The sequence below is a fragment of the Pseudomonas caricapapayae genome, assembly GCF_001400735.1.
Classification (GTDB): Bacteria; Pseudomonadota; Gammaproteobacteria; order Pseudomonadales; family Pseudomonadaceae; genus Aquipseudomonas; species Aquipseudomonas caricapapayae.
In genome coordinates, this window is sequence record NZ_LJPW01000158.1 from 1 (window position 1) to 51,780 (window position 51,780).

General features: G+C 59.7%; 50 protein-coding genes. 20 read left to right on the plus strand and 30 right to left on the minus strand.

All coding sequences use genetic code 11. The features are described from left to right. Window positions 1–626: 626 nt before the first annotated feature. From ALO80_RS24225 to def, 5 genes are all read right to left on the minus strand, one after another. A complete protein-coding gene (locus tag ALO80_RS24225; protein ID WP_055010822.1) occupies window positions 627–2,990 on the minus strand; it encodes an FdhF/YdeP family oxidoreductase in 2,364 nt (787 codons plus the stop codon). A gap of 153 nt (window positions 2,991–3,143) precedes the next feature. Beyond that, window positions 3,144–4,517, minus strand: coding sequence for a Trk system potassium transporter TrkA (gene trkA, locus ALO80_RS24230; RefSeq protein ID WP_055010823.1), 1,374 nt, complete (start codon window positions 4,515–4,517; stop codon window positions 3,144–3,146). A 4-nt stretch (window positions 4,518–4,521) separates the two neighbouring features. After that, window positions 4,522–5,847, minus strand: coding sequence for a 16S rRNA (cytosine(967)-C(5))-methyltransferase RsmB (rsmB, locus tag ALO80_RS24235; RefSeq protein ID WP_055010824.1), 1,326 nt, complete (start codon window positions 5,845–5,847; stop codon window positions 4,522–4,524). Continuing rightward, entirely contained in the window at window positions 5,844–6,788 is a 945-nt protein-coding gene (gene fmt / locus ALO80_RS24240) for a methionyl-tRNA formyltransferase (protein WP_054985577.1), read from the minus strand. Before fmt ends, rsmB begins: the two co-directional genes overlap by 4 nt. Before the next feature lie 53 nt (window positions 6,789–6,841). Next, window positions 6,842–7,348: a peptide deformylase gene (def, locus tag ALO80_RS24245; protein WP_055010825.1), complete on the minus strand. Its 507-nt coding sequence runs from the start codon at window positions 7,346–7,348 to the stop codon at window positions 6,842–6,844. Window positions 7,349–7,473: 125 nt separating this feature from the next. On the opposite strand from def, the gene ALO80_RS24250 reads away from it, so the two are divergent. The 3 genes from ALO80_RS24250 to ALO80_RS24260 all read left to right on the plus strand — a co-directional run bounded on the left by ALO80_RS24250 (window position 7,474) and on the right by ALO80_RS24260 (window position 10,337). Further along, window positions 7,474–8,499 carry a LysM peptidoglycan-binding domain-containing protein gene (locus ALO80_RS24250; RefSeq protein WP_055010826.1) on the plus strand — a complete coding sequence of 342 codons (1,026 nt, stop codon included), beginning with the start codon at window positions 7,474–7,476 and terminating at the stop codon, window positions 8,497–8,499. 123 nt (window positions 8,500–8,622) lie between these two features. Continuing rightward, window positions 8,623–9,741: a DNA-processing protein DprA gene (dprA, locus tag ALO80_RS24255; protein WP_055010827.1), complete on the plus strand. Its 1,119-nt coding sequence runs from the start codon at window positions 8,623–8,625 to the stop codon at window positions 9,739–9,741. A 38-nt stretch (window positions 9,742–9,779) separates the two neighbouring features. Continuing rightward, entirely contained in the window at window positions 9,780–10,337 is a 558-nt protein-coding gene (locus ALO80_RS24260) for an L-threonylcarbamoyladenylate synthase (RefSeq protein ID WP_003340101.1), read from the plus strand. 13 nt (window positions 10,338–10,350) lie between these two features. On the opposite strand, the gene ALO80_RS24265 is transcribed toward ALO80_RS24260, so the two are convergent. Then, entirely contained in the window at window positions 10,351–11,328 is a 978-nt protein-coding gene (locus tag ALO80_RS24265; protein ID WP_055010828.1) for an NADPH:quinone reductase, read from the minus strand. Window positions 11,329–11,499: 171 nt separating this feature from the next. Here ALO80_RS24265 and hemF point away from each other — a divergent pair, with 171 nt between their 5' ends. Together hemF and aroE are read left to right on the plus strand one after the other, a co-directional pair. Then, window positions 11,500–12,414 (plus strand): oxygen-dependent coproporphyrinogen oxidase, encoded by a 915-nt coding sequence (gene hemF / locus ALO80_RS24270; RefSeq protein WP_054985572.1) that lies wholly within the window; start codon window positions 11,500–11,502, stop codon window positions 12,412–12,414. Beyond that, a complete protein-coding gene (gene aroE, locus ALO80_RS24275) occupies window positions 12,414–13,238 on the plus strand; it encodes a shikimate dehydrogenase (protein WP_055010829.1) in 825 nt (274 codons plus the stop codon). Before hemF ends, aroE begins: the two co-directional genes overlap by 1 nt. 199 nt (window positions 13,239–13,437) lie before the next feature. Here the strand turns inward: aroE and ALO80_RS24280 are convergent, their stop codons facing one another. The 3 genes from ALO80_RS24280 to betC all read right to left on the minus strand — a co-directional run bounded on the left by ALO80_RS24280 (window position 13,438) and on the right by betC (window position 17,651). Next, window positions 13,438–15,006 carry a SulP family inorganic anion transporter gene (locus ALO80_RS24280; RefSeq protein WP_055010830.1) on the minus strand — a complete coding sequence of 523 codons (1,569 nt, stop codon included), beginning with the start codon at window positions 15,004–15,006 and terminating at the stop codon, window positions 13,438–13,440. 175 nt (window positions 15,007–15,181) lie between these two features. After that, window positions 15,182–16,108, minus strand: coding sequence for a choline ABC transporter substrate-binding protein (locus ALO80_RS24285; protein WP_055010831.1), 927 nt, complete (start codon window positions 16,106–16,108; stop codon window positions 15,182–15,184). Between the two features lie 37 nt (window positions 16,109–16,145). Continuing rightward, window positions 16,146–17,651, minus strand: coding sequence for a choline-sulfatase (gene betC, locus ALO80_RS24290; protein ID WP_055010832.1), 1,506 nt, complete (start codon window positions 17,649–17,651; stop codon window positions 16,146–16,148). A 114-nt stretch (window positions 17,652–17,765) separates the two neighbouring features. Between betC and ALO80_RS24295 the strand changes: the two genes are divergently transcribed. The 3 genes from ALO80_RS24295 (at window position 17,766) to ALO80_RS24305 (ending at window position 20,125) form a co-directional block, all read left to right on the plus strand. Continuing rightward, the gene (locus tag ALO80_RS24295) at window positions 17,766–18,716 is read left to right on the plus strand and encodes a choline sulfate utilization transcriptional regulator (RefSeq protein ID WP_055010833.1); all 951 of its coding nucleotides are present in this window, start codon (window positions 17,766–17,768) and stop codon (window positions 18,714–18,716) included. A 36-nt stretch (window positions 18,717–18,752) separates the two neighbouring features. Further along, window positions 18,753–19,085: a DOPA 4,5-dioxygenase family protein gene (locus ALO80_RS24300; RefSeq protein WP_055010834.1), complete on the plus strand. Its 333-nt coding sequence runs from the start codon at window positions 18,753–18,755 to the stop codon at window positions 19,083–19,085. Between the two features lie 215 nt (window positions 19,086–19,300). Then, window positions 19,301–20,125: an alpha/beta fold hydrolase gene (locus ALO80_RS24305; RefSeq protein WP_055010835.1), complete on the plus strand. Its 825-nt coding sequence runs from the start codon at window positions 19,301–19,303 to the stop codon at window positions 20,123–20,125. Between the two features lie 284 nt (window positions 20,126–20,409). On the opposite strand, the gene ALO80_RS24310 is transcribed toward ALO80_RS24305, so the two are convergent. The 3 genes from ALO80_RS24310 to trpB all read right to left on the minus strand — a co-directional run bounded on the left by ALO80_RS24310 (window position 20,410) and on the right by trpB (window position 23,091). Further along, window positions 20,410–20,928 (minus strand): anti-virulence regulator CigR family protein, encoded by a 519-nt coding sequence (locus ALO80_RS24310; RefSeq protein WP_055010836.1) that lies wholly within the window; start codon window positions 20,926–20,928, stop codon window positions 20,410–20,412. Between the two features lie 124 nt (window positions 20,929–21,052). Beyond that, window positions 21,053–21,865: a tryptophan synthase subunit alpha gene (trpA, locus tag ALO80_RS24315; RefSeq protein WP_055010837.1), complete on the minus strand. Its 813-nt coding sequence runs from the start codon at window positions 21,863–21,865 to the stop codon at window positions 21,053–21,055. Then, window positions 21,862–23,091 (minus strand): tryptophan synthase subunit beta, encoded by a 1,230-nt coding sequence (gene trpB, locus ALO80_RS24320; protein WP_055010838.1) that lies wholly within the window; start codon window positions 23,089–23,091, stop codon window positions 21,862–21,864. Before trpB ends, trpA begins: the two co-directional genes overlap by 4 nt. Window positions 23,092–23,170: 79 nt before the next feature. Between trpB and ALO80_RS24325 the strand changes: the two genes are divergently transcribed. Continuing rightward, a complete protein-coding gene (locus ALO80_RS24325; RefSeq protein WP_055010839.1) occupies window positions 23,171–24,127 on the plus strand; it encodes a LysR family transcriptional regulator in 957 nt (318 codons plus the stop codon). On the opposite strand, the gene ALO80_RS24330 is transcribed toward ALO80_RS24325, so the two are convergent. Beyond that, the gene (locus tag ALO80_RS24330; protein ID WP_003318456.1) at window positions 24,128–24,454 is read right to left on the minus strand and encodes a DUF883 family protein; all 327 of its coding nucleotides are present in this window, start codon (window positions 24,452–24,454) and stop codon (window positions 24,128–24,130) included. Window positions 24,455–24,620: 166 nt separating this feature from the next. Here ALO80_RS24330 and ALO80_RS24335 point away from each other — a divergent pair, with 166 nt between their 5' ends. Both ALO80_RS24335 and ALO80_RS24340 read left to right on the plus strand, forming a co-directional pair. Continuing rightward, a complete protein-coding gene (locus ALO80_RS24335; protein WP_002551350.1) occupies window positions 24,621–24,836 on the plus strand; it encodes a dodecin in 216 nt (71 codons plus the stop codon). Between the two features lie 146 nt (window positions 24,837–24,982). Then, entirely contained in the window at window positions 24,983–25,207 is a 225-nt protein-coding gene (locus tag ALO80_RS24340; protein WP_055010840.1) for a DUF1161 domain-containing protein, read from the plus strand. Between the two features lie 138 nt (window positions 25,208–25,345). Here the strand turns inward: ALO80_RS24340 and ALO80_RS24345 are convergent, their stop codons facing one another. Beyond that, window positions 25,346–26,347 (minus strand): LLM class flavin-dependent oxidoreductase, encoded by a 1,002-nt coding sequence (locus ALO80_RS24345; protein WP_055010841.1) that lies wholly within the window; start codon window positions 26,345–26,347, stop codon window positions 25,346–25,348. A 211-nt stretch (window positions 26,348–26,558) separates the two neighbouring features. On the opposite strand from ALO80_RS24345, the gene ALO80_RS24350 reads away from it, so the two are divergent. Beyond that, the gene (locus tag ALO80_RS24350) at window positions 26,559–26,990 is read left to right on the plus strand and encodes an OsmC family protein (RefSeq protein ID WP_055010842.1); all 432 of its coding nucleotides are present in this window, start codon (window positions 26,559–26,561) and stop codon (window positions 26,988–26,990) included. A 118-nt stretch (window positions 26,991–27,108) separates the two neighbouring features. Beyond that, window positions 27,109–27,342 (plus strand): DUF1161 domain-containing protein, encoded by a 234-nt coding sequence (locus ALO80_RS24355; protein WP_055010843.1) that lies wholly within the window; start codon window positions 27,109–27,111, stop codon window positions 27,340–27,342. Here ALO80_RS24355 and ALO80_RS24360 read toward each other — a convergent pair whose 3' ends face one another. Then, window positions 27,343–27,771, minus strand: a complete 429-nt coding sequence (locus tag ALO80_RS24360; protein ID WP_083493396.1) for a PA0061/PA0062 family lipoprotein — start codon at window positions 27,769–27,771, stop codon at window positions 27,343–27,345. A 398-nt stretch (window positions 27,772–28,169) separates the two neighbouring features. On the opposite strand from ALO80_RS24360, the gene ALO80_RS24365 reads away from it, so the two are divergent. Together ALO80_RS24365 and ALO80_RS24370 are read left to right on the plus strand one after the other, a co-directional pair. Beyond that, on the plus strand, window positions 28,170–29,648 hold the full coding sequence (locus tag ALO80_RS24365; protein ID WP_055010844.1) for a hypothetical protein: 1,479 nt from the start codon (window positions 28,170–28,172) through the stop codon (window positions 29,646–29,648). Window positions 29,649–29,933: 285 nt separating this feature from the next. Beyond that, window positions 29,934–30,989 (plus strand): aminopeptidase, encoded by a 1,056-nt coding sequence (locus tag ALO80_RS24370; protein ID WP_055010845.1) that lies wholly within the window; start codon window positions 29,934–29,936, stop codon window positions 30,987–30,989. Window positions 30,990–31,128: 139 nt separating this feature from the next. Here ALO80_RS24370 and ALO80_RS24375 read toward each other — a convergent pair whose 3' ends face one another. Beyond that, window positions 31,129–31,674, minus strand: a complete 546-nt coding sequence (locus ALO80_RS24375) for a gamma carbonic anhydrase family protein (protein ID WP_055010846.1) — start codon at window positions 31,672–31,674, stop codon at window positions 31,129–31,131. A gap of 76 nt (window positions 31,675–31,750) precedes the next feature. Here ALO80_RS24375 and prlC point away from each other — a divergent pair, with 76 nt between their 5' ends. Continuing rightward, a complete protein-coding gene (gene prlC, locus ALO80_RS24380) occupies window positions 31,751–33,838 on the plus strand; it encodes an oligopeptidase A (protein ID WP_162491697.1) in 2,088 nt (695 codons plus the stop codon). Next, window positions 33,835–34,122 (plus strand): YheV family putative zinc ribbon protein, encoded by a 288-nt coding sequence (locus ALO80_RS24385; RefSeq protein WP_055010848.1) that lies wholly within the window; start codon window positions 33,835–33,837, stop codon window positions 34,120–34,122. The genes prlC and ALO80_RS24385 overlap by 4 nt, the downstream gene beginning before the upstream one ends. A gap of 107 nt (window positions 34,123–34,229) precedes the next feature. Here ALO80_RS24385 and ALO80_RS24390 read toward each other — a convergent pair whose 3' ends face one another. The 5 genes from ALO80_RS24390 to ALO80_RS24410 all read right to left on the minus strand — a co-directional run bounded on the left by ALO80_RS24390 (window position 34,230) and on the right by ALO80_RS24410 (window position 39,949). Then, window positions 34,230–34,460, minus strand: a complete 231-nt coding sequence (locus tag ALO80_RS24390; RefSeq protein ID WP_055010849.1) for a hypothetical protein — start codon at window positions 34,458–34,460, stop codon at window positions 34,230–34,232. A gap of 209 nt (window positions 34,461–34,669) precedes the next feature. After that, window positions 34,670–36,568, minus strand: a complete 1,899-nt coding sequence (locus ALO80_RS24395; protein WP_055010850.1) for a cytochrome c/FTR1 family iron permease — start codon at window positions 36,566–36,568, stop codon at window positions 34,670–34,672. 160 nt (window positions 36,569–36,728) lie between these two features. Next, window positions 36,729–37,361, minus strand: coding sequence for a LysE family transporter (locus ALO80_RS24400; RefSeq protein ID WP_055010851.1), 633 nt, complete (start codon window positions 37,359–37,361; stop codon window positions 36,729–36,731). 67 nt (window positions 37,362–37,428) lie between these two features. Continuing rightward, window positions 37,429–38,022 (minus strand): mechanosensitive ion channel family protein, encoded by a 594-nt coding sequence (locus tag ALO80_RS24405; protein ID WP_055010852.1) that lies wholly within the window; start codon window positions 38,020–38,022, stop codon window positions 37,429–37,431. Between the two features lie 16 nt (window positions 38,023–38,038). Next, window positions 38,039–39,949, minus strand: coding sequence for an ATP-binding cassette domain-containing protein (locus ALO80_RS24410; protein ID WP_055010862.1), 1,911 nt, complete (start codon window positions 39,947–39,949; stop codon window positions 38,039–38,041). A 46-nt stretch (window positions 39,950–39,995) separates the two neighbouring features. Here ALO80_RS24410 and ALO80_RS24415 point away from each other — a divergent pair, with 46 nt between their 5' ends. After that, complete coding sequence (locus ALO80_RS24415; RefSeq protein WP_055010853.1) at window positions 39,996–40,472, plus strand: TIGR02444 family protein; 477 nt, start codon at window positions 39,996–39,998, stop codon at window positions 40,470–40,472. Here ALO80_RS24415 and ALO80_RS24420 read toward each other — a convergent pair. Next, window positions 40,469–41,452 (minus strand): AlgP family protein, encoded by a 984-nt coding sequence (locus tag ALO80_RS24420; protein ID WP_055010854.1) that lies wholly within the window; start codon window positions 41,450–41,452, stop codon window positions 40,469–40,471. The two genes, ALO80_RS24415 and ALO80_RS24420, sit on opposite strands and share 4 nt — an antisense overlap. 216 nt (window positions 41,453–41,668) lie before the next feature. On the opposite strand from ALO80_RS24420, the gene ALO80_RS24425 reads away from it, so the two are divergent. After that, window positions 41,669–42,346, plus strand: a complete 678-nt coding sequence (locus ALO80_RS24425; protein ID WP_054988211.1) for an FKBP-type peptidyl-prolyl cis-trans isomerase — start codon at window positions 41,669–41,671, stop codon at window positions 42,344–42,346. A 79-nt stretch (window positions 42,347–42,425) separates the two neighbouring features. On the opposite strand, the gene ALO80_RS24430 is transcribed toward ALO80_RS24425, so the two are convergent. The 8 genes from ALO80_RS24430 to ALO80_RS24465 all read right to left on the minus strand — a co-directional run bounded on the left by ALO80_RS24430 (window position 42,426) and on the right by ALO80_RS24465 (window position 49,996). After that, window positions 42,426–42,899 (minus strand): Rsd/AlgQ family anti-sigma factor, encoded by a 474-nt coding sequence (locus ALO80_RS24430; RefSeq protein ID WP_055010855.1) that lies wholly within the window; start codon window positions 42,897–42,899, stop codon window positions 42,426–42,428. A gap of 173 nt (window positions 42,900–43,072) precedes the next feature. Then, window positions 43,073–43,600 carry a disulfide bond formation protein B gene (locus ALO80_RS24435; RefSeq protein ID WP_055010856.1) on the minus strand — a complete coding sequence of 176 codons (528 nt, stop codon included), beginning with the start codon at window positions 43,598–43,600 and terminating at the stop codon, window positions 43,073–43,075. A gap of 215 nt (window positions 43,601–43,815) precedes the next feature. After that, window positions 43,816–45,060, minus strand: a complete 1,245-nt coding sequence (locus ALO80_RS24440) for a heme biosynthesis protein HemY (protein WP_055010857.1) — start codon at window positions 45,058–45,060, stop codon at window positions 43,816–43,818. Next, window positions 45,057–46,178, minus strand: a complete 1,122-nt coding sequence (locus ALO80_RS24445) for a uroporphyrinogen-III C-methyltransferase (protein ID WP_055010863.1) — start codon at window positions 46,176–46,178, stop codon at window positions 45,057–45,059. The genes ALO80_RS24440 and ALO80_RS24445 overlap by 4 nt, the downstream gene beginning before the upstream one ends. Window positions 46,179–46,231: 53 nt before the next feature. Further along, complete coding sequence (locus ALO80_RS24450) at window positions 46,232–47,005, minus strand: uroporphyrinogen-III synthase (RefSeq protein ID WP_055010858.1); 774 nt, start codon at window positions 47,003–47,005, stop codon at window positions 46,232–46,234. Continuing rightward, window positions 47,002–47,943 (minus strand): hydroxymethylbilane synthase, encoded by a 942-nt coding sequence (gene hemC, locus ALO80_RS24455; RefSeq protein WP_054988206.1) that lies wholly within the window; start codon window positions 47,941–47,943, stop codon window positions 47,002–47,004. Before hemC ends, ALO80_RS24450 begins: the two co-directional genes overlap by 4 nt. Before the next feature lie 227 nt (window positions 47,944–48,170). Further along, window positions 48,171–48,917 carry a LytR/AlgR family response regulator transcription factor gene (locus tag ALO80_RS24460; RefSeq protein WP_054988205.1) on the minus strand — a complete coding sequence of 249 codons (747 nt, stop codon included), beginning with the start codon at window positions 48,915–48,917 and terminating at the stop codon, window positions 48,171–48,173. After that, entirely contained in the window at window positions 48,914–49,996 is a 1,083-nt protein-coding gene (locus ALO80_RS24465) for a sensor histidine kinase (RefSeq protein WP_055010859.1), read from the minus strand. Before ALO80_RS24465 ends, ALO80_RS24460 begins: the two co-directional genes overlap by 4 nt. A 133-nt stretch (window positions 49,997–50,129) precedes the next feature. Between ALO80_RS24465 and argH the strand changes: the two genes are divergently transcribed. Then, on the plus strand, window positions 50,130–51,524 hold the full coding sequence (argH, locus tag ALO80_RS24470; protein WP_055010860.1) for an argininosuccinate lyase: 1,395 nt from the start codon (window positions 50,130–50,132) through the stop codon (window positions 51,522–51,524). The last annotated feature ends 256 nt before the right edge of the window (window positions 51,525–51,780 follow it).

The following is a 51,780-nucleotide window of genomic DNA, read 5'->3' on the forward strand; positions in this document are numbered from 1 at the left end:
CGAACTGCGCAAGTCCGCTTTCGATTCTGGCCGAAAGCCGTGGGAGTGGACTTATCCACGAACTGTGCAAGTCTGCTTTTGATTCTGGCCGAAAGCCGTGGGAGTGGACTTATCCACGAACTGCGCAAGTCTGCTTTGGATTCTGGCCGAAAGCCGTGGGAGCGGACTTGTCCGCGAACTGCGCCAGTCCGCTTTCGATTCTGGCCGAAAGCCGTGGGAGCGGACTTGTCCACGAACTGCGCAAGTCCGCTTTCGATTCTGGCCGAAGGCCGTGGGAGCAGACTTATCCACGAACTGCGCCAGTCCGCTTTGGATTCTGGCCGAAAGCCGTGGGAGCGGACTTGTCCGCGAACTGAGCAAGTCCGCTTTCGATTCTGGCCAAAAGCCGTGGGAGCGGACTTGTCCGCGAACTGCGCAAGTCCGCTTTCGATTCTGGCCGAAAGCCGTGGGAGCGGAATTATCCGCGAACTGCGCCAGCCCGCTTTTGATTCTGGCCGAAGGCCGTGGGAGCGGACTTGTCCACGAACTGCGCAAGTCTGCTTTCGATTCTGGCCGAAGGCCGTGGGAGCGGACAAGTCCGCTCCTACAATCCCGGCAGTTCGCGGACACGCGAATGATGATGAGCGCTAACTCGCCGCCGCTATCAACCCGCGCCGTTCCAATGCCACTTGAGCCCCTTCCGGGGTCATCCGCACCAGGTTCACCGGGATGGACTTGGCTGCCGGGGTGTTGCCGTGTTTATCCCGGTTGGCCAGCGGCAGCAGGCCGTTGGTTTCCGGGTAATACGCTGCGCAGCAACCTTGTGGCACGTCATACGGTACGACCTTGAAACCCGCTGCACGCCGCGCCGTAGTCGGGTCGAGCGCGGTCTGAAACTCGATGTAGTCTCCGGCCTTCAGCCCCAGGCGTTCGATGTCCTGCGGGTTGAGCATCACCACCATGCGGTCACCATAGATGTCTCGATAACGGTCGTCGTTGGAATACACCGTGGTGTTGAACTGGTCATGACTGCGGATCGTCATCAACTGCAGGTGTTCGGCACCCGGCGGCGTGTCGTCCTCGTCGTAGATGCCCTCAGGAAAGAGAAAGTTGGCCTTGCCGGACTCGGTATCCCATTTACGCTCGCTGGCGGCATTGGGCAGGCGGAAACCGCCCGGCTCCAGGATGCGCTGGTTGAAGTCGTAAAACTGCTCGGGCAGCACTTCCTCGATCTTGTCGCGAATTCTGGCGTAATCGCCCACATAGCCGTCCCAGTTCACCTTGGGATTGGGCTCAAGCGTCGCTTTGGCCATACCGGCGATGATGGCAATTTCGGAAATAAGATGATTCGACGCAGGTTCCAGCATGCCGGTCGAGCCATGCACCATCGACATCGAGTCCTCGACCGTAATGGTTTGCGCCACGCCGTTCTGCATGTCCAGTTCCGAACGCGCTACGCACGGCAGAAGAAAGGCTTTCTGCCCGTGTACGGTCGCGCTGCGGTTGAGCTTGGTATTGACCAGCACCGTCATTTTCAGACGGCTGACGGTGGGGCAAATCACATCGGTATCCGGAATGGCGCGGAAAAAATTGCCACCCATCGAAATGAGCGCTTCCACCTCGCCACGCAACAGTGCCTCACACGTCTCAGCCACGGCATGTCCTTTTTTTCTGGACGCCTCGAAGCCGAATACCTTGCTCATACTGGCGAGAAACGGTTCTCCGGCTTTTTCATAGATGCCCATCGTCCTGTCGCCCTGTACATTGGAATGCCCGCGTACCGGACAGGCCCCGGCCCCGGGCTTGCCGATGTTGCCGCGTAGCAGCAGCAGATTAATGATCTGCTGCACGGCATCGCCGCCCCGCTTGTGCTGAGTGACGCCCATGCCCCAGCAGCAGATGACTCCCTCCGAGCGCATATAGACTGCCGCCACATCCTCGATGGCTTGGCGCGTCAGGCCCGAATGGCGTTCGATGATGTCCCAGGACAACTGTCGGCAGTAAGCAGCGTATTGCTCAAAGCCATGGGTGTGCTCGTCAATGAAGGTCACATCAAGAATGCGCGGCAGGTTTGCATGCTGGGCCACGTCATCGGCTTCGATCACTGCCTTGCAAATGCCCTGCAGAGCGATAAGGTCACCGCCGATCCGGACCTGATGGTACTGAGAACTGATCTTCACCCCATGCAGGCTGAGCATGTCACGCGGGTCTTGCGGTGCCGCAAAACGTACCAGCGCCCTTTCCCGCAACGGATTGAACGAGATGATGCTGGCACCTCGCCGTGCGGCGGCGTGCAGCTCGGACATCATGCGCGGGCTATTGCTGCCGGGGTTCTGGCCGATGATGAAAATCGCGTCGGCCTTCTCGAAATCTTCCAGCGTCGTGGTGCCCTTGCCCACCCCGATCGACTCGGGCAGCGCCATAGTGGTGGTCTCATGGCACATGTTCGAACAATCAGGGAAATTGGTCATGCCGTACAGGCGGCCAAACAGTTGATACAGAAAGGCCGCTTCGTTCGACGTACGTCCTGACGTGTACAGCTCCAGTTTCGACGGATCGCTCAGGTGGCGCAGCTCTTCACCAATCTCGGCGAACGCCTGATCCCAGGTGACGGGCAGGTATTTGTCACTGGCGGCGTCATAGCGCATCGGCTGAGTGATACGGCCTTGTTCTTCAAGGTCGTGATCGCTCCAGGTGGCCAGCTCGCTGACCGTATGGCGGGCGAAGAACTCAGGCGTTACGCGTTTTTTGGTCGACTCCCAAGCCAGCGCCTTGGCACCGTTCTCGCAGTATTCGAACGCGTGCGGTTTCTTCGGGTCCGGCCAGGAGCAACTGGGGCAATCAAAGCCGCCCGGTTTGTTCATGGACAGCAGTGTGCGATTGCCCTCGATCAGTACGTGCTGGCGCAACAGGTGTTTGTTGACTGCACCGAGTGCGGGCCAACCACCCGCAGGTGAGCCGTCGGTCTGTGATCCTTGCAGCGGGGCCCGGGAATTTTCCGATTCAGCCATTGGGTGCGTTCTCTCTCACAAAGCCTTGGAGGCATGATGCCTGTGTGTCTGAGATACACAGGCTCGGAGAGAATTCGGCCGGATCGACGAGCGTCGTCGACAAAGCGGTCCGGCAAGAGGTTCAGTCAGGGTGGTGCCTTGTTCAGGACCTGTTCAGAAAAAGCTCAGGCCTACCTGAAACAGTCGCTCCACGTCGCGGATGCACTTTTTATCCGCAAGAAACATGATCACATGGTCACCGGATTCGATCACGGTGACGTCGTGGGCGATGAGCACCTGTTCGTCGCGAATGACTGCACCGATGGCCGTACCGGTCGGCAGGTTGATGTCCCTGATGGCACGGCCGACGACTTTGCTGGATTTAGAGTCGCCGTGAGCAACGATCTCGATGGCCTCGGCTGCGCCGCGCCGTAACGAGTGCACGCTGACAATGTCGCCCCGGCGCACGTGAGCCAACAGCGTGCCGATGGTGGCCAACTGCGGGCTGACCGCAACGTCAATCTCGCCGCCTTGCACCAGATCGACGTAAGCAGGGTTATTGATGAGCGTCATCACCTTGCGTGCGCCCAGCCGTTTGGCCAGCAGCGACGACATGATGTTGGCTTCATCGTCGTTGGTCAGCGCCAGAAACAGGTCGGTGTTGCCGATGTTTTCTTCCAGCAGCAAATCGCGGTCCGATGAGCTGCCCTGAAGCACTACCGTGCTGTCCAGATGCTCGGACAGGTAGCGGCAGCGTGCGGGGCTCACTTCGATGATCTTCACCTGATAGCGGCTTTCGATGGCTTCCGCCAGACGCTCGCCGATATTGCCGCCGCCTGCAATGACAATGCGCTTGTAGTTCTCGTCCAGACGCCTCAGCTCACCCATCACGGCGCGAATATCAGCCTTGGCGGCGATGAAGAACACCTCGTCATCGGCTTCGATGACCGTATCGCCATGGGGCAGTATCGCCCGGTCACGCCGATAGATCGCTGCGATACGGGTGTCGACATTCGGCATGTGCGCTCGCAACTGGCGCAACTGCTGGCCCACCAATGCGCCGCCGTAATAGGCTTTGACCGCCACCAGCTGCGCTTTGCCTTCAGCGAAGTCGATAACCTGCAGCGCGCCGGGGTACTCGATCAGGCGCTTGATGTAATGGGTGACCACCTGCTCCGGGCTGATCAATACGTCGACCGGGATTGCGTTTTTCTCGAACAGGCCTGCGCGCGTCAGGTACGCCGCCTCACGGATGCGCGCAATCTTGGTTGGAGTATGAAACAGCGTATGCGCTACCTGGCAGGCAATCATGTTGGCTTCGTCGCTGCTGGTCACTGCGACCAGCATGTCGGCGTCATCCGCGCCGGCCTGGCGCAGTACGGCCGGGTAGGAACCCTTGCCCTGCACGGTTCGGATGTCCAGGCGGTCGCCCAGATCGCGCAACCGGTCGCCGTCGGTGTCGACCACCGTAATGTCGTTGGCTTCGCCTGCCAGGTGCTCGGCCAGCGTCCCGCCCACCTGTCCAGCACCCAGAATGATGATTTTCAACCGTTTACTCCCGAGCCGCCGCGATCTTGATCAGTTTGGCGTAGTAGAAACCATCGTGGCCGCCTTGCTGGGCCAGCAGCTGGCGACCGTGGGGCTGCTTGATACCCGCCGGTGATTGTCCGGCCTGCCCGGCGATATCCAGCTCTCTGGCACCCGAGGTGCGCGCCAGAAACGCCTCGATGACCTCGGTGTTTTCAGTCGGCAGTGTCGAACAGGTCGCGTACACCAGCATGCCGCCTACCTGCAGGGTAGGCCACAATGCGTCGAGCAGTTCGCCTTGCAGGGTCGCGAGCGCGGTGATGTCGTCCGGTTGACGGGTCAGTTTGATGTCCGGGTGGCGACGGATAACGCCGGTCGCCGAGCAGGGAGCGTCGAGCAGGATGCGCTGGAACGGCTGGCCGTCCCACCACTGCGCTGTTGCGCGGGCGTCGGCAGCGATCAGCTCGGCGTCCAGCCCCAGGCGATCAAGGTTTTCGCGCACGCGCACCAGACGCTTGGCTTCCAGATCAACTGCCACCACGCCGCTCAAGTGCGGCTGTACTTCGAGCAAATGGCAGGTCTTGCCGCCTGGCGCGCAGCAGGCGTCCAGTACGCGTTGGCCGGGGGCCAGCTCCAGCAGGTCGGCGGCCAGTTGCGCGGCTTCGTCCTGCACGCTGATCCAGCCTTCGGCAAAGCCTGGCAGCGAGCGTACGTCGCAGGGCTCGGCCAGCACGATACCGTCCTGGCTGAACGTGCATGCGCTCGCTTCCAGCCCGGCAGCGTTCAGCAGCTCAAGGTATTGATCGCGACGGTTATGGCGACGGTTGACCCGCAAAATCATCGGCGGGTGCGCGTTGTTGGCCGCGCAGATCGCTTCCCACTGCTCCGGCCATGCCGCTTTCAGGGCTTTCTGCAGCCAGCGCGGGTGGGCCGTACGTACCACCGGGTCGTGTTCCAGCTCGATCAACAGCGCCTCGCCGTCACGTTGCGCATTGCGCAGCACGGCGTTGAGCAAGCCTTTGGCCCACGGCTTTTTCAATTTGTCGGCGCAGCCCACGGTTTCGCCGATGGCCGCATGGGCCGGAATGCGGCTGTAGAACAGTTGGTAAAGGCCGACCAGCAACAAGGCTTCGACGTCGGCGTCGGCAGCCTTGAAAGGCTTTTGCAGCAGTCTGGCTGCCAGTGCCGACAGGCGTGGCTGCCAGCGCGCGGTGCCAAACGCGAGGTCCTGAGTCAAGCCGCGATCACGTACTTCGACCTTGTCCAGTTGAGTCGGCAGCGAGCTGTTCAGCGATGCTTTGCCGCTGAGCACGGCGGCCAGTGCCTTGGCGGCGGCCAGACGCGGGTTCATTGACCCAGCACCGTGCCGAGGGCGAATTTCTCGCGGCGGCTGTTGAACAGATCAGCAAAATTCAGCGGCTTGCCGCCCGGCAGTTGCAGTCGGGTCAGGCGCAGGGCGTTGTGGCCGCAAGCGACGATCAGGCCGTCCTTGCTGGCACCCAGGACAGTTCCTGGCGCGCCCTGCCCCTCGGCCAGATCGGCAGCCAGCACCTTCAGGGTTTCTTCGTTCAGCGTGCTGTGGCAGATCGGCCATGGATTGAAGGCGCGGACCAGGCGTTCCAGCTCGTCGGCCGGACGTGTCCAGTCGAGACGCGCCTCATCCTTGTTCAATTTGTGAGCATAGTTGGCCAGGCTGTCGTCCTGAGCCTCGCCGACCAGCGACCCATCCGCCAGACCGGCAATGGCCTGCAATACCGCAGGCGGGCCCAGTTCGGCGAGCCGATCGTGCAGCGTGCCGCCGGTATCCTGCGCGGTGATCGCGGTGACCGCCTTGAGCAGCATCGGCCCGGTATCCAGGCCCGCTTCCATTTGCATCACGGTCACGCCGCTTTCGGCATCGCCCGCCTGCACCGCACGCTGAATCGGTGCCGCACCGCGCCAGCGTGGCAGCAGCGAGGCATGGCTGTTGATGCAGCCCAGGCGCGGAATATCCAGCACCACCTGCGGCAGGATCAGGCCGTAGGCGACTACCACCATCAAATCCGGTTGCAGCGCTGCCAGTTCAGCCTGCGCGGCAGGGTCGCGCAGTGTGGGCGGCTGCATGACCGGTATGTCATGTTGCAGCGCCAGTTGCTTGACCGGGCTGGGCATCAGCTTTTGTCCACGACCCGCCGGACGATCAGGCTGGGTGTACACGGCGACGATCTGATAAGGGCTGTCGAGCAGGGCCTTGAGGTGTTCGGCGGCAAATTCCGGAGTGCCGGCGAAGACGATGCGCAGTGGCTCAGTCATGGAGTTCTCATTATAAAAAAAGGCCTGTTCAGGCCTTTTGGGGTCACAACGGATCAGGCGTTGAGCTTGTGCTGTTTTTCGAGCTTCTTCTTGATCCGGTCGCGCTTGAGGTTGGAGAGATAGTCGACGAACAGCTTACCGTTCAGGTGATCGCACTCATGCTGGATGCAAATGGCGAGCAGACCTTCGGCAACCAGCTCGTAAGGCTTGCCGTCACGGTCCAGCGCCTTGACGCGGACCTTTTGCGGGCGGTCGACGTTTTCGTAGAAACCGGGAACCGACAGGCAGCCTTCCTGATACTGATCCATTTCATCGGTCAGTTTTTCAATCTCAGGGTTGATGAAGACCATCGGTTCGCTGCGGTCTTCGCTCAGGTCCATGACGACCACGCGCTTGTGGACGTTGACCTGAGTCGCGGCCAGCCCGATGCCTGGCGCTTCGTACATGGTTTCAAACATGTCGTCGACCAACTGGCGAATGCCTTCGTCTACTATCGCCACAGGTTTGGCGATGGTGCGCAGGCGCGAATCGGGAAATTCGAGGATGTTTAGAATGGCCATATACGTAAGAGCTGCACTGTTAAGGTAAAGTCAATGTCGGGTGCCAGGCTCGGGAGTTCAAGGCAGGCAGCCCAGGACAGGACTCTAGGGTTCGCGTGAGGCAACATGATAAAGGGATTCACCGCATGAGGAAATCACTACTCGCCCTGCTGCTGTTGACCGCCAGCGGTCTTGCTCAGGCGCAAGTGCAACTCAGGGAAGGCTATCCGCAGAGCTACACCGTTGTCGCCGGGGACACACTCTGGGACATTTCCGGCAAGTTTTTGCGTGAACCGTGGAAATGGCGCGAGATATGGCGGGCCAATCCGCAGGTCCACGATCCCGACCTGATCTACCCCGGTGACACCCTCGCGCTGATTTGGGTCGATGGTCAACCGCGTGTGACGCTCAATCGCGGCGAGTCGCGCGGCACCATCAAATTGTCACCGCGTGTGCGCAGTACGCCGGTTGTCCAGGCCATACCGAGCATTCCGCTGGGTGCGATAAACGCATTCCTGATCAGCAATCGCATCATCGACACTGCCGAGCAGTTCGAGAAGGCACCGTATGTCGTCGCGGGCAATGCCGAGCGGGTGCTCAGCGGCAGCGGTGATCGTGTCTATGCACGGGGCGCGCTGGACCCGGCGCACACCGTCTACGGGATCTTCCGTCAGGGCAAAACCTACACCGACCCGCAGACCAAGGAAGTGCTGGGGATCAACGCTGATGATGTCGGCAGCGCCGAGGTGGTTGCCACCGAAGGTGACGTCTCGACCATGATGCTGCAGCGCTCCACACAGGAAGTGCGTCTGGGTGATCGCCTGTTCAGCAGTGAAGAGCGAGCGATCAACTCGACGTTCCTGCCCAGCGCTCCCCAGGCTCCAATAGACGGTTTGATTCTGGATGTGCCACGCGGCGTCACCCAGGTCAGCGTGCTGGATGTAGTCACGCTCGACAAGGGCAAACGCGACGGCCTGACCGAGGGTAACGTGCTGGCGATCTACAAGACCAGCGAAACGGTGCGTGACCGAATCACTGGCGAACAGGTAAAAATCCCCGACGAACGGGCCGGCCTGCTGATGGTGTTCCGTACTTACGACAAGCTTAGTTACGCCTTGGTCCTGCAAGCCAGCCGATCTTTGTCCATCATGGACAAGGTTCGAAATCCCTGACGGCCTGTTTCGGTTCTGATACGGATTTGTGCGACGAACCAGACACTTATCAAATTGTTGTCAACAGAGTTATCCACAGGTTTGTGCATCGTCTGAGATGCACAATGGATCAGGGACGATCTCATGCCGTTGTTCGAAAATGCCCTCTCTTCGCCAGCAGAGCTGGAAGCCCGTTTGCGTGTGCATCGCTTGCCCGAAATAGGACCAAAACGCTTTTCCAGACTGATCGAAGCCTTCGGTTGCGCGTCATCGGCGCTGAGCGCACCGGCCAGCGCATGGCGTGCACTGGGCATTCCCGCTGCCTGTGCGGAGGCGCGTCGTGACCCTTCGGTACGTGATGGCGCCAGCGCGGCATTGGCCTGGCTGGAGTGTCCGGCCCAACGTTTGCTGATGTGGGACGACCCTTGCTACCCCGCGTTGCTGGCCCAGATCGCCGATCCGCCGCCGCTGATCTTCATTGCTGGCGACCCTTCGATCCTTGAGCGCCCGCAGTTGGGAATGGTCGGAAGCCGTCGCGCTTCACGACCGGGGCTGGACACCGCCAGAGCTTTTGCACGCAGCCTCGCAGGTGCCGGTTTTGTGATCACCAGCGGTCTGGCGCGGGGCATCGACGGTGCGGCGCATCAGGGCGCATTGGATGTCGGTGGACTTACAATCGGTGTACTGGGCACCGGCCTTGAAAAACTTTATCCACAGCAGCACCAGGCACTCGCTGCGCAGATGGCAGCGCAGGGTGGCGCGGTGATTTCCGAGTTCCCTCTGGACGCCGGGCCGCAGGCCAGCAACTTCCCGCGGCGCAACCGAATCATCAGCGGCCTGTCACTTGGCGTGCTGGTGGTCGAGGCCAGTGTTGCCAGCGGCTCATTGATCACCGCGCGGCTGGCTGCCGAGCATGGACGAGAGGTGTATGCGATACCGGGCTCGATTCATCATCCAGGTGCCAAGGGTTGCCACCAGTTGATACGCGACGGCGCAACGCTGGTCGAGACCGTCGATCACATTCTTGAAGGCTTGCAGCACTGGAAACGTATTGCGCCCGGCACTGAACCCGATATGCCCGCAAAGCCGGAGCCTTGCGACCATCCACTGTTGGCGCTGCTGCACGCGGCACCGCATACCAGCGAAGGGCTCTCGGTTTCCAGTGGCTGGCCGCTACCCAAGGTATTGGCGGGCCTGACCGAACTTGAACTGGAAGGACACGTAAGCTGTGAAGCGGGACGGTGGTTCGCCAGAGCGCCCTGAGGTTAAACTGCCGCCAGGATTTATCGGAGAGACAAATAATGGTCAGCAGTTGGCGTGTGCAGCAAGCCGCTCAGGATATTCGAGCCGGTGCGGTGATTGCTTACCCGACCGAGGCCGTCTGGGGGCTGGGGTGCGATCCGTGGGATGAAGAGGCGGTCTATCGTCTGCTGGCGATCAAGTCACGGCCCGTGGAAAAAGGCCTGATCCTGATTGCCGACAACATTCGCCAGTTCGACTTTCTGTTCGAAGACTTCCCTGAACTGTGGCTCGACCGCATGGCCAGCACCTGGCCGGGGCCCAATACCTGGCTTGTGCCGCATCAGAACCTGCTGCCCGAGTGGATCACCGGTATTCACGAAACCGTGGCGCTACGTGTCACCGATCACCCTACGGTACGTGAACTGTGCGCGCTGGTCGGGCCGTTGATTTCCACGTCGGCCAACCCTGCGGGTCGTCCGGCTGCCCGTTCGCGATTGCGCGTCGAGCAATACTTCCGTGGCCAGATCGACGGGGTACTCGGCGGCAGCCTGGGCGGCCGCCGAAACCCCAGCGTGATCCGTGACATTGCGACAGCTCAGATCGTACGCGCTGGCTGACGCTGGCGTCGGCTCAGGGAATCAGGATGGTCGAGCCGACAGTGCGCCGCGCTGACAGATCGGTCTGCGCCTTGGCGGCGTCCTCAAGGGGATATTTCTTGATACCGTCGACCTTGAGTTTGCCGCTGGCGAGCATGTCGAACAGTTCATCCGCCATGGCTTGCAGGCTGTGCGCATTGTTGGCATAGGTGGCAAGCGTGGGGCGGGTGACATAGACCGAGCCCTTTTGCGCCAGAATGCCGAGGTTCACTCCCGAGACCGGCCCTGAAGCATTGCCGAAGCTCACCACCAGACCCCTCGGAGCCACGCTGTCGAGCGATGTCAGCCAAGTGTCCTGTCCAACGCCGTCATAGACCACCGGGCATTTTTTACCGTCGGTGAGCTCCAGCACACGTTTGGCGACATCTTCATGGCTGTAATCAATGGTTTCCCACGCACCGAGCGCCTTGGCATGCGCCGCCTTCTCCGGCGAACTCACCGTGCCGATCAGCTTGGCACCCAGCGCTTTGACCCATTGGCAGGCCAGCGAGCCAACACCGCCAGCAGCGGCATGAAACAAAATGATTTCGCCCGGCTTCACCTGATAGGTCTGACGCAGCAGATACTGCACCGTCAGGCCTTTGAGCATCAGCGCAGCGGCCTGCTCGAAACTGACCGAGTCCGGCAGCTTGACCAGATTCGCCTCAGGCAGCACGTGCACTTGACTGTAAGCACCCAGCGGCCCGGTGCCATAGGCAACACGATCACCGACCCTGAAGCGTGTCACCTCGGCACCCACCGCCTCGACCACCCCCGCCCCTTCGGCACCGAGCCCGGAAGGCAGTGATGGCGGCGGATACAGCCCGCTGCGGTAATAGGTATCGATGAAATTCAGGCCAATGGCCTTGTTACGCACAACCACCGCCTGCGGCCCCGGAGCCTCTGGCTCGAAATCGACATATTCAAGAACCTCGGGTCCTCCGACAGCGCTGAACTGGATACGCTTTGCCATGTGCTCTCTCCTTGATGTTTAAAACAAACTGCGAAAGCACCTATCGGACTCCTTCCCCCGGCCTTCGTCAACTGCCAGCCCGCGCTGCCGATGGTATGCTACGCGCCAATTTGCCTGCGCCTCTTTTGCTGCGGGGGCTCAGCCGTTTGACGTCAGCCGTAAGGGATCCTCATGAGTACCCGTACCGAGGCCGTAAAAGCCTACCTGCTCGATCTGCAAGACCGGATCTGTACTGCGCTCGAGCAGGAAGATGGCAATGCACACTTCGTGGAAGACGCCTGGACGCGTCCGGCGGGCGGCGGTGGTCGTACGCGGGTGATCGAGAATGGCGCGGTCATCGAGAAAGGTGGTGTCAATTTTTCTCATGTTTTCGGCAGCAACCTGCCTCCGTCGGCCAGTGCCCATCGGCCCGAGCTGGCCGGACGTGGTTTCGAAGCCTTGGGCGTGTCGTTGGTAATCCATCCGCACAACCCGCATGTGCCGACCTCCCACGCCAACGTGCGCTTCTTCATTGCCGAGAAAGAAGGTGAAGAGCCGGTCTGGTGGTTCGGTGGCGGCTTTGACCTGACGCCCTACTATGGCGTCGAGGAAGACTGCGTGCACTGGCACCGGGTTGCCGAGCGTGCCTGTGCGCCCTTCGGCGACGATGTCTACCCGCGTTACAAGGCGTGGTGCGACAGTTATTTCCACCTCAAGCATCGCGATGAGCCACGCGGCATCGGCGGTCTGTTTTTCGACGATGTGAACCAGTGGGATTTCGACACCAGCTTCGCCTTCATCCGCGCCATCGGTGATGCGTTTATCAATGCCTACCTGCCGATCGTGCGCCGGCGCAAGGCTGCGGCCTATACCGTGCAGCAGCGCGAATTTCAGGAATTCCGTCGTGGTCGCTACGTCGAGTTCAATCTGGTGTACGACCGCGGCACGCTGTTTGGCCTGCAGTCGGGTGGCCGTACCGAGTCGATCCTGATGTCGTTACCCCCGCAAGTACGTTGGGGCTATGACTGGAAAGCCGCGCCGGGCAGTGAAGAGGCGCGTCTGACCGATTACTTCCTGACGGATCGCGACTGGCTGGCGGACAACTGATGGACCGGTACGTCGTTTTCGGTAACCCCATTGGTCACAGCAAGTCGCCGTTGATTCATCGCCTGTTCGCCGAGCAAACCGGGCAGGCGCTGGATTACCAGACGTCGCTGGCACCGCTGGATGATTTCACCGCGTTTGCCCAGGCGTTTTTCCAGACCGGACGTGGTGCCAACGTGACTGTGCCGTTCAAGGAAGAAGCCTATCGCCTCGCTCATAGCCTGACCGAGCGCGGGCAGCGTGCGGGAGCCGTGAACACCTTGAGCAAGCTCGATGACGGTACGCTGCTCGGTGACAACACCGACGGTGCCGGGCTGGTGCGCGACCTGACAGTCAATTGCGGACGCAGCCTGCGTGGTCAGCGCATTCTGTTGCTGGGCGCGGGTGGCGCTGTGCGTGGCGCGCTGGAGCCGTTGCTTGCAGAACAGCCTGCTGTGTTGGTGATTGCCAATCGCACCGTTGAAAAAGCCGAACGACTGGCTCAGGAATTTGCGGATCTCGGTCCTGTGTTTGCCAGCAGCTTCGACTGGCTTGAAGAACCGGTGGACGTGATCATCAATGCCACTTCCGCCAGTCTGGCTGGAGAGTTGCCGCCGATTTCCCCGAGCCTTATCCAGCCCGATGCGACCTTCTGCTACGACATGATGTACAGCAAAGAGCCCACTGCCTTCTGCCGCTGGGCCACCGAACATGGCGCTGCGCAGTCGGTTGATGGCCTGGGCATGCTGGTCGAGCAGGCGGCAGAAGCCTTTCTGCTGTGGCGCGGTGTACGCCCTGATTCAGCGCCGGTATTGGCGGAGTTGCGCAGACAGCTGGCGGTTGGCTGAAGGACCTTGTGGGAGCGAACTTGTTCGCGAAAGGGCCGGTATAGTCGCCGAAAATACATCGTCTGAAATACCGCCTTCGCGAACAAGCGAAGCGTCGCCCGGTCCGCTCCCACGCCCTCCGGGCAGAAGCCAAATCTACGGACTTATCAGGACTTGTGTATAACGCTGAATGCTGAGCATTGTGGCTATGATTTATAACTCAATCCTCAAACAAAATCGGGCACTTCTCCGCCCCTTCCAGCTTGTGCAACTCCTCGATTACTTGTGGTCTGGCATTTCGCATTACCAGCATTCGCCCCTGCCGACCCAGGCGTCTGGCTTCCTGATGGAGCATTTCCACGCCTGAGTAATCGATGAAGTTAATCTGCTGTGCGTCGATCACTACACGTAAGCCTTCGGTGCGTTGCAGGCGGGTTTGCAAGTAGTGGCTGGCACCGAAGAAGATTGAGCCTCCGACCCTCAGCACGTCCTCGTCACCTTCACGCCATTGCTGGACGCGCGGTTGCGAGGTGCGCTTGAGGTAGAAGAACAGCGAGGCGAGCACGCCCGCATAGATCGCGGTCTGCAGCTCCAGCAGCAGCGTGGCCAGGCAGGTCAGCGCCATCACGAAGAACTCGGCGCGGCTGACGCGGAACAGTGCGCGGATGCCACGACGATCCACCAGCCCCCAGCAGATCAGCAGGATCGAGGCGGCCATGGCCGGGATTGGAATGTGCGAGATCAGCGAGGCTCCGGCGACCGCGAACAACGCCACCCATAATGCCGAAAATACTCCGGCCAACGGCGAGCGGGCACCCGCCTCATAACTCAGCGCTGCCCGGGTGAAGGACCCCGCTGACAGATAGCCGGAAAACAGCGAACCGACCATGTTCGACAGACCTTGCGCACGGACTTCCTGATTGGCATTGAGCATCTGCTGCGAACGCGCCGACAGCGAGCGGGCAATCGACAGGCTGTTGACCAGCCCGAGCATGCCTACGGCCACGGCAGTCGGCAGCAGCTTGAGAATCAGCTCAAGGTCCAGCGGCAACGGGCTGAAGGGCGGCAGATGGCCGACAAAGGCGCTGACCACACGGACATGGCCAAACATCGCCGGCCACAGCCACACCAACAGGCTGCTCGATACCAGGGCAATCAACAGCGTTGGCCAGCGCGGCACCAGGAGCTTGAGTCCGATACCCAGTGCCAGGGTCAACAGGCCCAGTGTCAGCGAAGGCAGATCAACCTCGCCACGATGCTCGAGTACGGCGGACAGGCTTTTGAGGGCGGTGGTCTGACTCGGCAGATCAATTCCCAGCAGATTGGGCATCTGCCCCAGGGCAATCACCACGGCGGCACCCAGCGTGAAACCAAGCACCACCGAGTGCGAAACGAAATTCACCAGCGCGCCGAAGCGCATCATCCCCAGCAAGAGCTGGAATACACCGGCGATGAACGTCAGCAGCAGGATCAACATGATGTAGTCCTGACTGGCTGGCACGGCGAGCGGACTGACACTGGCATACAGCACAATGGAAATAGCCGCAGTCGGCCCGCAGATGAGGTGCCAGGACGAGCCCCACAGACAGGCGATCAGAACGGGAACAATGGCCGCGTACAGGCCGTACTCGGGAGGCAGCCCGGCGATCAGCGCGTAAGCGATTGATTGCGGCAACGCCAGAATCGCACCGCTCAAACCCACCAGCGCATCACGCCCGACACTGGCGCGGGTCTGCTGTGGCAACCAGGCGAGAAACGGTAGAAATTTATGGCGATTGAGCCAGCGCATCGGTCCCTCAGATGAATTGAACGTAGAGGACGCAGAGCGTCCAGAACGGCATGCCCACGCGGAGCATGGGCACGATAGTCGGACACCTATCGTTCCTCACGCTCCAGCGTGGGAATGCGTTGGGTGACGCTTCGCGTCACAATCTGCGCTACGCTGCGCACTCAAGCCCTTACGCCTACAACTTGGCCTTCACCGCCGCCAGCCCATCCTTGCCATCAAGCGTCTTCACGCCCTCCAGCCACTTGTCCAGCACCGCCGGATTGGCTTTGATCCAGGCTTTTGCCGCTGCGCTGTTGCTGACCTTCTTGTTCGCCACTTCAGCCATGATGCTGTTTTCCATGTCCAGGGTGAAGCTCAGGTTGGTCAGCAGCTTGCCGACGTTCGGGCAGGCTTGAGCATAGCCCTTGCGGGTCAGGGTGAAGACCGAACCGGTGTCGCCGAAGTATTTCTCACCGCCCTTGAGGTAATGCATGCCCTTGATCTGCACATTCATCGGATGCGGCGTCCAGCCGAGGAACACCACAAACGCCTTCTTCTTCACATTGCGATTGACCTCGGCGAGCATCGCCGTCTCGCTGGACTCGACCAGTTTCCATTTGCCCAGATCGAATTCGTTCTTCTTGATGATCTCCTGCAGTGACAGATTGGCAGGTGCGCCAGAGCCAATGCCGTAGATCTTCTGGTCGAACTTGTCAGCGAATTTATCCAGGTCGGCAAAATCATGCACACCCGCATCCCAGACGTAATCCGGCACGGCCAGGGTGAACTCGGTGCCCTCAAGGTTCTTCGCCAGTTGCGTCACATCTCCGGTGGCCACGAACTTGTCGTAGAAGCCCTGCTGCGCCGGCATCCAGTTGCCCAGAAAAACATCCAGCTTGCTGTCCTTGAGGCCGCCATAGGCAATCGGCACGGCCAGGGTGTTGACCTTGGCCTTGTAGCCCAAGCCTTCAAGCACCACGCTGGCAATCGCATTGGTAGCGCCAATGTCACTCCAGCCCGGATCGGCCATCTTCACAGTGCTGCAACTGGCATCCTCTGCCTGCGCTGCAAGGCTGCCCAGCGTCATGATCGCGACCGCAACGGCTGTGGATAACTTCTTCATCAATGTACCCCTTTTGATTTTTTTGGTGTGGGCAGGATCAAGGTTGCGGATAACGTGCCTTGCGCTCCAGATCGTCCAGATCAATGTGGTTGCGCATGTACTGCTGACTGGCGTCGACCAGTGGCTGGTGATCCCAACTCTTCAGCTTGCCGGTTGCCAGCGATTTGGCGACAAAGCGCCTTCTGCGCTGGCTGGCGAGCACCTGTTGGTGTATCGCCGGGATATCCCACTTGGCCCGAGCTTCGGCCAGGAAATCATTGAACAGCTTTTCATGGGCTGAAGACTGGCTCAGATCCTTCTGCTCTTTCGGGTCATTCTCCACGTCGAACAGCAGGCACGGGTCCTGTTCCGAATAGATGAATTTATAAGCGCCGCGACGAATCATCATCAGTGGGCTGGTCGTGCCCTCAGCCATGTACTCACCGAAGACCTCATCGTGCCCGCCTTTGCGCTTCAAGTGCGGCATCAGTGAACGTCCATCCAGCGGCAATCCGCTGTCCAGTTTGCCATCAGCCATCTCGACAAAGGTCGGCAGCAAGTCGGCAGTCGACACCGACGCACTGACCCGCCCTGGCTTGAACTGGCCCGGCGAATACACCACCAACGGTACGCGGGCGGCCATTTCGAACCAGTGCATTTTGTACCAGAGCCCCTTCTCGCCCAGCATGTCGCCATGATCACCGGAGAACACCACGATGGTGTCTTCCGCCAGCCCGACTTCATCGAGCGTCTGCATCAGCTTGCCGACGTTCAGGTCGATGTAGCTGCAAGCGCCGAAATAGGCACGGCGCGCATCACGAATCTTGTCTGTTGGCATCGGCTTGTCCCACAGGTCATAGACCTTGAGCAGCCGTTGCGAATGCGGGTCTAGCGCGGCCTGATTGGCGTGCGGCGTTGGCATCGGGATTTCGTCGTCGTTGTACAGGTCCCAGAACGGCCGCGGGATGGTGTACGGGTCGTGAGGGTGAGTCATGGAGACGGTCAGGCAGAACGGCGCATCACCGTCCTGACGCACATGGTCGTAGAGGTACTGCTGGGACTTGAACAGCACTTCTTCATCGAAGTCCAGCTGGTTGGTACGCACGCACGGGCCGGCCTGCAACACCGATGACATGTTGTGATACCAGCTTGGGCGCACGTCCGGCTCGTCCCAATTGACCGACCAGCCATAGTCGGCCGGGTAGATGTCACTGGTCAGGCGCTCTTCGTAGCCGTGCAACTGGTCCGGCCCGCAGAAATGCATCTTGCCCGCCAACGCAGTCTTGTAGCCCAGCGCGCGCAGGTAATGGGCGTAGGTCGGGATATCTGCCGGGAAGTCGGCTGCGTTGTCATACGCGCCAATCTTGCTCGGCAGCTGACCGCTCACCAGGGTAAAGCGCGAGGGCGCGCACAGCGGGCTGTTGCAATACGCTGAGTCGAATACCACGCCGTCGGCAGCAAGGCGGCTCAGGTTGGGCATCAGGATGGGAGACGGGGCGTAGAACGGCAACATTGGCGCGGCCATTTGATCGGCCATGATGAACAGAATATTTTTGCGCTTCATGTAATCGCTGCATCCCATTGTGAAAAGTTATGCGAAAGTGCTGGGTACGAGGATGAAGTCCTTGTGTTTGATGGTAAAGCCCATGCGCAGCAATACCTAGGATAAGCACCGCTTATGTTTGAAGCTTTTGGCGACATGTCCCTCGACTTGCTGCGTGCTTTTGAAGTCGCGGCCCGCCTGCGCAGCTTTACTGCAGCGGCCATCGAACTGGGCACTACTCAGCCTGCTGTCAGCCAGCAGATCAAGCGCCTTGAAGAACAATTGGCCACCCGACTGTTTGACCGGATCTATCGCGGTATCGAGCTTACTGAAGCCGGCGAAATATTGTTCAGTCATGTGCAGGCTGGCTTGCAGTCCATCGACAGCGGGTTGATAGCGATCACCGAACAGCACCAGCACGAAGTGCTCCAGGTAGCGACCGACTTTGCCTTCGCCGCCTACTGGCTGATGCCGCGCCTGCACCGTTTCCACAAGATCAACCCGGACGTGGATGTCAGCCTGGTCACCAGCGAGCGTACCCACAGCATGTTACGCGCCGATATCGACGTCGCCGTACTGTTCGGCGACGGGCGCTTCAAGCAAGGCGAAAGCCATTGGCTGTTCAGCGAAGAAGTCTTTCCGGTGTGCAGTCCGCAACTGATCGCGGGTCGCCAGACGCCGCTGCCCAACGAAGCGCTACGCGACTTTCCGCTCTTGCACCTGCGCGGCGAAAGCAGCAACAACTGGTTTGACTGGGCAGGCGTATTCCGCGCCCTCGACATCCCCCAGGCCCCTACGCCCGGGCAACTGCGTTTCGACAACTACACCCTGCTCATCCAGGCCGCGATTGGCGGACAAGGCATCGCCATCGGCTGGAAACACCTGGTCGACGACCTCCTCGACCAAGGCCTGCTCTGCCGCCCCATCGCCGGAGCCGCCATTTCCGGCCACGGCTATTACGTGGTTTTGCCCCAGCGCAAACGGCGCGTGCAAATCGTTCAGCAGTTCGTGGACTGGCTGGCGAGTGAGCAGGCGTTGAGCGGGGTTTCGCTGGCGGGCAGGCCGTTGCCGTCGATTGCGGTGTAAGCAGGCGTTCATTTTTTGGTCAGGAAGGACTCATACATGTCCGACATCCACGGCTACCACGCCCACATCTATTTCAACGCCCAAACCCTAGACCAGGCCCGAGCCCTGTGCGAAGCCGCGACCGAGAAATTTGCCGTGCAGATGGGCCGGGTTCACCAGAAGCTGGTCGGGCCGCATCCGGACTGGAGTTGTCAGTTGGCGTTTGGGCATGAGCAGTTGGCTGACGTTACGCTGTGGCTTGCGTTGAATCGCGATGGGCTGGTGGTGTTTCTGCATCCTCTGACAGGTAATGAGCTGCGTGACCATACTGACCATGCCATTTGGATGGGGGCGGTCCGGCCCTTGAATCTGAGCGCTTTAAGTGGCTGATTGCTAGCTAGTCGACCTTTTCCTTCCATTGCCCCACGCTGATCACCGCCCAAAAAATGGGTGTAAGATAGCGTCGCCAAAAAATGACCGACTGGTCTTTTCAGGCGCTAATTTTAAAGAAATGGTCATGCAATTGCTTGAAACTCAGGTATCAAAGGTCTGTACAGACCCTCTTGTTTCGAATGCTGAAAGACCAGAAAAGAGGATCATCAGAAATGCCGGATCTACTCATCGATGGTAAGACCCTTCACTATTCTGACCAAGGCACTGGGCCGGTCGTTTTGCTCGGGCACAGTTACCTCTGGGACAAGGGCATGTGGAGCGCTCAGATTGATACCCTTGCCAGCCAGTATCGGGTGATCGTGCCCGATCTCTGGGGGCACGGGGATTCCAGCGGGTTTCCGGAAGGCACCCGCAATCTCGATGATCTGGCCCGGCATGCGCTGGCGTTGCTGGATCATTTGAATATCGAGCAGTGCAGCATCGTCGGGTTGTCAGTGGGCGGCATGTGGGGCGCAATTGCAGCACTGTTGGCACCTGAGCGCATCACCGGGCTGGTGTTGATGGACACTTATCTGGGCAAAGAGTCGGAGGCAAAGAAGGCCTACTATTTTTCGCTGCTCGACAAGGTCGAAGAGGCTGGTGACTTTCCCGAGCCGCTGCTGGATATCGTGGTGCCGATCTTTTTCCGTCCCGGCATTGATCCGCAGTCGCCTTTGTACACGTCGTTTCGTGCAGCGCTTGCCGGCATGAATGCCGAGCAGTTGCGCCAGTCCGTCGTGCCATTGGGGCGAATGATCTTTGGTCGTGATGACCGGCTTGGGTTGATCGAGCAACTGAATGCCGACACCACGCTGGTGATGTGTGGCGATGCAGACATTCCGCGCCCGCCTGAGGAGACTCGTGAGATGGCCGGCCTGATTGGCTGCCCTTATGTGCTGGTGCCCGAGGCGGGTCATATCGCCAATCTGGAAAACCCTGATTTTGTGTCAGGGGCGCTGATGACGTTCCTGGCGCGGGTTAACCAGAAGCAGGATTGAGCTGGGCTGGTTTCCGCGCTGGGCGGCCCTCAAGATCGGACACGGAGCGTCCAGAACGGCATGCGACGCGGAGCGTCGCACGATAGTTGAAAACTTGCTTCTGCCCGGAGGGCGTGGGAGCGGACTTGTCCGCGAATACGGCGGCTCAACCGATACATTTTTTGAGAATATACCGGCGCTTTCGCGAACAATGCGGACCGCCGCCCCGGTCACTCCCACGGCCTTCGGCCAGAATCAAAAAGCGGACTTGTGCAAAATGTTGGGCGCGAAACCTGAGTCCTACATCAATTCAACACACCATCCAGAATCGCATACACAATCCCCGAACCCACGGCGATCAGTACGACATCGGTGCCCAAGCGGCGCCACTCGTAGCCGTCATACTGTGGCAGGTATTGCAGCGAGCGGCTGTCCAGGCGTTTGCCGTAACCAGGTGGCAAAGGACGGCCCTTGGCGATGTGTACGCCCGGCGGCAATGGCTGGCCGCGGCCGATGACGTCGCGGTGCTGCTGGAAGGTCTGGCGTACCGGCCCGAAATCCTGCGGTGGACGGTTGCCGCCGCGGTTGTCCTGATGCGCTTGTTTGCCCGGCCCGTTGTCGGGGCCTCTGCGGTTATCGTTGCCCGGCCCACGGTCACTGCCAGGCTCATTATGGCCACCGTTGTTTTGCGGCCCCTGTTGCTGGCCACCACGAGTGCCTTCCGGGCCATCGCCGCGTTGATCAGGCGGAGCAGCTTGCAGCAGCGGGCTGGCGCTGATCATCAGGATACCCAGTCCGGTAATAAAACGGTTTGGCAGTTTCATGGTGTTTCCTCGGCTCACTCAATGCAGCAAAAAGGGGCTCATGACGCTGGTCATGAACCCCTTATGTCTTGCTACATAGAACTGTCGATCAGGCTTTGATTCCTCTGTATCAGAAACTTTACCCTCAGCTGACGCGGGCGTTACGTACGCCCTTGGCCAATGCCGCGCACAGCGTCAACACGCCATCGATTGCCTGCTCCGGCGACTCGGCTGTGGCAATCTTGTCGACGAAGGCCGAGCCCACCACAACGCCGTCAGCCAGCCGTGCAATCGCTGCAGCCTGCTCGGGTGTGCGGATGCCGAAACCGACGCTGATCGGCAGATCAGTATGGCGGCGCAAGCGAGCGATGGCTTCAGTGACATGCTCGGTGGTTGCCGAGCCAGCACCGGTCACACCGGCAACCGACACGTAGTAGACGAAGCCGGAGCTGCGCTCCAGCACACGCGGCAGACGCGCATCGTCGGTGGTCGGCGTGGTCAGGCGGATGAAGTCGATGCCGGACGCCTGCGCAGGCGTTGCCAGTTCGGCGTCGTGCTCGGGTGGCAGGTCAACGATGATCAGGCCGTCAACGCCCGCTTCTTTTGCTTGCGCCACGAAGGCTTCGACGCCAAAGCGGTGGATCGGGTTGTAATAACCCATCAGCACAATCGGCGTGGTCTGATCGTCGACACGGAATTCGCTGACCATCTGCAGGGTTTTCTGCAGGGTCTGACCCGCCTCCAGAGCACGCAAGGTCGCCAATTGAATGGCCACACCGTCGGCCATCGGATCGGTGAACGGCATGCCCAGCTCGATCACGTCAGCACCCGCCGCAGGCAGGCCCTTCAGGACTTTCAAAGAGGTGTCATAGCCAGGATCACCGGCAGTGATGAAGGTGACCAGCGCCGCACGACCGTCGGTTTTAAGCTGGGCGAAACGTTGTTCGAGACGGCTCATACCAGCTTCTCCTGAGTTTTTTCGGCGGCGGCCATGTGGTTCATGACGGTTTGCATGTCTTTGTCACCACGCCCGGACAGGCATACGACCATCAGGTGATCGTCGCGCAGGTTGGTCGCCCGCTTCATGGCTTCGGCCAGTGCGTGAGCGGTTTCCAGTGCCGGGATGATGCCTTCGAGCAGGCAGCATTGATGGAAGGCATCCAGTGCTTCGTCGTCGGTGATGCTGACGTATTCGACGCGCTTCACCTCGTGCAGGAATGCGTGTTCCGGACCAATGCCGGGGTAGTCCAGACCGGCAGAGATCGAATGCGCATCGGTAATCTGTCCGTCGCCATCCTGCAGCAGGTACGTGCGGTTGCCGTGCAGCACGCCCGGCACGCCGCCATTGAGGCTGGCCGCGTGCTTGTCGGTATCGACACCGTGGCCGCCCGCTTCAACCCCGATGATCTCTACGCTGGCGTCATCCAGGAACGGATGGAACAGGCCCATGGCGTTGGAACCGCCACCGACGCAGGCAATCAGGCTGTCCGGCAGGCGGCCTTCCTTCTCTTGCATCTGCTCTCTGGTTTCCTTGCCGATGATGGCCTGGAAGTCACGCACCATCGCCGGGTAAGGGTGCGGGCCTGCCACGGTGCCGATCAGGTAGAAGGTGTCTTCGACGTTGGTCACCCAGTCGCGCAGCGCTTCGTTCATCGCATCTTTCAGAGTGCCGGTGCCGGAAGTGACTGGCACGATTTCAGCGCCCAGCAACTTCATGCGGAATACGTTGGCCTGTTGGCGCTCGATATCGGTAGCACCCATGTAGATCACGCAAGGCAGGCCGAAACGCGCTGCAACAGTTGCAGTGGCAACGCCGTGCATGCCTGCGCCGGTTTCCGCGATGAGACGTTTTTTGCCCATGCGCTTGGCGAGCAGTACCTGGCCGATGCAGTTGTTGATCTTGTGCGCGCCGGTGTGATTGAGCTCTTCGCGCTTGAAGTAGATTTTTGCGCCGCCGCAGAACTCGGTCAGACGCTCGGCAAAGTACAGCGGGTTCGGGCGGCCCACGTAGTCGCGCTGGAAGTAGGCCATCTCTTTGGCGAACTCCGGGTCAGCCTTGGCGGCTTCGTACTCGCGGTTGAGGTCTAGCACCAGCGGCATCAGGGTTTCAGCCACGTAGCGGCCGCCAAATGAGCCGAACAGGCCATTGGCGTCGGGGCCGCTGCGGAAATTGGTCTGGGTCATGAAGTGCTCCAGTTGCAGTATTGGGCGAATGGGTTGAGCCGTATTGGCAATGGGTCCACTTTAACCAGCGCAAGATCGGATGAAAACCGATAAGATCGCTGCAACCTGTCAGGAAAACTCACAGATCATGAGCCGCGACCTCCCTCCGCTCAATGCCTTGCGCGCCTTCGAAAGCACTGCTCGTCTTGGCGGTGTCAGTCAGGCCGCCGAACAGCTGAACGTGACACATGGCGCTGTCAGTCGCCAACTGAAAGTGCTCGAAGAGCACCTGGGCGTCAGCCTGTTCAGCAAGGACGGCCGAGGCTTGAAACTCACAGATGCAGGCATTCGATTGCGCGATGTCAGTAGCGAAGCCTTCGACCGTCTGCGAGGTGTGTGTGTCGAGCTGAGCAAAGGCAGCGCAGATGCGCCGTTTGTGCTGGGTTGTTCCGGCAGTCTGCTGGCGCGCTGGTTTATTCCACGTTTGAGTCGCCTGAATGCCGAGTTGCCGGACCTGCGTCTGCACCTGTCCGCGGGCGAAGGCGATCTTGACCCGCGTCGGCCCGGCCTGGATGCATTGCTGGTATTCGCCGAGCCACCGTGGCCTGCAGACATGCAGGTATTCGAACTGGCAAGCGAGCGGATCGGACCTGTATTGAGTCCGCGGTTCGCTGGGTTCGGACGCCTGCACGATGCACCGGCCGCGGCCCTGCTTGAGGAATCATTGCTGCAAACCACCTCTCGTCCGCAAGCCTGGCCAAGCTGGGCACAGCAAAACGGCATTGATCCGCGGTCATTGCATTACGGGCAGGGTTTCGAGCATTTGTATTATTTGCTGGAGGCGGCTGTAGCAGGCCTGGGCATTGCGATTGCGCCGGAGCCATTGGTCATTGATGACCTTAAAGCCGGTCGCCTGGCTGCGCCGTGGGGTTTCAGCGAAACCCCGGCGCAGCTGGCGCTCTGGGTGCCCAGACGCGCGGCCGATGGACGGGCGCAGCAGCTTGCTCAGTGGTTGAAAAATGAGCTGAAGCGGCCTGGGGACCCGATCAGAATCTGATCAGTTGCCGCGCTTGAACAGCATGTACGCAGCGATCAGGCCAATGGCACCTACCGCAACGCCAGCGGTGGTCCAAGGGTGTTCCTGAGCGTAGTCGCGGGTAGCCAGTGCGTTTTCGCGGGTTTTTTCTTTAACGTCTTCGTAGACATCGCTGAGCAGGCTGCGCGAATGGCTCAGTGCGCTTTCAGCGTTGGCTTTCAGATTTTTCAATGTCTTGCGCGACTCGTCGGTAGCGTCGGCTTTCAGGCCCTCGAGGGACTTCAGGAGGCTCTCGATTTCAGCTTCCATACTCTGCAACGAGGCTTTGCGAAGTGACGTAGTAGCCATGGTGTTTCTCCTGCAATGATGAGTGGGCGTGTTGTTTCCGACTCCGGGCTTTTTGGAAAGTGCGATGGGATTTTTGCAAAGCGCTGAACTTTTGCGCGCGTTCTCCTGACAGAAGCAGGGAGCGCGGTCTATATCGCGTCTTTTCCAGACCTTCAGGAGAACTGCCATGACCGATCATCACACGTACAAAAAAGTTGAAATCGTAGGCTCTTCCACCACCACCATCGAAGACGCCATCAATAACGCACTGGCCGAAGCCAGCAAAAGCCTTGATCTTATGGAATGGTTTGAAGTGACTGAAACCCGCGGCCATATTGAAAACGGCAAGGTTGCGCACTTCCAGGTCACCTTGAAAGTCGGCTTCCGCATTACCAACAGCTGATGGCCCTCTGAACCTTTTGGCTGGCCGATTGCCATAACCTGCGCTACACACACAGATATGGCCACACGGTTGATGTGTGGGCGTGGGAATTTAATGGGCGCCTGTTCCGATGGCGTCTTCATTTGGCCGGACGAGAGGGATTACCCATGAAGAAGTTTTTGTTGGCTGTAGGCTTGCTCAGCGTTGCAGGCACTGCCCTCGCGGCAGGCAAGCCATGTGAAGAGTTGAAAAGTGAAATCGACGCCAGACTCCAGGCGAAGGGCGTAACGTCCTACACGCTGGAAGTGGTCGAGAAAGGCAGCGCGGCCGACAAGCAAGTCGTCGGCACCTGCGAAGGCGGGACCAAGGTAATCGTTTACCAGCGCGGTTGATTGCCAATCGGGCCTGACCCTGGTCAGTTTGCCCGGTTAATCCCGTTTGCAGGGTTCACGAGCAGAATCGCCCCGGACTGTCATCCAGTCCGGGGCGATTCTGTTTTTGGCGGGGTATTTTGCGCTTCGACAAACCGCTTAACCGTGTGCGACCTGCGCCAGGATCTCGTAAGACCGCAGACGATCCTCGTGCTCGTACATGTCGCACGTGAAGATCAGCTCATCGGCGTCGGTCTGTTCAAGCAACACGTCCAGCTTGGCGCGGATCTTGTCAGGGCCGCCGACCATCGCCAGTCCCAGAAAGCTTGCCACTGCTTCACGCTCGTGCGGCAGCCACAGCCCGTCCATCGATTCTACGGGTGGGCGCTGCATAAGGCTGTGCCCGCGCATCAGCGCCAGAATGCGCTGATACACAGACGTTGCCAGGTATTCGGCATGTTCGTCAGTGTCTGCCGCCGACAGCGGGACGCCGAGCATCACATACGGCTTGTCGAGCACAGCCGATGGCTGGAAGTGATTGCGGTACACGCGAATCGCCTCATGCATGTAGCGCGGAGCAAAGTGCGATGCGAAGGCATACGGCAAGCCACGCATGCCCGCCAGCTGTGCGCTGAACAGACTCGATCCCAATAGCCAGACAGGCACATTGGTGTCCGAGCCTGGCACAGCGATCACTTTTTGATCAGGTGTGCGTGGCCCCAGGTATTCCATCAGCTCGGTGACGTCGTCCGGGAAATCCTCGGCACTACCGGAACGCTCACGACGCAAGGCGCGTGCGGTCATCTGATCGGACCCCGGCGCACGGCCCAGGCCCAGATCGATCCGGCCGGGATAAAGACTGGCCAGCGTGCCGAACTGCTCGGCAACCACCAGCGGTGCATGGTTGGGCAGCATGATACCGCCTGCACCGACGCGAATGGTCGACGTGCCCCCGGCCAGATACGCCAGCAATACCGATGTCGCCGAACTGGCGATACCGTCCATGTTGTGATGTTCAGCCACCCAGAAGCGGTTGTAGCCCAGTTTCTCGACATGCCGGGCGAGGCTGAGCGAGTTGCGCAGGGATTCGGCGGGACCTTTGTCATGGCGCACGGGCACCAGATCAAGGGTAGAAATTTTTACATCTGTCAGACGTTTCATAGGCCGGGGTAGCTCCTCGAATTGTGATGGGCTGGCTGCTGGAGCTGCCCACGATGAAACAGCAGTGCGGGCGCAAGCATGGCTTTTCAATGGGGTGCGCAGAAAAACCTACTTAAACGCTCGGTCTTTCCGACGGTTGAACTTTCCAGAGCCGACGATCCTCAGAACCTTGTAACAGCATTGATCCAAATTCATTCCAAAAGGAGCCACCATGAGCATCGTCAAGAAAGCATCCGCCCACTGGGAAGGTGATCTGAAAAGCGGTATCGGCAGCATCTCCACGGAAACCGGAGTGTTGCGTGAAGCGCCTTACGGCTTTAAAGCGCGCTTTGAAGGCGGCAAGGGCACTAGTCCTGAAGAATTGATCGGCGCAGCCCACGCAGGCTGTTTCTCGATGGCATTGTCCATGATTCTGGGCGGTGCAGGCCTGACTGCTGAAAGCATCGATACTCAGGCTGAGGTGTCGCTGGATCAGGTAGAAGGCGGTTTCGCGATCAGCGCTGTGCATTTGACCCTCAAGGCTAAAGTGCCAGGCGCGACCCAAGAGAAGTTCGACGAACTGACCAAGCAGGCCAAAGAAGGCTGCCCGGTTTCGAAAGTGTTGAACGCCAAGATCACTCTGGACGCTACATTGCTGAGCTGATTCACGGCCAGCCTTGCGGGAGCGCCTTGTGCGCTCCTGTTTCTGCTGTATAAAGCTGGCTTGCTTCATCGGTCATGCGCTCATTGACGCATGGTTTGATTTTGATCAGGAGTCGAGCATGAAACGTTTAATTCTGGCAGTGACCTGCACGTTGCTGGCCACCAGCGCCCTGGCGGCACCGAAGTCCTGTGAAGAGCTCAAGGATGAAATCGAAGCCAAGATCCAGGCCAACAACGTCACATCCTACACGCTGGAAATCGTCAGCAACGAAGAGGCCACGGACCCGAACATGGTTGTCGGCAGCTGCGACAACGGCACGAAAAAAATCATCTACCAGCGTAACGATCGCTGATCAGATGCAATGCACCCCGCCCTCTTCTTCCTCTTCGGCCACCACGTTGCGCTGTGCATCGTACAGCCAGGCATCCACACTGTTCGCCAGTGAGCGTACCTCCAGCACATAGTGCTGCCCGGCAGTGAAGTGGTCGTAACGAACACTGACGTAACAGGTGATCTCGGTATATTCGTCACCGATCATCCCCATCCCGCCTGACCGGTACTCATAGTCATAACGCACCTGCAACTCGTGGCTGCCCGGCGTTACCTGAAAATAACGTCCGTCGTAGGTGTTCTTGCCATCCAGCTTGTCCGCCATGATCAGTTGGCCGGTGGTAGTGCGCATGTCGACCCACGCCATGTCCGGGTTGACTGCAGGCAAGGGACCGGCGCATCCGGAGAGAGCTGTCAGGGCTAATGCGGTAATCGGGGCTGTGATGCGCATTTTGGCGGTTCCGGGATGTGTGAGTTGATGTAAGGCGGCAGGCTTACCCTGCCATAAGCGTGACAGGCATCTGAAGACACTTCGACTGAAAATTAGCGTTCGCGAGCAAGCTCGCACACAAAGAGGGCATTTCAAAGTGCGTGTGAATCGGCTTCATGCGTTGGCACCTTTGCGTGCAGCTATATAAACCCGCTTGAATAGTCAGTCGCGAATTTTGATTTCTACAGTCAATTGATAGAATAATTTTATTGAGGCTCTATAAAATTTTCTTGATTCCTGATTGTCGATTGTGCATTTTTATTAAGTGCCTTGTGACCTCAACGCATGTGTCAAGGAATAGACAGCTTTTGTTGATGGCAGAACCTGTCTCAATCAAAAAAACATTAGGGATGTGAAAAATGTGGAGTAAACGGGGTGAAAAAAGCGAGTCGCTAGTTACCAACCTGGCGGGAACGTTGAATGATCAGCCATGGAATGACTATTCTTTCGGCTTGGGAATCAATGCCGAAAGTGGTGCGTTTGCTGTACAAGCAGTTAGCCCCATTACACCAGAACCTGGTAGGGCAAAAAATACCGTTCAGAAGTACGAAGTGATTGCGACCGCTGACGACTATAGTCGACTTTTCAAAGCGGAAGCTCAGGGCGAATACAATGTAGGTGCCGCCAGTGCATCGGCATCCGCGTCATATTTGTCCAATGTCACGTTCTCTGAAACCTCGTTGACGATATTGGCTTTCTATGACGTGACGGACGCGGATTATGCCTCGCTGAGTCCAGCGCCAGCCTTCACCCCTCAAGCCAGTGAGTTGGCAAGCTCGAACCCGGCTGGCTTTCGGGACACGTATGGCGATTACTTCGTTGCCACCGCGAAATTCGGCTCGCGCTTCGTGGCTACTTATACGTGCAGCACAACGACGACTGCTGCGCTGCAGACTTTCAAAGCAGCCGTTGCCGGTAAGAAAGACATACTAAGCGCGTCCGGGGCTGCGGAATTCGAGTCGCTGGCAAGCTCAAGCGATGTCCATGTGAAGGTGGCGGTCACCATGAACGGGACGTCAGGAAAAGCGCCTCCTGTCGGGGCTGACGCTAACAGCATTCCCACTATATTGACGTGGTTTACAGAAAACCTGCAGCCTGTTCCGCGTCGTGCCAGGCTGATTCATTATTCCCAGATCGATAACCGCATTCCCAATACGTTACCGCTAAACCCCGATAACTTTGCCAAGGTCAAGACCATTGCGTTTCAGCTGCGGGAACTGGAGTCACTCACGTCAGCCATTCCGGGCTATTACTCCACCCAGCCCTACAGCCTCACCCCGCCCGTTCAAGGCATCAATACTGTAGCGGACACGCAGCAATACTTAACGAATCAGTACAGCGCACGTATCGGCACGTTGCTTTACGAGCCTGACGCGGCAAGTCAGTTAAGTCAGCAAGTCTCTGAGCTGACCAGAAGCCTTCAACCTTCGCTCGCGTTGTTCTCTTTCTATCAGAGCCTGACGCTCTCACCGCCGAATGAGCCAGCGAGCGGTGTCTATTCGACGTCGGCCGGGATCAAATCCACCGAACTTACCAATGTTTCAATTCAGGAGGACAATCAGCATTTCAGCGCTGACTGGACAATCGGCCACCAAAGCCACACCTTCTCGTTCCCGTTCGACCCGTCTGAAGGGGGCGCTATTATTACCGGCTGGTACATTCAAAACGGCTGGAACAGTGAAACCAACGGCGACTGGAAGTCCAACGGTGCGATGATTGGGAAAACATCAGGGTCCTTGTACGTTGAAAGCAACTATGACCGAGGCTGCAACTGGAGTCTCCACGTTTATTACCTGCCCCGGTCCACATTCCCATGGCTGGCCAGAACAACGTCCTGATCCGACCCTTCACGGATAGCACTCCCCCAACCTGGCAGCCCGGGCGCACTCTCCTGGTGAGCGTGCGCCCGGGCTGACTTACTTTCCTCAGGCTCTGCTGTGCCCTCCGGTTCCAGCGTTCGCCGTAAGCGCTTCTTCATAAACCACACGTGCAACGCCCTGCTATCGGCGCAAGGCTCGATCTTGTCGAATTACCTTTTTAATCGGCGAATCTCGACAGTTGCACATCTCCCTGCCCGTCCGGCATAACATCACCCTGTCCAAATCACCAAAGCCCTCCCGCTCATGTCCACACTGACCGCCCCACGCCTTTGTCGCGTCATTTCACTGATGGCCGTTACGCTGCTCGCCGGCTGCGCCAGCGTTTCCTACTACGGTCAATTGGCTCAAGGACAGTGGCAATTGCTGCAGGCTCGCGAACCGGTGGCGAAGATCGTCGCTGACCCGAAGCGGGATGCCGGGTTGCGTGAGCATCTGGCCCGGTCACAGTTGGCGCGGACGTTTGCCAGTGAGCATTTGCATCTGCCGGATAACAAGAGTTACCGCCTGTATGCGGATCTGGGGCGGCCTTATGTGGTGTGGAATGTGTTTGCCACCGACGAGTTCTCATTGGAGCCGGTCACGCATTGTTTTCCGATTGCCGGGTGTGTCGCCTATCGCGGTTATTACAGCCCTGGCGGGGCGCGGGGTGAGGCGGCGTTGCAGCGCCAGGCTGGCAAGGATGTGTATCTGAGTGGTGTGGAAGCCTATTCGACGCTGGGCTGGTTCAATGATCCGATTCTCAGCTCCATGATGGGCTGGGGCGACGAGCGTCTGGCGACGCTGATTTTTCATGAGTTGGCACATCAGCGTTTTTATGTGAAGGACGACACGGAGTTCAACGAGTCCTACGCCAGTTTTGTCGAGCAGGAAGGCACGCGGCAGTGGCGTGCGGCGCGGGGGCTGCCTCCGGAGAGTGTTTCGCAGTCTGCGCGGCGTGACCGGTTTACCCGGTTGGTACTCGATACCCGGGAGCGACTCAAGGCGCTGTATCGTCAGCCGCTGTCTGCCGAAGTGATGCGCGCGCGCAAGGCTGAAGAGTTTGAGCGCATGCGCAGTGACTACCGAAAATTGCGCGATGAGCAATGGGCGGGCGACAAGCGCTTTGATGCCTGGATCAACAGCCCGATGAACAACGCCAAACTGCTGCCTTTTGGTCTTTATGATCAGTGGGTGCCAGCGTTTGCGGCGTTGTTCAGGCAGGTAAATGGCGATTGGGTGGCGTTTTTCAATGCTGTGGAGAGGTTGGGAGGGATGCCGGTTGAGGCGCGCAAGGCGGCGCTACAGCGGTTGATGCCCTGAGTGCGATTATCGTTACTACGCTCCGCGTGGTAATGCCTTTCTGGACGCTCTGCGTCCGGTCTTTAGTGAGCGGCGCTGTGCAGATTTGTGACGCAGAGCATCACGGATGCATTCCTGCGCGGGAACGTAGGAACGATAGTCAGGCCTTATCAAACCCCTCCGCCAGATGCTGATCCTTGAGCTTCACGTAGTTAGTGGCGCTGTACGGAAAAAAGGCGATTTCCTTTTCGGTCAGTGCCCGCGCCTGTTTGACCGGGCGGCCGACATACAAGAAACCGCTTTCCAGCACCTTGCCCGGCGGCACCAGGCTGCCTGCGCCAATGATCACTTCGTCTTCGACAATCGCGCCGTCCATGATGGTGGTACCCATGCCGACCAGGATGCGGTTGCCGAGGGTGCAGCCATGCAGCATGGCTTTGTGACCAATGGTCACCTCATCGCCAATCAGCAGCGGAAAACCGTCCGGGTTGAAGGGGCCGGCGTGGGTGATGTGCAGTACGCTGCCATCCTGCACGCTGGTGCGGGCGCCGATGCGGATGCGGTGCATGTCGCCGCGTACCACCGTCAGTGGCCAGACGGAGCTGTCGGCACCGATTTCCACGTCACCGATAACCACCGCTGAATGGTCGACAAAGGCCCGTTCGCCGAGGGCTGGGGTGTGCTCCTGAAACTTGCGAATGGCCACGATAGGCTCCTTCTTTGGCAGTGATAGGTGTGTAGAGCGGGTTTGGTTGCTGCGGTCGGCGTCGATTGTAATTAAGATGGCTGAGTGTTTCTTCAAGGCAAGGTGCAAAACCGTGAGCGCGAACAACCCTCTTCTGCAATCGTACGACCTGCCACCCTTTTCGGCGATTCGTGCCGAACATGTCAAACCTGCTATCGAACAGATCCTGGCGGATAACCGTGCCGCGATTGCCGACATCCTCGCCAAACAGGGTTCGACACCGACCTGGGCCGGGCTGGTACTGACCATGGACGAGCTGAACGACCGCCTGGGCGCTGCCTGGAGCCCGGTCAGCCACCTCAATGCGGTGTGCAACAGCTCCGAGCTGCGCGAAGCGTATGAATCCTGCCTGCCGGCATTGAGCGCCTACTCCACCGAGATGGGCCAGAACCGCGCGCTGTTTCAGGCCTATGAAGCCCTGGCCAATGGTCCTGAGGCCGCCAGTTTCGATGTTGGCCAGAAGACCATTCTGGAGCAATCGCTGCGTGACTTCCGCCTGTCCGGTATCGATCTGCCGCCAGAGCAGCAAAAGCGTTACGCCGAAGTGCAGAGCAAACTGTCGGAGCTGGGCAGCCAGTTTTCCAACCAGTTGCTTGACGCCACCCAGGCCTGGACCAAGCTGGTCGCCGATGAGTCCGCCCTCGCCGGCCTGACTGATTCTGCCAAACAGCAGATGGCTGCTGCCGCCAAGGCAAAGGATCTGGAAGGCTACCTGATTACGCTGGAATTCCCGAGCTACTACGCGGTGATGACCTACGCCGAAGACCGCGCACTGCGCGAAGAAGTCTATGCGGCGTACGCCACCCGCGCATCCGATCAAGGCCCGAACGCCGGCAAGAACGACAACACTCCGGTCATGGAGCAGATCCTCGATCTGCGTCAGGAGCTTGCGCAACTGCTCGGCTATGCAAACTTCGCCGAGCTGAGCCTGGCGACCAAGATGGCCGAGTCCAGCGATCAGGTGTTGAGTTTCCTGCGTGACCTGGCCAAGCGCAGCAAGCCGTTTGCCGCCCAGGACCTTGAGCAACTGAAGGCTTATGCTGCAGAACAGGGCTGCCCGGATCTGCAAAGCTGGGACAGCGGTTTCTATGGCGAAAAGCTGCGCGAACAGCGCTACAGCGTTTCTCAGGAAATCCTGCGCGCCTACTTCCCCATCGATAAGGTGCTGGGCGGTCTGTTCGCTATCGTCCAGCGCCTGTACGGCATCGAGATTGCCGAGCAGAAAGGTTTCGATACATGGCATCCGGACGTTCGCCTGTTCGAGATCAAGGAAAACGGCCAGCATGTGGGGCGTTTCTTCTTCGATCTGTATGCACGCGCCAACAAGCGTGGCGGTGCATGGATGGACGGCGCTCGTGATCGTCGTCGTACGGCTGAGGGCACGTTGCAAAGCCCGGTAGCCAACCTGGTGTGCAACTTCACACCGGCAGTCGCGGGCAAGCCTGCGCTGCTGACTCACGATGAAGTCACCACGCTGTTCCACGAGTTCGGTCATGGCCTGCATCACCTGCTGACTCGCGTCGAGCATGCCGGTGTTTCCGGTATCAATGGCGTGGCCTGGGACGCCGTCGAGTTGCCGAGCCAGTTCATGGAAAACTGGTGCTGGGAGCCCGAAGGTCTGGCGCTGATCTCCGGTCATTATGAAACCGGCGAGCCGCTGCCACAGGACCTGCTGGAGAAAATGCTCGCCGCCAAGAACTTCCAGTCCGGCCTGATGATGGTGCGTCAGCTGGAGTTCTCGCTGTTCGACTTTGTATTGCACGCCACCCACGGTGACGGGCGCAGCGTGCTGGATGTACTGGAAGGCATTCGTGACGAAGTGTCGGTGATGCGTCCGCCCGCCTACAACCGTTTCCCGAACAGCTTCGCGCACATCTTCGCAGGCGGTTACGCAGCCGGGTATTACAGCTACAAGTGGGCCGAAGTGCTGTCCGCCGATGCGTTCTCGAAATTCGAGGAAGACGGTGTGCTCAACGCTGAAACCGGCCGTGCCTTCCGCGAAGCCATTCTGGCCCGCGGTGGCTCACAGGCACCGATGGTGCTGTTCGTCGACTTCCGCGGACGCGAGCCGTCGATTGACGCACTCTTGCGTCACAGTGGCTTGAGTGAGGACGCGGCAGCATGACCGATACACCGGTAATCATTACCAGGAAACGCTTTATCGCCGGGGCCGTCTGCCCGGCGTGCAGCGAGCCTGACAAGCTGATGATGTGGAGCGAAAACGACGTACCGCACCGCGAGTGCGTGAGTTGCGGTTACAGCGATACGCTCAACGAGCAGGGTATTTCGATACCGAAGGAGTTGGGCACGCGGGTCAACAAGGTGGTGGTCAAACCGGCCGATCCCAAGGTTCAGGGTGTGCAGTTCTTCCCGAACCCGAAGTTGAAGAAGCCGGTTGATCCAGAGTGACATGATCGCTCTGTTTCATCGGCCTGTACGTTTCAAGAAAAAGGTTTGCTCATTCGAGCGAACCTTTTTTATTCGCCCTTGGCCGTGTAGCCACTTCAATAACGGTTCTACCATTCCGCCAACTCGGATACTTTTTTCCTGAACGCTAACGCCAGCGTATTTAAAACGTCTTCGTCCCTGCCCAGCTCTCCTTCTGTTATTTCGTATCGTCCATGGGGATAAAGTCTTACCAGGACATGTTCTTGCAGTTCGTCGTCCTCATAAAACTCAATGGCTATGACAGGATGGTTATGTCGCTCAGTGTCTTCAGCCCACAACCGTATCTCGTACTTGGCCATCACCCACCTCGTTCTCAGGTAAATGCGCCAGTACCCGGTTGCCGAGTTGGCGTTTCACTACACTAGGCCTGAAGAGAAAGTGCGTCTACTGACAGAAGTAACAGGTGGTTTTTTGTACAGGGTGGGAATGTAAGACGGCGAGTCTCAGCAATACTACCGGTGAAGCAAGGACAAGCGGTGGGCACCGCTTGTCCTTCGCAGGCCTAGCGTCAGCCTGCTGCCTGAAGTCTGCGCTTCTCGGCCAGACGACTTCTGCCATACAGCACTGCGATAGCGGTGAGAGCAATGGCCTGAGCTGCGAGTGAGTAAAGGTCAGCGTGGATACCCAGCCAATCGAACTCGAAGAACGGCACCGGCCTTGTGCCGAATATCCCCGCCTCTTGCAGCGCCTTGACGCCGTGACCGGCAAACACCACCGACAGAGCGCAGAGCAGCGCAGCGTTGATACCGAAGAACATTGACAGCGGCAGCTTCGCCGAGCCGCGCAGGATGACCCACGCCAGGCCTACCAACAGCACCAGTGCTGTGGCGCCACCTGCCAGCACGGCATCGTGTCCGGCGGGTCCTGCCTGCAACCATAGGGTTTCGTAGAACAGGATGACTTCGAACAGCTCGCGGTACACCGAGAAGAAAGCCAGTACCGCGAAGCCGAATCGGCCACCGCCGCCGACCAGGCTGCTTTTGACATAGTCCTGCCACGCGGCGGCATGGCGACGGTCGTGCATCCACACGCCAAGCCAGAGCACCATCACACTGGCGAACAGCGCGGTGGCACCTTCCAGCAACTCACGCTGCGCGCCGCTGACGTCGATCACATAGGCAGCGAGGGCCCAAGTGCCCAGTCCTGCCAGCAAGGCGAGCGCCCAGCCGATGTTGACGCTGCGCACCGCAGACTGCTGCCCGGTGTTGCGCAGAAACGCCAGAATCGCTGCCAGCACCAGAATGGCTTCGAGCCCTTCACGCAGCAGTATCAGCAGGCCCGAAATGTAGCTCAGCGACTGGCTGAGGCCGTCGCTGCCCAACAGCCCTGCCGATTCCTTGAGCTTGCCTTTCGCCGCTTCCAGCTTTTGTGCAACCTGCGCCAGTGGCAGGCTGTCCTGCAAGGACTGTCGGTAAGCCATCAGGCTCTTTTCAGTGTCCTTGCGCACGTTGGCGTCGACGTTATCCAGCGAACTTTCGACCAGCTCGAAACCTTCCAGATAGGCTGCCACCGACAAATCATAGGCCTGCTCGCGATCACCCGCTTTGTAGGCCGCCAGACTCTTGTCGAGCGTCACGCTGGTGTAATCGAGCAGTTGCGCCGGGCCGCGCTGCACCTGTGGCGGCTGTGCACGCTGGGCGCGGAAGGTCGCGCTGGCATCCGGCCCCTCTGCCGCCTGGACTTCGGCGGGTGTCTGGCGAGCCAGATCGGCGATGTTGAAGGTTTTGCCTGGATTGGCGACCGGCTGCGCACTGAAACTGGCGATGTAGGTCGCGATATCCCAGCGCTGGCGGTCGTCCAGCTGGTCGGCGAACGCGGGCATGTCGGTGCCGGAAATTCCCAGCCCGGTCGCGTTGTAGAGGTCGTAAAGGCTCAGGCGATCCAGCCGCGCCGTGTCACGCAGGTTCGAAGGCGGTGGCTCCAGACCGATACCTGCCGGACCGTCACCTGCCCCGCTATCGCCATGGCAGACCGAGCAATGCTGAGCGTACAAGGGCGCGCCACGGGCCGGGTCCGGGGTGATGGCCGGGGCCTGGCTGACTTCATAGGCCAGTGCGAGCCTGGCACTCAACTGCCGCGCCTGACGAGCGACCTGCACACCGTCGAGCCGATCCGTCACAGCGCTTTTCAGCTGCGATACGGCCTGCTCCAGATCAGCACGCTCCGCACGTTGCGGCAGGGCAAGCACGAGGCCTTGCAGCGCTGCGAGGTTGCCGATCTGCTGCTGATACTCGACGGTATTCACGACCTTGCCATCCGCCACGGTGGCCGGGTAGTCGGCACCCAGATAATCCAGCAGATGCAACGCCTGGGCTGCGCCCTCGACAGGTTCGGCCAGTGCGATGCAGCTGCACAGCGCCAGTAGCGGCACCAGCAGCCAGGCAAGAAAACGAGAGCGGACGGGCATTGCAGAATCTCGACAGGAATGCGATGCGGTGCATTGTTAACGCCGCACGAGCACTACTCAATAGTCGAGGTCCGTTTTTGTTACAGAATCTTACATTCAGCCTTACTAAGCTCCGAACAGGGCATGGCTCTGTTCGGGACTTGAAGGGGGTCGAGGTGGCTCAGGCTGTGCCGCGATGCAGCGTTGCGAGAAACCCTGCTGCCCCGACGAACAGGCTGGCAAACGTGCGGTTCAGACGACGTTGCTGGCGAGGCGTTTTCAGCAGGCGCAGGACCTTCGATGCCAGGCCGGTGTAACCCGCCATCACGATAAGGTCGACCACCACCATGGTCGCCGCGATGATGACGTACTGGATGAACAGCGGAGCGGCCGGATCAATGAACTGCGGCAAAATTGCCAGGATGAAAATCAGTGCCTTGGGGTTACTGATATTGACCAGAAAGCCGCGCATGACCAGCGTCGCCGGTTTGCCGACAGGGCGAACGGCCGATTCGTCACCCAGGTCGGTGGGCAGCGCACGCCACTGTCTGATGCCGAGGTAGACCAGATACGCCACACCGAACCACTTGATCAGCGTGAACGCCATCTCGGAAGCCGCCAGCACTGCACCAAGACCCGCAGCGACAATCGCAATCTGTGCCACCAGCGCGATCTGCAAGCCGAGGGCATTCCAGTAGCCACGCCAGAAACCGTATTGCAGGCCACAGGACATCGACGCAATAGCACCTGCGCCCGGTGAAAGACTGATAATCCAGCAGGCCGCAAAAAAGCCCAGCCACGTTTCAAGCGCCATCACGCACCTCAAGCAAAGTCGAATGCCCGATAAATTAGTGGTTAGCGCGTTGGAAGGCTAACTATTTTTAATCCTGCTCATCCGGCTGCTTCGCAACCACCATCTGCGGGAACAGGTCACTGCCGCGCCAGCGGCGTACCGCCTTCTGGAAGAACTGGCTATTGGGCACCTGAACCAGCGCGCCACCGGCTTCCGGGGTTTCTATCAGGGTGGTGAACATCAGATTGATGGCGACCACCCGACCCTTTACACCGGGCTTGTCCAGCGTCTCGACCAGCTCGACCATGTCTCCGATACGGAATGGGCCGATGGTAAAGATCAGAATGGCGCAAAGCAGGTTCGACAGCACGCTCCACATGGCGAAAAACGCCACCGCCGCGACCGCGACGAAACCGGACAGCGCCGTCCACAACACGGTGGCCGAAACCCCGAGCCGGCCCAGGACGAAAACGAAAGCGCTGCCCATGATCAGCCAGCGCAAGCCACCGCGAACCGGTACCAGCAGCTCCGGAGGCAAAGGGTAACGCTCGCCCAGACCGGTCAGAAAACCACCCACGATGCGTTGCAATACGTAACCGGCCAGCAGGATCAGCAGAATCTGTACACCGATCAGCAGCGGTTCAAGCCAGTACGCGGATACCGGCAGGCCCAACATCTCCATCACTCTTTTGCCTCACTCACGACAACGCTTCCAGTTCGGCCTGCATTGATTCCAGCAGTTCCAGCGCCTGCATCCAGGCATCTTCCAGCTCGGACTCACGTACTTTCAGCTTTGCCTGCTCGGCCAGCAGATCGCGCAGCTTGTCCTTGTTGGCCGCCTCGTAATTGGTGCTGTCCGCCAGCGCCTCTTCGACCTTGGCGAGTTGTTCATTCACCACACCCAGATCACGCTCCAGCTTGTCGGCTTCACGCTTGTGCGGGGCCAGTTGCTGGCGCAAGGCTGCTGCCTGCTGACGCTGGGCTTTCTTGTCAGTCTTGTCGGCATTGACGGGCGTGGTGCTGACCGGCGCGTTGCGCAGCCGGTAATCGGCCAGCCAGCGCGTGTAATCATCCAGATCGCCGTCGAATTCCTGCACGCGGCCATCGGCTACCAGCAGGAAGTCATCGGTCGTGCTTTTGAGCAAGTGCCGATCGTGAGACACCACCAGTACCGCGCCGCCGAATTCCTGCAGGGCCATGGTCAGTGCCAGGCGCATCTCCAGGTCCAGGTGGTTGGTCGGTTCATCGAGCAGCAACAGGTTAGGTTTTTCCCAGGCAATCAGCGCCAGCGCCAGACGGGCCTTCTCGCCACCGGAGAAATTCAGCACCGGCTCATCCAGGCGCGCGCCACGGAAATCGAAACCGCCGAGGAAGTCGCGCAGCGTCTGTTCGCGTTCAGTCGGTGCCAGGCGCTGCAAGTGCAGCAAGGGCGTGGCTTTGGCATCCAGCGAGTCGAGCTGATGCTGGGCGAAATAGCCGACGGTGAGGTTTTCACCCCTGACCAGCCGACCACTCTGCGGCTCAAGCTCGCCAGCCAGATTTTTGATCAGCGTCGATTTGCCCGCGCCGTTGGGGCCAAGCAGACCGATGCGTGCGCCTGGCGTAAGTTGCAGCTTGACCTTCTCAAGGATGGTCTTGTCGCCGTAACCGAGACGCGCGTCGGACAGGTCCAGCAATGGGCTGGAAATCTTGTCGGACTCACGGAAAACAAAGTTGAACGGCGAATCGACGTGCGCGGCAGACAGCTCTTCCATGCGCTCCAGTGCCTTGATCCGGCTCTGTGCCTGGCGTGCCTTGGTGGCTTGAGCCTTGAACCGCGCGATGTATTTTTCCATGTGCGCGCGTTGCGCCTGCTGCTTTTCGTAGGCCTGTTGCTGCTGGGCCAGACGCTCGGCGCGGGCACGCTCGAATGCGCTGTAGCCACCGCGATAGAGTGTGATTTTGCGCTGCTCGACATGGGCGATGTGATCGACCACAGCATCCAGAAAGTCCCGATCGTGGGAAATCAGCAGCAATGTGCCGGGGTAGCCCTTGAGCCAGTCTTCAAGCCACAGAATGGCGTCGAGGTCCAGGTGGTTGGTCGGTTCGTCGAGCAGCAGCAGGTCCGAAGGGCACATCAGCGCTTGCGCCAGGTTCAGGCGCATACGCCATCCACCTGAGAAACTGCCGACTTGACGCTCCATCTGTTCGTTGGTGAAGCCCAGCCCGGCCAACAGCTTGCGTGCCCGCGCGTCAGCGGTGTAACCGTCGGCGCTGTCCAGCTCCGCATGCAGACGCGCCTGAGCGGCACCGTCCTGCGCGGCTTCTGCGTCGGCCAGCAGACGCTGAACCTCACGCAGACGCTCATCGCCATCGAGTACGTAGTCCACGCCCAGGCGTTCGAGCGTGTCGACCTCCTGGCGCATGTGCGCGATACGCCAGTCGGCGGGCAGCAGGCAGTCACCGGCATCGGGCGTCAGCTCTCCGCGCAGCAAGGCGAACAGGCTGGATTTACCGGCACCATTGGCACCGATCAGGCCGGCTTTATGGCCGGCGTGCAGGGTCAGCTCGGCGTCTTCTAGCAGACGTTGCGGACCACGCTGTAAGGTAAGGCTTTGAAGTCGAATCATAATGGCGGCGGAGTCTACCAGCTTCGTCCTGAACAGGTGGATCACTATGCCTTCAGCGCTCTGGAGTTTCACCCTCGATTTCTACGCCCGGCCAGGCGTGGAACAGGCTTGTTTGACGCTGCAAGCCAACGGGGCCAACGTGTGCATGGTGCTTTGCGGTGTCTGGCTCGGTACACGCGAAGTGGCTTGCAATGCACAGCGGGTGGCGCAAATAAGACAAATAGCGACACCCTGGCACGATGATGTCGTGCGTCCACTGCGGGATTTACGCAATCAGTGGCGTGTCGAGGCACATGAGGACGCGGCGCTGAAGGCGTTGCGAATGAAGGTCAAGGTGTTGGAACTGGAGGCCGAACAGAGCCTGATGATTAGGCTTGAGGCACAGGCCGGAGACTGGCCCGCGGGTGAGGCGAGAAACGCAGAAGACTGGCTGGTCGAGCTTGCTGACGGGGACCCGGAAAAAAACCGCGATGCGCTGCAGGTGCTGCGCATCGCGGTTGATCTTGCGGTCGACCAGGCTTAGGAAGCGCTGGTTGGCGTTGCGCCGTTGGCAGGTGTTGCCGGTGCCGCGGCTGGCGCAGCAGGTGCAGACGTCGCTGGCTTGGCTGCAGCAGGTGCGGGCGTGGCCGGTTTGGCGGCAGCTGGCTTCGCTGCAGGCTTGGTTGCTGCTTTCACGGGGGCCTTGGCGGGTGCTTTGGCCGGGGCCTTCGCAGGTGCTTTCACCGGAGCTTTCGCCGCAGATTTGGCAACCGGTGTTTTTGCAGCGGCAGGTTTGGCAGCGCTGCTTGCGGTCGTTTTGGCCGCAGGTGCTTTGGTGACAGCAGCTTTGGCAGCTGGCCTGGTGGCGGCAGGCTTGGCCGCAGCAGCGGGTTTGGCAGCCGCTGTTTTTGCAGTGGCGGGCTTGGCTGCTGCAGTTGCCCGTGCGGCAGGCTTGGCAGCCGCTTTGACCGGGGCCTTGGTTGCTGCAGGCTTGGCTGCGGGTTTGGCGACCGCTTTGGCAGCGGCCACTTTCACAGGTGCTTTCGCTGCGGTTTTTGCCGGCGTTTTTGCCGTAGCAGCGCCAGGCGCCTTGGCTACGGCTTTGGGGGCCGCTGGCTTGGCATTGCGAGTGGTCAGGATCTTGCCGACCGCCTCTTTCACACGGCCAATACCCTGGGCCAGCTTCAGGCTCTCTTGGGCATCGCGCTTGAGGTGCAGAATGTAGGTGCGGGTTTCGGTCTGACGATCCTTGAGGGCATCGAGCAGCTCTTCCAGCTCGGACACGGCGGCTTTAGCCTTGGCCTGCGCCTTGGATTTCCCGGCGGTGGCAGCGTCCTGCAGTTTGATGCGGGAGTTGTGCAGTTTCTCCTGCGCCTTGCCGCGTTGTTTCTCAAGCTTGGCGAGCAGTTTCTCGGCATCAGCCAAGGCTTGGGAACAGGCGTCTTCCAGATGTTCAAGCAAGCTGCCCGATAATTGTTGGAGCAAATGCAACGGAGTATTTACTGGCTTCTTTTTGGCCGACATGACTTACCTCCTGGGTGACGAAATTGCGGCTCATACTAGGCTTCTGCGCGCATCGCCGCTAGGGCATCTTGACAGCATCCAGGGGGCGCTGTTGCATAGTGCAAAAAATGATTGTCCGACACGATGCGCAGGCATTGTGAAATTCACTTCGCAAGACTCGTCACTACACGCGCTGGCGCTGGCATAATCGCTGCCTTCCCAGGCCGGAGAGCATTAATGTCGCGCTACCTGTTAACGTCGTTGTTCCTCTTGCTACCCCTGGCTCAGGCCGCCGAAGCGCCACCTGCGGCCAATGACGGTCACGATCTCGCCTACAGCCTGGGCGCAAGCCTCGGTGAGCGCTTGCATCAGGAAGTCCCTGACCTTGATCTCAAGGCCCTTGTCGAAGGTTTGAAACAGGCCTATCAGGGCAAGCCGCTGGCGCTCAAGCAGGAGCGTATTGACCAGATCCTGCGCGAGCATGACGCAGCGATTGCGCAGGCCGAGACCGCAGGCACGGACGCGCCTACCGAAGCAGCGCTCAAGGCGGAGCGCACCTTCATGGACAGCGAGAAGGCCAAGCCGGGCGTGAAGGTATTGGCCGACGGCATTCTCATGACCGAGCTAACGCCTGGCACGGGCCCCAAACCTGATGCCAACGGAAGGGTTGAAGTGCGTTATGTGGGGCGTTTGCCGGACGGTACGATCTTCGATCAGAGCACTCAGCCACAGTGGTTCCGGCTCGACAGCGTGATCAGCGGCTGGACCAGCGCGCTGCAGAACATGCCGACGGGTGCGAAGTGGAGGCTGGTGATTCCGTCGGATCAAGCCTACGGTGCCGAGGGGGCTGGCGACCTGATCGATCCGTTCACACCGCTGGTATTTGAAATCGAGCTGATAGCCGTTTCTCAGTAAGCAGGTTTAGCACCGGAACCCAGACATGCGAAAGGGTACAGAAGCACCCTTGGCGTTCGTAGCTTTTGCACCGGATTGCTCACGCCTGAGCGGCAATCTCTTCCTTGTGGGAATTGTGCAGTACTTCAATCAGGCAGTCTTCCAGCTCGAAACGCTCGTGCAGCAACTGCCCCAGCTGGTTGAACTCCTTGGCCACCACCGTGGCGTCCGAGCAGTCGCCTTTGTCGCAGCGATCATTGAACGCCAGCGCAAACTTGGTGATCACGTCCAGACGCGGATAGATCGTGTCCGCCAGCTCAAGGCCACGCTCGTCGTTGAACGCACGGGCTTCATCACCCAGTTGTTCGTACACCTCAAAGTGCCCGGCCGAAACGTAATCGACCAGAACTCCGCAGAAGTTTTGCAGGCCTTCGCGATCAGCCGCCAGCGCCTGGGGCGTATCACCCAGCGCATCATAGGCCTCGATCAGTTCGAGACGACTTTGAAGCCAGCGATCAATCAGCTTATTGACTCCGCCCCAGCGTTCCTGAGCATTCTGACAACTTTCCAGCATGGTCTTCTCTCTTCCCTTCAGGGGCATGCGGTCCTGGGCCGGTCGCGGGAGTTAACCCGGACCTGGCCTGAATAGATGCGTCAGGACAGCATTTCCAGTGACGCGTGCGGCCCAGATTATGCCCGCTCGACAAGGCCATCAAGGTACGCAGGAGATAAAGTTCATACAAGCGTTTAATACTCGCCCCGATCCCTGGTAGCAAGCCAGTGACTGAATTCGCTGAAAAGAGGGTACAGCGGTAACAGCGAAAGACCTGTAAATGCCAGCAGGCTCCACTCTGGCAGGCTGATGCCGAATAGCGTCCAGGTGATTTCGGCGCAAAACATTGCATCGCTTCGCAGCCGGTCAATGCACATGTCCAGAGAAAGCAGGCTCAGTACGTGCTCCAGTCTGGTAATGAAAGGTATCAATTGATCGGCCGAGGCGGTTTGCAGCCATACCTGGGCGGCTGCCGTGACAAGCCCGGCCAGTGCGATCAGCAGAAAACCCAGGCTGTAGCGACGCATGCCTGTCGGGCCAGGCGCATGGCAGGCTGCGCATAGCGCCAGCACACCGCAGGCGATGAATCCGGCTCGTTGCACCAGACAGAGAACGCAGGGGTCGAGGCCGAAGGTTTGCTGCAGGTAGAAGGCGGTGCCAATGATTGATGCACAGGCCAGCGATGCCAGAAAGAACAGGAAGCGTGTGCGAGCCAGATACATGGCAAATCCGTAACAAAGGACGAGGCGATTACGGTAGAGGAAAGGGCGTGACGCATTCAAGGTGGCGGCGTACGGATACTTCGCTGTTTACCGAGGAAAACAAGCACACCGCTGCGTGGTTCCTTTACACATCAATGTAGGACGATTCGTTCGCAGCTCGTCTGCTGGCCGCCGAGGCAGCACGGAGAGCCCTCGCACGGGGCTCTCCGGCAGATTCATGCCTTGGTCAGCGTCGGTACAGGGCGTGACAGAAAACGCTCGTCGAGTAGCCCCAGACCTTCCTGAAACAGTTTATTGCTGCGATCTGTCTCGCCCAGCTGGGCCAGCAGACGAGCCAGTTCTGCGCAGGTCTCGGGATTGCGTTCAAGACGCAGGCTGCTTTCCAGGTAGTCCCGTGCTTTACCCCACAATCGGCTTTGCAGGCAGATACGCCCCAAGGTCAGCAACAGGCTTGGGTCTGCCGGGTGATGCTTGAGCCAGCCCTCGGCCGTCTGCAGCTGTTTCAACGGATCGCTGCCGCGTACCAGGCCATACAGACGCGCGAGGTGGCTGTTGTACTCACGCTTCAGGGCGGTGCGAAGCACCTCTTCAGCCTGCGCTTCGGCACCCAGGCGGCGCAATTGATCGGCATACGCCAGCACCAGTTGCGGCTCCTGACGTTGCGCCGAAGCAAGTCCTTGCCAGGCGCTCTCCAGTGAAGGCAGCCCGGTGGGTGTACCTTCAATGCCGTCACGGTAAGCCGCCAGCGTCAGGTTCTCACCCCAGGCGCGACGCTCCAGTTCGGCCAGCTCCTTGGCTGGCAACACCTTGTCTTTGCGCAGCTCCGGCATCAGGCGGACAACGTCGGACCAGTCGCCGCGTTGCTGATAAAGACGCTGCAACTGACGAAGCACCTGAGGGTTGTGCGGGTGACGCTCTTTCATCGCCAGCAACGTGGTGAGCGCACCTTCGGTATCGCCGCGATCCTGCTGCAATTGAGCGTGATTCAGAGCAATTGCCAGTTCGGCTTGCGGCTGGCGTTCCAGTGCCCGCTCCAGCAGCGCGTCGCAGTCTTCGTAACGCCCTTGCTCATTGGCTGCGCGTGCGGCACCGAGGTAGTAAAGCAATGGATGGGCATCGGCTTCGGCCGCCCGTTGCAGATGGCGTTGTGCGCTGGCCCAGCGGCCCTCGGCAAGGTCCATCTGGCCATGCTCGATAGCCAGTTGCACACGGCGACGGCGGTTGCGACGCGACCAAGGGTTGACCACGCGGCCTGACGTCGTCAGTAACGTGATCACCAGCCTCAGCAGGGCGATTACCAGCAGAACCGCGACCAGCAGCGCCAGTGTCGCCCACAGGCTCGATTCATAGCGGAAGTTCTGATAGGCGATCAGTACGTAACCGGAATGCTCGGCAACGGCGACACCGATCAGCGCCGCAGCGGCGACAGCGATGAACAACAGCACATAAAAGCGCTTCATCGGCTGGTCCCCTGTTGCGCCTCGGCTGGCTGGCCGGCGGCATGACGGCGTTCAAGGTATGCCTGCACCGAGCTCAGGCTTTGCGCCAGGTCAGGGGTCTTGACCGATACCGGCTGGCTGGCCAGGGCCTCAAGCCCTTGTGCAAGCACTTTGCTCTGAGGATCGTCCTGATCGAAGTTGGCCTTCAGAACGCTCTGCGCTTCGGTGATTGCCTTGGTGTATACCTGCGGCTCCCCGTTCAGTGCCGCCCACTGGGCCTGCTCCAGCGCCAGGCTCAGGGCCAGACGCACCTGCGAAAGGCTTTGACCTGCCAATACCGGGCGGATGTCCTTGTCGGCGTTGAAATCGATACGGAAGTAATGGGAAATCTCGTCCCACCATTGCGACCATCGGCTTTGCTCGGTCTTGTCGTCGGTCAGCCCCAGCAGCGACTCGCCCTTGTCTTCGTATTCGGGTGCCAGCTTGTTGAGCTGAACAGCCTGTTCACGCAGAGCAGCCAGTTGCAGAAACAGCCCGGTGCGGTCTGGCTGCTCGACGCTGCGCAACGCGGCAAGGCTCTTGGCCAGTTGATCGCGAGCCGCGAAGGAGCCAGGATCGTCCTGCTCACGCAGAATTTCGTCGGCGCCCTGGACCAGTGCCTGAGCACTGTTGATGTCCTGCAATGCCGAAAGACGCAGGCTGGCCAGACGCAGCAAATGCTCGGCTTCTGCCAGACGCCAGTCCTTGCGGCTCGCGCCCAGCACGGTTTCAAGTCGCTGGCTGAGGCGCTGCTGATCGCCCTGCAATTGCGCCACAAGACGTCGACTGTCTGCCAGTTGGTCGGCGGGCGGAAATTGTGCGAGACGTGCACTCAACTGCTGGTCATTTTGAGCCAGCACCAGCGTCTGCTCGGCGATGTCCTCGACCTGGCCACGCTGTTGCTGATGGCCGGCCTGCAGCATGCGCAGTTGCCAGACTCCCCAGCCTGCAACGGCGATACCGGCGATGCCGAGCAGCAAGGCCAGGAATACCAGGCCGCTGCTGCGGCTGCCGGTCCGCTCGGTGCGTACAGGTTCGGGCTTGGATGCAGGCGTTTTCAACACCGATTCTTCGTCTTTAGGCAAGGCTGTTTCGCTCACGTATCCCATCCTTTGCATTTTGGCGTAATAGCGTAAACGACAGGTGTCGATCATTACGCCTTGACGGCAGGCTGAGGTTGATCCCGCAACGCTGCCAGCAATGCCGTGGCGCTGGCGCCACGACAATCAATAACAGTCCGGGCTCCGGCTGCCTGCGCAATGCTGGCAACCCGGGGGCTCGGTACAAACAGTGGCAAACCGGCCAGGTCCGACCATGAATCACCAGCCAGCTGAAGCAAATGTTCAAAACCCTGCCCACTGCTGACCACCAGCCCGTTCAAGCGTTCCACCGCCACACGTTGCGGCAGGGTTCCAGGCGCATACTGCGGCAGGTAGCGACGATACAGCGGCAGGTAATCAACCCCTACCCCCAGCGTGCGCAATTGCTCGGCCAGCAATTCGCGTCCTTCGTCACCCCGGATGATCAGCACGCGGCTGCCCGGTACGGCGATCGCCTGTTTCAGGCGCGGAAGTCCGAGCAAGGCCTCACTGTCATCGCCCTGCTCCGGCCAGCTTGCATCGAGCCCGTAATCGATGAGTATCTGCCCGGTTGCTGAACCCACACTGAACCAGGGCTGCATGGGTGGCTGCGGCCATACTTCATCGATCAGTTCGACGGCCAGCCGCGCGGCAGGTTTGCTGACCACGATGACCGCACAATAATCGAGCAGCTCGAAAATGATCGCACGCTGTGCAGGCGTCAAGGGCAGAGGCTCGGTTTCAAGCAAGGGCAGGCTGCTGCTGAAGATACCGGCCTGGGCCAGCACGTTTGCCAGCGCCGCCGACTCCTCGGCCGGGCGGGTCAGCAACAGGCGCCAGGTGTTCATTCGTTGTTGGCCTCGCCGTATACCGCTTTGAGGATCTCGGCAGCACCCTGAGCCAGCAATGCGTCGGCTACCTGCACACCCAGCGCCTGGGCGGATGTCTGTGGTGCGCGGGCTTCGGCATGCAGCAACAGACTTCCAGATGGATCGCCAACCAGCCCGCGCAGCCAGACATCGTCGCCCTCCAGCACGGCGTAGCAGGCGATAGGCACCTGACAGCCACCATTGAGGTGCTTGTTCAGCGAACGCTCGGCAATCACACGCACAGCGGTGTCTTCGTGATGCAAAGGCGCAAGCAGTGCATGAATTTCGGCATCGACGCTGCGGCATTCGATACCCACAGCGCCCTGACCGCCTGCTGGCAGGCTGTCGTCGACGCTGATTGCCGAAGTGATGCGATCCTCAAAGCCCAGACGAATCAGGCCTGCGGCGGCCAGGATGATCGCGTCGTACTCACCGGCATCCAGTTTGGCCAGACGCGTATTGACGTTACCGCGCAGGAAGCGGATCTGCAGATCGGGACGACGCGCCAACAGTTGTGCCTGACGACGCAAGCTGGAGGTACCGACGATACTTCCCGCCGGTAATTGGTCCAGGCTGGCAAAGGTATTGGACACAAATGCATCGCGCGGGTCTTCGCGCTCGCAGATGCAGAACAGGCCCAGACCTGGTGGAAAATCCATCGGCACATCTTTCATCGAGTGCACGGCGATGTCGGCGTTGTCTTCCAGAAGGGCTGTTTCCAGCTCCTTGACGAACAGGCCCTTGCCGCCGATTTTCGACAGGGGAGAGTCGAGCAGCTTGTCGCCACGGCTGACCATAGGCACCAGCGTCACGAGCAGGCCGGGATGAGCCTGTTCCAGACGGGCCTTGACGTATTCTGCCTGCCAGAGTGCCAGCGCACTTTTGCGAGTGGCGATGCGGATTTCGCGAGAGGACATTGAACAATCCGTACTGAGTGAATGCGACGGATAATAACAGCTCAGTCAGGGCGGCTTCAGTGCTGACTGAAAACTTGCACCAGCCCACTGACGTCGATCAATGAACCGGTCAAGGGTGAAGGAGGCCGGAAACGGCCGCCCGCAGTTGAACCGAAAAACACACAGACCCGCTACCCCTGCCCGTTCCGTGACTCGGCTCTGATGCTCAGGCTCCAGGGTGGGGAGCCCTAGAGCTGCTGCATCATCTTGCGGACACCCGCTACGTGACGGCGACTGACGATCAATGCGTCGCCGTTGAGCCCCCTCAGAAACAACTGGAAATGCCCAAGCGGCGTACGCTGCAACCGCTCTATTCGCTCGCGGGCCACCAGTGCGTTGCGGTGAATGCGCACGAAGCGGTCACCGAATTCGTCTTCCAGCGCCTTGAGTGGCTCGTCCAGCAACACTTCGCCGCCCTCGTGGCGCAGGGTCACGTACTTGTGATCGGCAATGAAGTAGATCACCTGATCCAGGGGGATCAGTTCGATGCCCTTGCGGGTTCGGGCGCTGATATGGCTGCGTGGCCCCGATCCGCTTTCGGCAGCCGGACGAGTCAGCGCCGCCAGTTGCACGCGGTTCGGTCGCTCGGCCTTTCTCAGCGCTTCGACAAGGTGCTCGGAGCGTACCGGCTTGACCAGATAGCCGACCGCACTGACCTGAAAGGCTTCCAGGGCGAATTCATCGTGGGCGGTGCAAAAAACGACGGCAGGCGGTGCTTCCCGCTCGCACAGCCGAGCGGCAACCTGCAGGCCATCGAGGCCCGGCATGCGGATATCGAGCAGCACCACATCCGGTTTGTGAGTTTCAATCAGCGCCAGGGCTTCTTCACCATTGGCGGCGCTGGGTTCCAGTACTCGATAACCTTCGATCTCATTGACCATGCGGCTCAATCGCTCGCGGGCCAGGGGTTCGTCATCAACGATCAGGACATTCATATAGCTCTGGCTTCCTGCGTGAGTCTCGCACAAGGATAGCGTAGACAGGTGTAGTGACGACCGTCACGGCGCTCCACGCTCAGACTGGCGTGCGGGCCAAAAAGTGCCGCAATACGTGCGCCTATATTCGTCAGAGCCTGCTGAGTACCGTTGGAAGTCTGCCGATTGGCAACTTCTTCATAGGGATTGCTGACGCTCAATATGAACTCTCCCCCTTCATAATTCGCTTCGACCGTTACAACGCCCCCTTCGACCCGCGGAGCAATGCCATAAATCAAAGCGTTTTCAAGTAATGGCTGCAAGGTTAGCTGGGGAATCGGCAAATCATCGGGAATTGCGCTCACCCTCCAGTCCAACTGTAGACGCTCGCCAAGACGATATTGCTCAATCGATAAATATCGTTTTGCCAATGCCAGCTCCTCGCCCCATGTCACCAGACTGCCAGGCTTGGCCAGACTGGCGCGAAACAGGTCGGAAAGATCCAGTACCGCCTGCTCTGCCTTGATCGGGTTGCTGGCAACCAGACTGGCGATACTGTTGAGGGTATTGAACAGGAAGTGCGGGCGGATTCGCGCCTGTAGCGATTCGATCCTTGCACGCAGCTCGCCCTGTTGCTGTTTGCGCCACTGACTCTGCAGATAGAAATAGCGCAGCATCAGAGCGGACATGATCAAGGCAATCGTCGAGTAACGCAGGTAGCGTTCAACCATCCCGCTGACCGAAATCCGGCCGGTGAGCTGGCAGACATCCGTGACGGCTGTGCACAACAGTGTCAGGCCCACCACCAACAGACAACTGAGCATGCCGGCCAGTCCCGGCGTCAGGCGCGCCAGCAAGGGCCGCAAACCACACAACAGCGCTGCGGACAGCAGCACGATCCATTGCACGAACAGCGACATCAGTGCCAGACGTATCCAATCGAAACCGCTGCGCATCGGTTCTACCAGTACCAGAACCAGCACCAGCAGCTCCGCCAGTACGACGAGCACCAGCAATGCCTGCGGCAGGCACAGTTCCGGGAGAAAAAAATCTTTGCCGGGTGCAGCCCGGGCATCATGTTTCACAGGTTCGATTCGCATGGCTCCAGTCTCTGCCCTGGCCTCGCCAGCGGCAAGCTGTCCGGGGATAAAAATGCATCAACCCTGTTATCATCGCAATCGCCCTTGTGCCAGGTATCGGGCACGCCACTTTCTGTTAGCAACGAGCGAATCCATGAGCACCGACAAGACCAACCAGTCCTGGGGCGGCCGCTTCAGTGAACCCGTCGACGCGTTTGTCGCGCGTTTCACTGCCTCCGTCAATTTCGATCAACGTCTGTATCGCCACGACATCATGGGCTCCATCGCCCATGCCACGATGCTGGCCAAGGTGGGCGTGCTGACCGACGCCGAGCGTGACACCATCGTTGACGGCCTGAACACCATCCAGGCCGAGATCGAAGCCGGCAATTTCGAGTGGCGCGTCGATCTTGAAGACGTGCACATGAACATTGAAGCACGCCTGACCGACCGCATCGGTATCACCGGCAAGAAACTGCACACCGGCCGCAGCCGCAACGATCAGGTCGCCACCGATATCCGTCTGTGGTTGCGTGACGAAATCGATCTGATCCTGAGCGAAATCACGCGTCTGCAGCAAGGTCTGCTGGGCCAGGCCGAGCGCGAAGCCGAAACCATCATGCCTGGTTTCACGCACTTGCAGACCGCCCAGCCTGTTACATTCGGCCACCATATGCTGGCCTGGTTCGAAATGCTCAGCCGCGACTACGAGCGTCTGGTCGACTGCCGCAAGCGCCTCAACCGCATGCCTCTGGGCAGCGCTGCGCTGGCGGGCACGACCTACCCGATCGATCGCGAGCTGACCTGCAAGCTGCTGGGTTTCGACGTGGTAGGCGGCAACTCGCTGGACGGCGTATCGGATCGCGACTTCGCCATCGAATTCTGCTCGGCCGCGTCTATCGCGATGATGCACCTGTCACGCTTCTCCGAAGAGCTGGTGCTGTGGACCAGTGCACAGTTCCAGTTCATTGATCTGCCGGATCGCTTCTGCACTGGCAGCTCGATCATGCCGCAGAAGAAAAACCCCGATGTTCCGGAACTGGTTCGTGGCAAGAGCGGCCGTGTATTCGGCGCCTTGATGGGCTTGCTGACCTTGATGAAAGGCCAGCCTCTGGCCTACAACAAGGACAATCAGGAAGACAAGGAGCCGCTGTTCGACGCCGCCGACACCCTGCGTGATTCGTTGCGTGCGTTTGCCGACATGATCCCTGCGATCAAACCAAAGCACGCCATCATGCGTGAAGCGGCGCTGCGCGGGTTCTCGACCGCCACCGATCTGGCCGACTATCTGGTGCGTCGTGGTCTGCCGTTCCGTGACTGCCACGAAATCGTCGGTCATGCCGTGAAGTATGGCGTGGACACCGGCAAGGACCTGGCGGAAATGAGCCTGGAAGAGCTGCGTCAGTTCAGCAACCAGATTGAGCAGGACGTGTTCGCCGTGCTGACCCTGGAAGGCTCGGTAAATGCACGTAACCACATCGGCGGCACCGCCCCCGAACAGGTTCGCGCCGCCGTAGTACGCGGTCAGGAGCTGCTGGCCGGGCGCTGAACACTCCTTACCCACCCTGGCCTGGCCCCTGATCATCATTCCCACGCGCTGCGTGGGAATGCCTTTCTTCCGACCCTGAACGTGCAGTGCGGCACATATGTGTGACGCAGAGCGTCACGAACTGCATGCCCACGCGGAGCGTGGGAACGATAATCAAAACCGTGCCTTCAGCCAAACTGCTCTAAAACGCTTTTCAACCGAGATCGCACAGACGACGCAGAATGCGACGTAAGTAATGAAGGAACCCGACGAAGTC

Excerpts from the sequence above, each read along its gene's own strand:
- ALO80_RS24225 (WP_055010822.1), bottom strand. The coding sequence starts at position 2,990 with ATGGCTGAATCGGAAAATTCCCGGGCCCCGCTGCAAGGATCACAGACC.
- rsmB (WP_055010824.1), bottom strand. The coding sequence starts at position 5,847 with ATGAACCCGCGTCTGGCCGCCGCCAAGGCACTGGCCGCCGTGCTCAGC.
- fmt (WP_054985577.1), bottom strand. The coding sequence starts at position 6,788 with ATGACTGAGCCACTGCGCATCGTCTTCGCCGGCACTCCGGAATTTGCC.
- def (WP_055010825.1), bottom strand. The coding sequence starts at position 7,348 with ATGGCCATTCTAAACATCCTCGAATTTCCCGATTCGCGCCTGCGCACC.
- ALO80_RS24250 (WP_055010826.1), top strand. The coding sequence starts at position 7,474 with ATGAGGAAATCACTACTCGCCCTGCTGCTGTTGACCGCCAGCGGTCTT.
- dprA (WP_055010827.1), top strand. The coding sequence starts at position 8,623 with ATGCCGTTGTTCGAAAATGCCCTCTCTTCGCCAGCAGAGCTGGAAGCC.
- ALO80_RS24260 (WP_003340101.1), top strand. The coding sequence starts at position 9,780 with ATGGTCAGCAGTTGGCGTGTGCAGCAAGCCGCTCAGGATATTCGAGCC.
- ALO80_RS24265 (WP_055010828.1), bottom strand. The coding sequence starts at position 11,328 with ATGGCAAAGCGTATCCAGTTCAGCGCTGTCGGAGGACCCGAGGTTCTT.
- hemF (WP_054985572.1), top strand. The coding sequence starts at position 11,500 with ATGAGTACCCGTACCGAGGCCGTAAAAGCCTACCTGCTCGATCTGCAA.
- aroE (WP_055010829.1), top strand. The coding sequence starts at position 12,414 with ATGGACCGGTACGTCGTTTTCGGTAACCCCATTGGTCACAGCAAGTCG.
- ALO80_RS24280 (WP_055010830.1), bottom strand. The coding sequence starts at position 15,006 with ATGCGCTGGCTCAATCGCCATAAATTTCTACCGTTTCTCGCCTGGTTG.
- ALO80_RS24285 (WP_055010831.1), bottom strand. The coding sequence starts at position 16,108 with ATGAAGAAGTTATCCACAGCCGTTGCGGTCGCGATCATGACGCTGGGC.
- betC (WP_055010832.1), bottom strand. The coding sequence starts at position 17,651 with ATGAAGCGCAAAAATATTCTGTTCATCATGGCCGATCAAATGGCCGCG.
- ALO80_RS24295 (WP_055010833.1), top strand. The coding sequence starts at position 17,766 with ATGTTTGAAGCTTTTGGCGACATGTCCCTCGACTTGCTGCGTGCTTTT.
- ALO80_RS24300 (WP_055010834.1), top strand. The coding sequence starts at position 18,753 with ATGTCCGACATCCACGGCTACCACGCCCACATCTATTTCAACGCCCAA.
- ALO80_RS24305 (WP_055010835.1), top strand. The coding sequence starts at position 19,301 with ATGCCGGATCTACTCATCGATGGTAAGACCCTTCACTATTCTGACCAA.
- ALO80_RS24310 (WP_055010836.1), bottom strand. The coding sequence starts at position 20,928 with ATGAAACTGCCAAACCGTTTTATTACCGGACTGGGTATCCTGATGATC.
- trpA (WP_055010837.1), bottom strand. The coding sequence starts at position 21,865 with ATGAGCCGTCTCGAACAACGTTTCGCCCAGCTTAAAACCGACGGTCGT.
- trpB (WP_055010838.1), bottom strand. The coding sequence starts at position 23,091 with ATGACCCAGACCAATTTCCGCAGCGGCCCCGACGCCAATGGCCTGTTC.
- ALO80_RS24325 (WP_055010839.1), top strand. The coding sequence starts at position 23,171 with ATGAAAACCGATAAGATCGCTGCAACCTGTCAGGAAAACTCACAGATC.
- ALO80_RS24330 (WP_003318456.1), bottom strand. The coding sequence starts at position 24,454 with ATGGCTACTACGTCACTTCGCAAAGCCTCGTTGCAGAGTATGGAAGCT.
- ALO80_RS24335 (WP_002551350.1), top strand. The coding sequence starts at position 24,621 with ATGACCGATCATCACACGTACAAAAAAGTTGAAATCGTAGGCTCTTCC.
- ALO80_RS24340 (WP_055010840.1), top strand. The coding sequence starts at position 24,983 with ATGAAGAAGTTTTTGTTGGCTGTAGGCTTGCTCAGCGTTGCAGGCACT.
- ALO80_RS24345 (WP_055010841.1), bottom strand. The coding sequence starts at position 26,347 with ATGAAACGTCTGACAGATGTAAAAATTTCTACCCTTGATCTGGTGCCC.
- ALO80_RS24350 (WP_055010842.1), top strand. The coding sequence starts at position 26,559 with ATGAGCATCGTCAAGAAAGCATCCGCCCACTGGGAAGGTGATCTGAAA.
- ALO80_RS24355 (WP_055010843.1), top strand. The coding sequence starts at position 27,109 with ATGAAACGTTTAATTCTGGCAGTGACCTGCACGTTGCTGGCCACCAGC.
- ALO80_RS24360 (WP_083493396.1), bottom strand. The coding sequence starts at position 27,771 with ATGCGCATCACAGCCCCGATTACCGCATTAGCCCTGACAGCTCTCTCC.
- ALO80_RS24365 (WP_055010844.1), top strand. The coding sequence starts at position 28,170 with ATGTGGAGTAAACGGGGTGAAAAAAGCGAGTCGCTAGTTACCAACCTG.
- ALO80_RS24370 (WP_055010845.1), top strand. The coding sequence starts at position 29,934 with ATGTCCACACTGACCGCCCCACGCCTTTGTCGCGTCATTTCACTGATG.
- prlC (WP_162491697.1), top strand. The coding sequence starts at position 31,751 with ATGGCTGAGTGTTTCTTCAAGGCAAGGTGCAAAACCGTGAGCGCGAAC.
- ALO80_RS24385 (WP_055010848.1), top strand. The coding sequence starts at position 33,835 with ATGACCGATACACCGGTAATCATTACCAGGAAACGCTTTATCGCCGGG.
- ALO80_RS24390 (WP_055010849.1), bottom strand. The coding sequence starts at position 34,460 with ATGGCCAAGTACGAGATACGGTTGTGGGCTGAAGACACTGAGCGACAT.
- ALO80_RS24395 (WP_055010850.1), bottom strand. The coding sequence starts at position 36,568 with ATGCCCGTCCGCTCTCGTTTTCTTGCCTGGCTGCTGGTGCCGCTACTG.
- ALO80_RS24400 (WP_055010851.1), bottom strand. The coding sequence starts at position 37,361 with ATGGCGCTTGAAACGTGGCTGGGCTTTTTTGCGGCCTGCTGGATTATC.
- ALO80_RS24405 (WP_055010852.1), bottom strand. The coding sequence starts at position 38,022 with ATGGAGATGTTGGGCCTGCCGGTATCCGCGTACTGGCTTGAACCGCTG.
- ALO80_RS24410 (WP_055010862.1), bottom strand. The coding sequence starts at position 39,949 with ATGATTCGACTTCAAAGCCTTACCTTACAGCGTGGTCCGCAACGTCTG.
- ALO80_RS24415 (WP_055010853.1), top strand. The coding sequence starts at position 39,996 with ATGCCTTCAGCGCTCTGGAGTTTCACCCTCGATTTCTACGCCCGGCCA.
- ALO80_RS24420 (WP_055010854.1), bottom strand. The coding sequence starts at position 41,452 with ATGTCGGCCAAAAAGAAGCCAGTAAATACTCCGTTGCATTTGCTCCAA.
- ALO80_RS24425 (WP_054988211.1), top strand. The coding sequence starts at position 41,669 with ATGTCGCGCTACCTGTTAACGTCGTTGTTCCTCTTGCTACCCCTGGCT.
- ALO80_RS24430 (WP_055010855.1), bottom strand. The coding sequence starts at position 42,899 with ATGCTGGAAAGTTGTCAGAATGCTCAGGAACGCTGGGGCGGAGTCAAT.
- ALO80_RS24435 (WP_055010856.1), bottom strand. The coding sequence starts at position 43,600 with ATGTATCTGGCTCGCACACGCTTCCTGTTCTTTCTGGCATCGCTGGCC.
- ALO80_RS24440 (WP_055010857.1), bottom strand. The coding sequence starts at position 45,060 with ATGAAGCGCTTTTATGTGCTGTTGTTCATCGCTGTCGCCGCTGCGGCG.
- ALO80_RS24450 (WP_055010858.1), bottom strand. The coding sequence starts at position 47,005 with ATGAACACCTGGCGCCTGTTGCTGACCCGCCCGGCCGAGGAGTCGGCG.
- hemC (WP_054988206.1), bottom strand. The coding sequence starts at position 47,943 with ATGTCCTCTCGCGAAATCCGCATCGCCACTCGCAAAAGTGCGCTGGCA.
- ALO80_RS24460 (WP_054988205.1), bottom strand. The coding sequence starts at position 48,917 with ATGAATGTCCTGATCGTTGATGACGAACCCCTGGCCCGCGAGCGATTG.
- ALO80_RS24465 (WP_055010859.1), bottom strand. The coding sequence starts at position 49,996 with ATGCGAATCGAACCTGTGAAACATGATGCCCGGGCTGCACCCGGCAAA.
- argH (WP_055010860.1), top strand. The coding sequence starts at position 50,130 with ATGAGCACCGACAAGACCAACCAGTCCTGGGGCGGCCGCTTCAGTGAA.